Consider the following 48288-nt stretch of genomic DNA (forward strand, 5'->3'; position numbering starts at 1 on the left):
GCGCAGGTGCGGGTCGCGGTTGGCGAGATAATGCACTTCCAGCGACTCGACGAGGGCCGCCACGTTGTCGCGGCCGTACAGCAGCGCGGGCACGACGACGATGGCGCGCGCATCGGGCGGGATGCCCGCGCCGACATCCATGCGCGGCAGCGGCGCCGGCGCGACGAGCCGCGCGGCCATCAGGTCGACGAGGGCCAGCGCCAGCCGGCTCGCACCGAGCGCGCCCAGCAGGCCGATCGCGACGAGCAGCGCCGGGCCGGCGCCATCCTGCGCCGCGTGGACGGCGGCCGCCCCCGCGAACAGTGCGGTGCACGCGCCGACGGCGCCCAGATAGGCCGGCAGCGCGCGCACGCGGCCGGGGCGCAGGTTCAGCCGCTGCTTCAGTTGCGGCAACCCGTCGCCGGCCAGGTAAAAGCCGACGTGGCGCCGGCGCGCGTCATGCCCTTCGGCCGCCAGCGCCAGCGCTTCCGTCGCCACCTCGATCTCGCGGCGGCCGGCGGCGCGCGCGAGGCGCCCGACCACGTGGCGGTAATGGTCGCGCGTGGCGCCGTCCATGCGGCCGTAGACGCCGGCCGGGTCGCCGCGCAGCGCCTGCTCGACGGCGCTCATCGTCTCGGCGAATTCGCGCCAGTCCATGCTGCCCAGCAGGCGCAGGCTGGCGATGGAGTTCGCGACCGAGACGTCGTCCGCGGCCTGCTGCGTGACGTCGGCCTGCATCGCCTGGTCGAGCGTGCGGCCCTCGTCCGCGAGGCGTGTGGCGATCCATTGCAAGGCCTGGGTGAGCGGGCCGCCGCGGCCCTGCAGCCGGCGCGCGAGTTCGGCCACGAAGCCGGAACTCATCGGCTGCACGTCGCGCACCATGTCGGCCACGACGAGGATCAGGTCACCGGGCCGCTCCTCGGCCCGCGCCGTCATGCGGTCGGCCCAGCGGTTGGCCTGCACGCGCTGGCGCCGGGTGTCCGCCTGGCGCACGGCGAGGCGGCGCAGGTTCTCGATGAGCACGAGGCGCAGCATGGCCGGCAGCGCCGCAAGTTCCGCCAGCGCCAGCGGCGCGCCTTCCTGGTAGGCGGCGACGAAGCGCGCGAGGCTTTCCGCGTCCAGCCGGCCGTCGCCATGCGCGATCACGTCCAGCGCCAGCTGGTACACGCGCGGATTGCCCCGCGCATCGGCATCCTGCAGGCAGGGCAGCGCGCAGCAATCGTCGTCGGGGAGGTGGCGGCGCGCGAGGCGGACGTGGTCGTCGATCAGCCAGGCATGGTCGAGCAGCGCGTCGGCCGCCGGCGGCAGGCGCACGCCGGCGCGCGCGGCGCGCGCAAGGCCGGCGCAGGCATCGGCGATGACGGCGGCATTGTCGTCCAGGCGGTCCAGCAGGCGGTCGCTGCCCGGCGCGTCGGCCAGTTGATGGCGCGCGGCGAGGCGGCGGCCGTGGACGGCCATCTGGGCGGCGGAAAACAGTTCGGCGCGCAGCGGGGCGTCGTCATCGGCGACCCCGGCTGCGGGCGGCAGCACTTTTTCTTCTTTCAACAGGAACCTCGTGGTGGCGTGCGCAACCGACCGCCGGCTGACGCGGGACGCGACCATTCGGATGAAGCGTGAGACGAGGGCGCACGGCTGCCGCCATGCTAAGCAATCAGGTGCCGGGGAACTGTGCGTTAGCGAACGCTCATTGACGATCGGTATGTTTTACGCCAGCGCGAGCCCGCCCACGAGGGTCCACGCCTGCACATGCCCCGCGCGGCGCAGGCAAAGGGCGGCCTTCGCGCTACGGTTCCCACTGCGGCAGACGAACACGATCGGCCGGGCCGGATCGGACAGCCATGCCGGCAGGTGCTCGGCAAGGCGCGACAGCGGCACGTGGTGCGCCGCGCGGCCGTGCAAGGTGATTGCGCCGGCCGCCGCTTCGCCCGTTTCGCGCACGTCGACGAGCAGCGCGTCCGCGTGGCGGCGCAGGAACACATCCAGCGCGTCGGGATGTAGCTGGCCCGGCGCGCCGGCATCGCGCAGCGCATTCACCGTCGCCCAGGCCAGGCCGTCGACATCGGTGCCGTGGCAGATCACGGCGCCGTCATGCGCGATCTGCGCCAGGCGGGTCGCATCGATGGTGCCGAAGACCTGGCGCACGGCCGTGCGCGGCAAGCGGCCGTCTTGCGCCTCGCCCAGCAGCCAGCCGTCCGGCAGGCGGGCCAGCACGGCGCCGCCGATGGGCATGCAGGGCGCATGGCTGCCGTCGTCCAGCGCGACGGTGGCGCGCTCCGCCGCGTCGAAGTCGGCCAGGCGCAGGCCCGCGTCGCGCGCCAGCGCGGCGATGCGTTCGACCTGTCCGGGCGGCGGATCGAGCGCGACGCAGGTTTCACCATCGAACACGATCCAGCCATGCCGCCCGTCGCCGCTGACCTGCATCACGCCGGGATGCCCACCGCTCAGCGGCGACGTGCGCAACGCCTCGCCGCAGCGGCGGATGCGCGCGCAGGCGGCGTCGACGAAGGCGTTGTCCGCGAGCGGCCCGATCGACAGGCGCACGGCGCCGCCGCTGCGCCACAGGGGCAGTCCCATCGCATCGAGGACGTAGCTGGGCGCGGCCTTGGCGGCGGAACAGGCCGAGCCCGCGCTGACGCGCAGGCCGGCCGCGTCGAACAGGTCGAGCAGGTCCTTGCTGGAGACGCCGGGCACGGCGACATTCAGCGTGGTCGGCAGGGTGTGTTCGAACGGCGCGTTGAAGACGATGCCGGGAAACGCGTCGCGCAACGCGGCCGCGAGCCGGTCGCGCATGGCCGCCAGCTCGGCGTGTGTGTGGAACGTCGTGCCCTCTTCCAGTGCGGCCAGCACGGCGCCGAGCGCAGCGATGCCGGCCATGTTTTCCGTGCCGGAGCGCTGGCCGCCTTCCTGGCCGCCGCCGATCATCAGCGGCGTGTAGGGCGCGCCGTCGCGCACGTACAGGATGCCGATGCCTTTCGGCGCGTGCAGCTTGTGACCGGAGAACGGCGCGTAATCGATGCGCGTGTTCGCGAGATCCAGCGGCAGCTTGCCCAGCGCCTGCACGCAGTCGACCATCCAGCAGGCTTTCGATCCGCTCGCGCGCAGCACGCGCGCGATGCCGTCCAGGTCCGAGATGGCGCCCGTCTCGTTGTTGGCCGCCATCGTGCAGACCATGGCCGCGCGCGGCGCCAGGTCGCGCAGCACGTCCAGGCGGTGGCGTCCTGCTGCGTCGACGGGCAGCGGCTGCAAGGTGAGCCCCGTGCCGAGCAGGCGGTTCCAGTGCGCGAGGCTTTCCGACACGGCCTTGTGTTCGGTGGCGCCGTAGACCAGCAGGTCGCCGCAGTCTTCCCCGGCCGCGCGGCGCTCGCGCACGGCGACGAGCGCCGACAGCACGGCGGTCTGGATGCCTTCCGTGGCACCGCTCGTGAACAGCACGCGTCCCGGCCCGGCACCGAGCACGCGGCGGGCGCGCGCACGGGTCGTGTCGAGGATGCGTTTGGCGCGCAGGCCGGTGGCGTGGCTGCTGCTCGGATTGCCGAACGAGGCCTCCATCGCCTCGACCGCGGCGGCGATTGCGGAAGGCAGGACCGGCGAAGTGGCGTTTGCGTCGAGGTAGAGGTCGGGGGCCATAAAATAATTGCTAAAAGTCCAAAAATAAATGCGCCAGCAGCGCGATTGTTGAGTAATATGTTACGGTTAGGTGCCGAAAATGACGTACTAAAGAATCTTTGATTTTTCCTGCGCTGAAGAACGAACATTCTAGAGACCGTGCGATGGACAAGATGAATTCACTCGACAAATACGACTGCGCGATCCTGGCCGCCCTGCAGGCCGACGCCACGCTGTCGATTTCCGGCCTGAGCGAAAAGGTCGGGCTCTCCAGCACCCCCTGCTGGAAACGCGTCAAACGCCTGGAGGAAGAGGGATACATCGAGAGCCGGGTCAGCATCGTCAACCGGCACAAGGTCGGCCTGCCCGTGACGGTATTCGTCAGCGTGCGCACCAACGAGCACGACGAAAAATGGCTGGAGCGCTTCGCCTCCGCCGTCATCGCGCTGCCGGAAGTCCTGGAATTCCACCGCATGAGCGGCGACGTCGACTACCTGCTCAAGGTCGTCACGACCGACATCGACGGCTACGACCGTTTCTACAAAAAGCTGATCCGCACCGCGCAGCTGTCCGGCGTCTCCTCCGCGTTCTCGATGGAGCAGATCAAGTGCACCACCGCGCTGCCGCTGGAACTGATCACGCACGGGCTGCCCGCCTGAAGTTTGCTCATCGCGCCGATCATGCGATGATGGCGGCCGTTGAATAACAACGGAGACAACGGAATGGCATCAACCATCAAGACCCTGGCGCTGGCGGCGATCCTGCTCGCGACCGGGACCACCGCGCTCGCCCAGGACCAGGTCGTGCGCATCGGCGTGAGCGGCCCGCTGTCGGGTTCCAACGCCTTCGCCGGCAAGGACGACGAGAACGGCGTGCGCCTCGCGGTCGAGGAACTCAACGCGCAAAAGCTCAAGGTGGGCGGCAAGACGCTGAAATTCGAACTGCTGTCGGAAGACGACCAGGGCGACCCGAAAGCCGGCGTGAGCGTGGCGCAGAAGTTCGCCGACGCCGGCGTCAAGTTCGTGCTCGGCCCGTACAACTCGGGCGTGGCGATCCCCGCCTCGCGCGTCTACAACGATGCCGGCATCCTGATGTCGACCGTGGGCACGAGCCCCAAGATCACGCAGGCGCGCTACCCGAACGTGTTCCGCATCGTCGCCAGCGATGCCCAGGTGGGCGCATCGATGGCGTCGTACGCCGCCAGGGAACTCAAGATCAAGACGGTGGGCGTGATCGACGACCGCACCGCGTTCGGCCAGGGCATCGCCGACGAATTCGCGAAGCAGGCGCGCGCCTCGGGCGTGACCGTCGTCGGCCGCGAATTCACCAACGACAAGGCGAGCGATTTCTCCGCCATCCTGACCGCGTTCCGCGCGAAGAAAGTGGACGCCATCTTCTTCGGCGGCTATGCGCCGCAGGGCGCCCCGATGGCGCGCCAGATGAAGCAGCTGGGCATGGCGAACGTGCGCCTGCTGGGCGGCGACACGCTGTGCAGCCCCGAGATGGCCAAGCTGGGCGGCGATGCCGTCGGCGAGAACGTGATGTGCGCGCAGGCCGGCGCGACGCTCGACAAGCAGGCCAACGGCCCCGCGTTCAAGGCGCGATACAAACAGCGCTACCAGCGCGACCCGGACGTGTACGCGCCCGCGTTCTACGACCAGACGATGTTCATCGCCCGCGCCATGCAGGCCGCGAACACGACGGACGCCGCGGCCGTCGGCAAGCAGCTGCACACGATGAGCTACCAGGGCGTGGCCGGCACGTACGGCTACGATGCGAGCGGCAACCTGAAGAAGACGGCCGTCACGGTCTACACGTTCAAGGGCGGGCAACTGGCGCCGCTGGCCAATTATTAAAGATCGCCCGTAAAGACTGGGCCTCGGGCGGTGCCGGGAGTATCCTTGGCGCCGCTTCCTTTACATCGTTCAAACATCATGAAACAGACCCTTACCCTGGGCACCCTCGCCGCCGCCTGCCTCATCGCCTGCGCGCCGGCCCTCGCCGCCGACACCGCGGCCAAGCCCACGGCCGGCGCCACGAACGCCAGCGCCGCATCGAAACAGCTGAACAAACTGGCCGACGACTACTGGGACGCCGAAGCGCGCTTCGATCCCGTCGCCGCCGGCGAAAGCGGCGACAACCGCTTCCCCGACCAGATCGGCATGACAATCGCACCGAAGAACATCGCCCACCAGTACGCGTTGTACAAGGGCTACCTGAAACGCCTGCACGCGATCCCGCGCGACGGCTTGTCCCAGCGCGACCAGACGAGCTACGACATCCTCGACTACGAGCTCAAGACCGCGCTGCGCTTCGAGCCGTTCCCCGAGTACCTGCTGCCGCTGGACCAGATGGACGCGCTGCCGATCACGCTCGCGAACTACAGCAGCGGCCAGCAGGCGCAGTCGCTGGTCACCGTGAAGGATTACCAGGCCTACCTGAGCCGCCTGAACCAGCTCGGTCCGTGGATCGACCAGGCCATCGCCAACATGCGCGAAGGGATGAAGCGCGGGATCGTGCAGCCGAAGGCGATCATGGAATCCGCCCTGCCCCAGTTCAAGCAGCTGGTCGCCGCCAAGGCCGAGGACAGCATCTATTACTCGCCCGTGAAGAACTTCCCGGCCGCGTTTTCGGATGCCGACAGGAAGAAGCTGACGGCCGCGTATCGCAGCACCATAGCCGGCAAGCTGAATCCCGCATTGAAGCGCCTGGCCGACTTCATCGAGCACGACTACCTGCCGGCCTGCCGCACGAGCACGGGCTGGAGCGCGCTGCCGCAGGGGATGGACTGGTATCTCGCGCGCGTCGCGAGCCAGACGACGACCGACCTGCAGCCGGAACAGATCCACCAGATCGGCTTGCGGGAAGTCGCGCGCATCCAGGGCGAGTTCGCGCGCATCGGTCCGAAGATGGGCTACGACGGCCCGCCGGCCGGCCTGCCGGTGTGGGTGTCGGAGCAGGCGAAGTACAAGCCGTTCAAGACCGAGGGCGAGATCATCGACGTCTACCGCCACCTGAACACGGTGCTGCAGGCGAAGCTGCCGGCGCTGTTCTCGCTGCGGCCGAAGACGCCGCTCGACCTGCGCCTGGAACCGGAACTGTCGCGCGCGACCGCGTCCGACCACTACACGCCGCCGGCCGTGGACGGCTCGCGTCCGGGCGTGTTCTGGTCCGTCGTGAACGACCCGAAGCAGTACGGCAGCACGGGCATGGTCACGCTGTTCCTGCACGAGGGCCAGCCGGGTCACCACTTCCACATCGCGCTGATGCAGGAACTGGGCCTGCCGAACTTCCGCAAGTTCGGCGGCAACAACGCGTTCACGGAAGGCTGGGCGCTGTACGCCGAGACGCTGGGCAAGGAGATGGGCCTGTTCGACAAGCCCGAGGATTACTTCGGCCACCTGAACGACGAGATGCTGCGCGCCGTGCGCCTCGTCGTCGACACGGGCATGCACGCGAAGGGCTGGACGCGCGAGCAGTCGATCCAGTACATGCGCGAGACGCTGGGCTACACGGAAGCGGACGCGCGCAATGCGACGGAACGCTACATGGCGTGGCCGGCGCAGGCACTGGGCTACAAGATCGGCGCGCTGAAGATCCAGGAACTGCGCGCCCGCGCGGAAAAGGAACTCGGCCCGAAATTCAGCCTGCCGAAGTTCCACGAGATCGTGCTGGGCGAAGGCACGCTGCCGCTGGCGCTGCTGGAAAAGAAGGTCGATCGCTGGATCGCCGAGAGCAAGTAATCACCCGAACGTGACGGCGACGGCCAATCCGCCCAGCCGTTCCGAGCGCCGCACCGCGACCCGTGCGCCATGCACGGCCGCGATGCGGCGCACGATCGACCATCCGAGTCCGCTGCCGGCCGCGCCGTTGCCGGCTACGCGATAAAACCGTTCGCCGAGCCGCGCCAGGTCGGCGTCGGCCAGGCCCGCGCCGCCATCCTCGACGTCGAGCACGACCTCATCCCCTTCCCGATGCAGATACACGCCGATGGCGGCCCCCGGCGGCGCATAACGCACCGCGTTGTCGACCAGGTTGCGGACCAGGACCGCCAGCAGCAGCGCATTCCCGCGCACGACGTACGTCCCCTGCGCATCCAGCTCGAGCCGCTGCGCCTTCGCCAGCGCGGCCGGCGCCAGCTCGGCCATCACGCCGCGCGTGACGCCCCCCAGTTCGACGCCGGCCATCTCGGGCGCCTGCGCGGACTCGACGCGGGCCAGCGTCAGCAGCTGGTCGATCAGGCGCGCCGCGCGGTCGCAGCCGGCGAGCAGCCCGTCCAGCGCGTGCGCGCGGGTCGCATCGTCCGTCGCGGCCTGCGCCACCTGCGCCTGCATGCGGATGGCCGCGACCGGCGTGCGCAACTCGTGCGCCGCGTCCGCCGTGAAGCGCCGCTCGTTCGCCAGCAGGTCGGCGATGCGTCCGAGCAGACCGTTGAGCGACGCGGCGAGCGGCAGCATTTCCGCGCTCATGCCATCGAGCGCGACGGGGTCCAGCGCGTCCGGACGGCGCGCCGCCAGCGTGCGTCCCATCCGGCGCAGCGGCGCGAGGCCGCGCCGCACGGTCCACCACGTCGCGAGCCCCAGCACGGGCAGCGCGAGCGCGAGCGGCCACGACACGCCGCGCAGCACCGCGGCCAGGATCTCGCCGCGCGCATCGAGCCGCTCGCCGACATACACCTGGCGCCGGCGCGCGGGATCATAGGCGGCGAACACGCGCCAGCGCGCGCCCGGCGCATCGACGAACGCGAAGCCGTCGCGCCGCGCGGCGGGACCGAACGGCAGCGCGGGCGCGTTGGCGGAACGCAGGACGAGGCGGCCATCGCGCCACACCTGGAAGGCGACGCGCGGCGCATAGCGATGGAGGATCGGCGCGTCGGGCGCCGCGACGTCCTCGTCGGCATCCGCGTCCTGCACGAGCAGCAGCGATGCCGACTGCGCGAGGTGCGCGTCGAGCAGTTCGTCCAGTTCGTGGCGCGTGTCGGACAGGGTCAGCGCGAGCGTCGCGGCCCACAGCGCCGCGAGCACGCCGAACATCAGCCCGAGCAGGCGGACCTGCAGCGAGGGGCCGCGACTCATGGCGCAGCGGGATCGCGCAGCACGTAGCCGACGCCGCGGACCGTCTGGATCAACGCGCTCCCCAGCTTGCGCCGCAGGTTGTGGACGTGCACCTCGACGGCGTTGCTCTCCACTTCCTGGCCCCAGCTGTACAGGTGCTGTTCCAGCTGTTCGCGCGTCAGCACGCGGTTGGTATTCAGCATCAGCGCATGCAGCAGGTCGAATTCGCGCGTCGACAGCGTCACCGTCGTGCCGTCCTTGCGCACGGTGCGGGCGGCGGGATCGAGTTCGACGTCGCCCGCGCGCAGGCGGTCGCGCGGCTGGCCATGCGCGCGCCGCACGAGGGCGCGCAGGCGCGCGGCCAGTTCGTGCAGGTCGACGGGCTTGACCACGTAGTCGTCGGCGCCGGCGTCGAGGCCGCGGATGCGGTCCGGCACGGCGTCGCGCGCGGTCAGCACGAGCACGGGCGTGGCCAGCCCGGCGGCGCGCACGGCCGCCAGCACGTCCATGCCGTCCCGGCGTGGCAGGCCCAGGTCGAGCACGGCCGCCGCGTAGTCCTGCGCGCGCAGTTCGCGCTCGGCCGCATCGCCGCTCTGCACCCAGTCGACCTGGAAGCCGAGCTGGCGCAGCCCGGCGCGCAGGCCGTCGCCGAGCAGGGGATCGTCTTCCGCGAGAAGGATGTGCATGCGCTCATTCTCCCACGCGGCGGGTCAGTCGTCACCGTCTTCGCCATGGGCCTCGGCCACCGCGACGGCGCCCAGGCCAGCGGCCGGATGGCTCAGCTGCCAGCCCCAGAACCCGAGCACGGCCGCCAGCAGCACGATGCCGATACCGCGCCGGGGCGTGGCGATGCCGTCGGCGGGCGCACCGCGCTTGCGGCCGCTGAACATGGCCGCGACGAGGTTCTCGCGATGCAGCCAGCCCGACACGACGACCGCCGCCACGTGCAGCCCGACGAGGCCCAGCATCAGGTTCGCCAGCACTTCGTGCAGATCTTCGTACGCGTCGCCCAGCGTGTACGTCGCCAGGCCGGCGGCGGCGGCCGTCACGGCCAGCGCCAGCAGGGCCACGATCGCAAGGCCGCCGGCGGGATTGTGGCCGAGGTAGTGCTGCGGCTGGCCGCGTACGAGGCCGCCGAGATAGCGCATGGCGGCGCGCGGCCCGCGCACGAAATCGCCGAAGCGGGCGTGGCGCGTGCCGACGAGGCCCCACGCGACGCGCAGGACGGCCAGCGCCAGCACGGTGCAGCCGAGTGTCACGTGCACCAGCATCCAGCGCTCGTGGCCGGCCGTCAGCCAGGCGCCGGCAAAGCTGGCCGCCAGCAGCCAGTGGAATATGCGGACCGGCAGGTCCCACACAAGAACGTTTTTCATGCTTGCCTCCTGATCGATGGGCCGGACATCTCCCGACCCTCATCATCGGCAAGCCTGCTTAAGGTTTTCTTATCGCCTCATTTGGAGGGCACGATCCGCCACACGACGCCGCCGCCGTCGTCCACGACGAGCAGCGCGCCATCCGCCGCCACCGTCACGGCCGCCGGACGGCCCCACACGTCGCGGTCGGACAGCACCATGCCGGTCATGAAGTCCTGGTACTGGCCCGTCGGGGCGCCGTTCTTCATCATCACGCGCACGACCTTGTAGCCGGTGCGGATGCCGCGGTTCCACGAGCCGTGCAGCGCCAGGAAGATGTCGCCGTCGTACTCTTTCGGGAACGCGTGCTTCGCGCCCGCAGGGGCGTGGTACACGGTCATGCCCAGCGGCGCGGAGTGCGCCTGGATCAGCGTGTCGGGCACGGTGATCTTGTCCTTCAGGTCCGGACGGACGCCCTTCAGGCGCGGGTCTTCGTGCGTGCCCAGGTAGTACCACGGCCAGCCGTAGAAGCCGCCGCGCTTCACGCGCGTGACGTAGTCCGGCGGCAGGTTGTCGCCCAGTTCGTCGCGCTCGTTGACGCTGCAATACAGGTCGCCCGTGTCCGGATGCACGAACATGCCGACGCAGTTGCGCAGGCCGTTCGCGTAGTTGCGGCGGTTCTTGCCGTCCGGGTCGAACGCGAGCACGGTGGCGCGGTCGGTCTCCTGGTTCCACGCGCCGCCCAGGCCGTGCGCGGCTTCCCATTGCGCGAGCGGCTGCGGCGGCGTGGCGCCGATGCCTTCGCCGACGTTGGTGGCCGAGCCGACCGACACGAACAGGGTTTTACCGTCCTGCGAGAACGCGAGCGAGCGCGTGATGTGGTTGCCCAGGCCGTCGACGATCTTCTCGACGATGGTTTCGGGCTTGCCCTTCGCCTTCAGGTCGCCCGCGGCATACGGGAAGCGCACGACGGAATTCGCGTTGGCCACGTACAGGTATGTCGGATTCGCGGCCGGCCACAGCGCGAGGCCGTAAGGGCGCGACAGGTCCGTTGCGAACACGCTGTCCGTGCCCGCCTTGGCGCCGTCGGCCGACAGGCGCAGGATGCGGACTTCGCCCTTGCCCGAATCGGCCAGGATGATGTCGCCGTTCGGCGCGCGCAGCGCGTAGCGCGCCTTGCCCGTGTCGGCCAGCACGCTGACCTTGAAGCCTTGCGGCACGGCCGGCAGCGCGCCGTCCGGACGCTTCGCGAGCTTGGGCCCATTGCCCGCGCTCTCGCTGGCAAACGGTGCGACGAGCTGGTCGACCGTGATGTGATGCAGGTCGCCCGGCTTGTCGTCGGTCCAGGCACCGGCGCGCGCGCCCGCCGCGGCGGCGGTTTTCGGGGCGGCCGATTTGCCGCTTTGCGCCGCCAGGTAATCGATCACCGCGCCGCGCGCCTTCGCATCCGCGATCCCGATCGGCATCGCGGTCCCCGGCACACCCCTGGTCGGGTCGCGCAGGAAGACGTCGAGCTCCGCGCGCGTCCACGTCTTGCCGGCCGCGCCGGCCTTCGACAGCGCATCCGTGTAGTTGTAGCCCGGTGCCGAACCGGCCTTGCGGCCCACGACGTTGAACAGCGGCGGTCCCGCGCGCGAACCCATGGCGGCATCGGCCGTGTGGCAGCTGGCGCAGTTCTGTTCGAAATAGGTCTGGCCCGCGGATGGTGCGGCCGACACACCCGATGCGGCACCCAGCAGCGCCAGCGTGGCGGCGATCTTGTAGTTCATTTTTTCTCCCCCAGGTAAATCAGTCGATCATGAAGACCGGATAACGGCGCCACTCAGGCTCGCGCCAGCGCGCGCAGTTGGCGAAGATGAAGTCGAGCACCGCGCCCTGGTCCTTCAGCAGGTCCGGATTGGCGGCCTTCCACGCGCCGAACTTCGCGGCCAGTTCCGGCTCGGCCGCCAGCAGGCGCTCGGCCTCGTCCTCGAACACGTAGTCCGAATAGGCTTCCTTCTTTTCCAGCACGCTGTTGAAGAAGCCCCAGCGGAAGAAGCTGTCGTGGGCCTGCGGCTCCAGCGTCTCGACGGCGTAGCGGGCCTGGTCCTGGTCGAGTGGGACGAGGTAGTCGCCGGCGCGGATGACGACCGTCTCGCGCACGCGCTCCAGCTGCACGTCGTCGTGGAACATATGGCCTTCGTACGCGTGCGGCCGCGTCGTCAGGGCCGCGATGCGGTACACGGAGACTTCCTGCGTGCGCTCGGCGTCCACGCGCTCCAGCCTGACGCCGTTCCAGCGCAGGCGCTCGATCGCTTCGCGCCATTGTTGCGGCACGACGTACGCCGTCGGTGCCGGCACGACGACGTCGGCCGGGAAGCGGTTGTAGTGCGCGATGTCGCGCTCGAACGGCTCGTTGCGGTCGTAGTACAGGCGCTGGTAGTCGCCCAGCACGCTGGCCTTGTACTTCGCCGCATAACCCTTGAAGCGGAACGTGGACGGATTCGCCTCGTCCATCGCCCAGTGCACGGGCCATTCGCGGCGCGTGCGGCCGGCCGCGCGGGCCGCGCGGCGCATCTGCACGATCCTGTCGCCGTGGGCGACGGTGAAGTCCAGCGCCGTCTCGACGAGCGCGCGCATCGAGTGATAGCGGTCGGCGAACGGTTTCAGCATGTGCGTCTCGGGCATGAAGCCGATCGTGTCGTGCAGCGCCGCATAGCCCGTCGAGAAGCGCGCCGTCTCGAGGAAGTCGGCGATCCCGTCATCCGGGCTGTCCTTGAGAGGGTTCACGTACGGGCACGTGGGCCAGCCGCGCCTGTCCATCTCCGCGTACAGCGCGGGCAGCATCTCGTCGCGCAGGAAGACGCCGAGGTCGCCGCCCAGCTTGTCGGCCTGGGTCGGGATCAAGGTCATCGTGTAGCTGTAGTCGGCGCCGTTGGACGTGTGCGTATCGACCATCACGTCCGGATCCCATTCCGTGAACAGTTTATTGAACGTCTGTGCCGTCAGGGTGTCGCACTTGACGAAGTCGCGGTTCAGGTCGAGGTGGCGGCTGTTGCCGCGAAAGCCGAACGACTCCGGGCCGTCCTGGTTCACGCGCGACGTATCGGCGCGATTGAACGCGCCGTCCACGTTGTACAGCGGGACGAACAGGAACACGGTCCTGCCCAGCGCCGCGAGGCGGTCCGGCTGCTGGCACAGGTCGCGCACGAGCGCCATGCACGCATCGACGCCTTCCGGTTCGCCCGGATGGATGCCGTTGTTGTTGAAGAAGACGGGGCGGCCCGCGGCCTTGATCTGCGCGCGGTCGAACACGCCGTCGGCCGAGATCACGCCGGCGTGGATCGGTACGCCCGCGTCGGAGGTCCCGACCACGGAAAAGCGCAGCACCTGGGGGTATTGGTGCGCGAGGTTGTCGTACCAGGCGATGCAATCGGACCAGGTCGTGGTCTGATTCTGGTTGCCCTTCTCGAAAGGCGTCTGCAATGCGTTGAGCATGGTGGTGGTTTGCTAGCGAATGGTAGATCGAGGTCGCTACTCTACCCCAGAAGACTGCTTTCAGGCAGTCGCCACGTCGCTGAGCGGGAGGGTGATGGCGACGAGGGTGCCCTCGCCTGGGCGCGACTGCACGTGGATGCTGCCGCCGAGGGCGAACACGCGCTCGCGCATGCCGATGATGCCGATGCCTTCCGACGCGACGGCCGGATCGAAGCCTTCGCCGTCGTCCTGCACTTCGATGTGCAGCGCGCCGTCCTCGTCGGACAGGGCGAGACTCACGCGCGCGAAGCCGGCCTGCGAGTGCTTCATGATGTTCGACAGCGCTTCCTGCACGATGCGGTAGGCGGAGATGGCGAGTTCGTTGCCGATCTTCGAGAAATCGCCCTGGGATTCGAATTCGAAGTGCACGCCGGAGCTGCTGCGGTAGTGGCTGACCATCTCCTCGACGGCGCCGTGCAGGCCCAGCATGTCCAGCACTTCCGGACGCAGGCGGCGCACGAGCCGGCGGCCGTTCGCGTACAGGTCCAGCGCCAGCTTGGTGATGGCCTGCGCCTTGGCGCGGATCTGGTCGATCTCGTCGCCCGGCGTGACCTTGGCCGCGAGCTGCTGGATCGTCTGCGATTCCAGGCGCACGGCGATCAGGGACGCGTTCAACTCGTCGTGGATCTCGACGGCGATGCTCTTGCGTTCTTCCTCGATGATGCTGTTGACCTTCTGGATCAGCTTGCGCTTGTCGGCGTCGGCGCGCAGCGCCTCGTTGCGCGACGCGAGCAGGTCGCGCGTGCGCTCGGCCACCTTGTTTTCCAGGTCCTGCTTGGACTGGTCCAGCGCCACCGACATCTCGCCGATCGACGCCTGCAGTTCGCCCACCTCGCCGCCCGTCGTGACGGGCAGCTGCACGCGGTAGTTGCCGCCGCGGATGCGCCGCAGCACGGAGATCGCCTCGCGCAGCGGGACCGTGAGGCTGCGCGCGAGGATGTACGCGAGCGCGCCGCTCGCGGCCAGCGCCAGCGCGGCCATCGCCAGCTCGACGCGGAAGCGGTGCAGCTGCTTGGCCAGCATGTTCGTGGGCGACATCGTGACGCGCACGAGGCCCACGACTTCCGTCGTCAAAGTCGGCGGGCGGGTGTCGCTGGAGGCCGACACGTGCGGCGTGCCGTTGTCCGAGAACAGGTTGATCCAGACGACCTGCTTGCGGATCGGCGCCTCGAACGAGCGGCCCTCCGCCTCGATCGGGTGTTCGGACAGGGCGAACACCGTGTTCTGGCCGTTCATGTCGACGACGTCGATGCGGTACACGCTGCTGTCCGACTGCACGAGGCCGTTGATCGTCAGGCGCAGGTCGGACAGGTTGCCCGAGATGACGTTGTATTCGCTGGTCTCCGCGAGCGCGCGCGCGAGGATGCGGCCGCGTTCCGCCAGTTCCTCGTCGACCTGGGCGCGGTGCGCGTACCACGAATACCAGACGAAGGACGTGAACAGCAGGGTCACGGGCAGCATGGTGATGAAGGCCATGCGCAGGCCGATGCTCCAGCCGCGCCAGAACTGCAGCGCGCCGGGGCGCAGCTTCGCGGGTCGCAAGGTGGCGGAGCGCAGCTTGGCGGCGCGCAGCGAGGCGTCACGGAGGGCGGCGGGGCGTTTCATGGCTGGCGTGCCGGCGCGGGCCGGGCAAAGTTGCGCACGTTGTCGGGCACCTCGACGTCGAGCGAGCGCGCGACGCCCTCGTTGACGATGGTGTGGAAATAGCGCGGGAACTGGGGGGGCGGCAGTTCGCCGCCGGCCACGTAGCTGGCCACGATCTCGGCCACCTGGGCGTTGATGTCCTCGACCTCGGAATACGTCGTCGCCAGCGCGCCCGCCTTGACCATGTCGGCCGAAAAACCGATCACGCCCTGCTTCTTGCGGTAGGCCGAGAGCAGGATGTTGCGGAAGTTTTCCGTGTTGTAGACGGCGCTGTCGGGCAGCGCCAGCAGCACGTCGGTCTGCGCGATCTGGCCCAGCAGGCGGTTGATGCCCTCGTCCGAATCGCCCTCCAGCACGTTCACGTGTTCGCCCTCCAGCAGCGGCTTGAGGAAGGCGGTGTCCGGACCGAGGATGGCGGCCACGCGCACGGGACGCCGGTACAGCAGGGCCACGAGGCGCAGCTGGTCGACCGGCGCCGGTTCCGCGTACACGGCCGTGAACGTTGCTGCGCGCGCGGGCGGCAGCGTGCCGAGGATGGAGCGCACGACCTGGCTCGACGTGAACGTGGAGACGACGACGCAGTCGCAGCGGCGTTGCGCCACCTCGCGCAGCGCGGCCGGACCGACGGTCACGTACAGCATGCGCCGGTGCTGGGCCAGTTCGGTGCGGAACACGGCGAACACGGGCACGAGCCGGCGCGTGATGTCGTCCACGATGCGGCGCGTGATGGCGCTGTCGTCCGTCGTGACGACCTGGAAGCGGTAGCCCTGCACGGGTTCCGGCTTGATGTCGCGGGTGGAGAACGCGTGCGCGGACGTCGTCAACATCAGGGCGGCCAGCGCCACATTGGGTCCCTGCCTGCGCGGGGACGACGTGCCGACGCAGGCACCGTCGTTCCCGCGCAGGCGGGAACCCAAGTTTGCAAACCGGAGCACGGACGACAACACGGCAACGAAACGGGTCAGGGCTCGATCAAGCCATGCTTGACGGCGAGCTTGGTGATGTACGCCTGCCGGTGCACGCCGAGCTTCTCCTTCACGGACTGGCTGATGTTGCTGATGGTCTTGGTCGACAGGTTGAGGCGCTCGGCGATCTCCATATTGGTCAGGCCCTCGGCCATCAATTTGAAGATCTCCAGGCTGCGCTCGTCCAGCTGCGACTGCGGCGAGACGTCGCCGCGCACGGCCAGGCTGGCCAGGCGCTCCGCGATCTGCGGCAGGAAATACAGCTTGCCCGCGTGCGCGTGGCGTACGGCGTCGGCCAGGTCGGCCGGGTCGCAATCCTTGGTCACGAAGGCGTGCGCGCCCAGGCGGTAGGTTTCCTTGATCAGGCTGTCCTGGTCGAACTGGCTGAGGAACACGATCTTGGCCTTCGGGTCGGTCCGGAGGATGTTCTGCGCCGCGTCCATCCCCGTCAGCTCGGTACCGAAGCGGATGTCGAGCACCGCCACGTCCGGCTTGAATTCCGCATACATCGCGGCCGCCTCGCTCGGGCTCTTGGCCTGGCCCACCACTTCCATTCCCTGCGCCGACAACGACATCGCGAACCCGGTCATCACGATCGGGTGGTCGTCCGCCAGCATCACGCGGATCGGCTTTTGCTCTTTCTGCACGTTCGATTCTCCAGGCTACTTCTGCTTTCAGGCGAAAGCACAGAGACGATTATTCCACACAACAGCACCGGGCGCGAGGCGGCATGCATCCATATTCCGACTTGTCAAGACGGCCACGGCAATAAAGTGGAAGGCCACATTGCCATTAAATCGCTTTACCTATTGCTATGAGATAGCATATATTGATTCCGTTCGATGGATTTTACGCTTCACTCCGTTTTACCTCCGGCAATGCCGGTACAACAACAAGGAGGATGGCCATGCAATTCACGAGTCTCCCGGGCGCCAACCGCCCCGATGCGAAAGCCGCGAAATTCGTCCTCGTCGCCGCCCTGCACGTGGCACTCGGCGCCGTGTTCATCCACAGCATCAACACGAAGAAGATTTCCCTGTCCAGCCTGCCGGAGCAGGTGCTCGTCATGATCGAGCCCGAACGCCCGACGCCGCCGCCGCCCGAGCCGCCGAAGCCCACGCAGCAACTGGCGCCGCCGGACGTCGTGGTGCCGAAGGTCGAGGTGGACGTCGCTCCGCCGCCGGTGCCGAACTCCATCCAGGCGACCACGGTAGCCGAGCCGTCGCCGTTCCCTGCCATGCCGTCCGACCCCGTGCCGGACGCGCCGGCCACGCCCAGCGCCAACCCGGGCCAGCTGCGCACGGCGGTGTTCGCGGACGCCAATGGCTGCGCCCTGCCCGACTATCCGGCCGCGGCCGCGCGCCGGGGCGACACCGGGACCACGACCCTGGCGCTGCTCGTGGGCGCCGACGGCCGCGTGAGCTCCTCGCGCATCGAACAGTCGAGCGGGTCGCGCGACCTCGATCGCGCCGCCATCAATGCCCTGACGCAGTGCACATTCAAGCCCGCCACGAACAACGGCGTCGCGGAAGCCGGCTGGGCGAAGCTGGCCTTCGTCTGGAAGCTCGACTAGTTGCTGGCGAACAAAGGGAAACGCACGATGCGTCACGTACCTCGACCGGCCGTGTGGGCGGCCTGCGGCCTGGCCTTCCTCCTCGCCTGGCTCATGCTGCAGCCGCGCGCGGCGCCGGTGCCGACCGGCCCGTTCGTCCCCGGATTCAGCGCGGCGCGTGCACAGGCGCACGTGCAAGTGCTCGCGCAGGCGCCGCGTCCGGCCGGCAGCGTCACGAACGCCCGCGCGCGCGCGTACCTGCTGGCGCGCATCCGCGCGCTCGGCCTCGAACCCGAGGTCCAGGTCGACACCGTGTCCGCGACATCGTGGGACTGGATGTCGCATGGGCAGAGCACGATGGCGACCGCGCGCAACATCGTCGTGCGCAAGCGGGGCGGTGCGCGCCATGGCGCCGTGCTGGCCATGGCCCACTACGATTCCGCCGCGCCGACGCCCGGCGCGGCCGACGGCGGCGCGTCCGCCGCCGCGCTGCTGGAAACCATGCGCGTCCTCCAGGCCGGGCCGCCGCTCGACAACGACCTGCTGTTCGTCTTCACGGACGCCGACACGGTACAGGCGATGGGTGCGCGCGCCTTCATGCAATCGCACCCGTGGGCGAAGCAGGTGCGCGTCGCCCTGCGCTTCGACAATGCCGGCAACCGCGGCCCGCTCGAATTGATCGACGCGGCGCACGCGGACGGCTTTGCGCTGGACGCCTGGGCGCGCGCGGCGCCGCAACCGCAAGGCTCGTCCTTCATGGCCGAGTTGTACGACCGCCTGCCGCAAAGCGCGGGCGCCGCGCCGCTGGCGACGGGCGCCTTTCCCGTGCTGCACTTCGCCACGACGCAGGGACCGCTGGGCCGGGAAGGCATGCACGACGTGCCGCAGCGCCTGTCCAGCGCGAGCCTGCAGCACGAGGGCGAGACGATGCTCGCGCTGCTGCGCCGCCTCGGCAACGCCAACCTGGCGCTGGTCTCTCCCCCGCACGGCCAGGTGTATTTCGCGCTGCCGCTCGCCGGCATGGTCCACTACGATGCCCGCCTGACCTGGCCGCTGGCGCTGCTCTGCTGCGCGCTGGGCGCCTGGGCCTGCCGCGCGGCCCTGCGCAACCGCATCTCCGCCACCGACATCGTCGACGCCATGTTCAGCGTCCTGTTCATCACGATCTGCGCCACATTCGCCGCGTACCTGTGCCGCGAGGCGCTGCCGGTGCTGCAGGCCCGCTATCCGGCCGCCGTCCTCGCCGACGACAGCGGCGTGCGCTGGCAGCTGGCGGCCTTCATGCTGGTGCCGGCCGCCGTCTTCATTGCGCTGCAGCGGCGCCTGCAGCAGCGGCTCGGCGTCGCGGCGACGGCGCTGGGCGTACTGCTCGCCGCCGACGTCGCACTCGTCGCGACCTGCGTACGCGCACCCGGCGCCAGCTACGTGCTGGCGTGGCCGCTGCTGGCCGGGCAAGCCGCATGGCTCGTACTCATGGGCGCACGCGCGTGGACGCCGGCCCGGCGCGCGGCCATCGCGGCCGCCGGCGCGCTGCCGGCCCTCGTCCTGCTGCTGCCGGCGGTGTGCGCGAGCTTCGCGTTCTTCACGCCGGCCTGGCTCGTGCTGCCCTCGAGCCTCGTGTGCCTGCTGGCGGGGCTGTGCGGCATGGCCCTCGATGCGCTCGCGCGGCGCTGGCTCGTGCGGCCGCTGCTGGCCGGCGCCGGCGTCGCGTTCGGCATGGCGTATGCGGCCGTGCCGCAGGTACCCGATCTGCCGGCGCCGAACCGGCTCGTGTACTACAAGGACACCCCGAGCTGGCAGGCGTTCTGGCTGCATCCGGCCGGGCCGCTCGATGCGTGGACGCGCCAGGTCTTCCCCAACACACTGCATCCGTATCCGCTGCCCTACCTGTTCGGGCCCGACGCGGATCCCGTGTGGTACGCGGCGGCGCAGAAGGACGACGGCATCGCCTGGCCCGGCCTCGTCATCGACAAGGACGAGCGCAGCCCCCGGCGGCGCCACGTGGAATTCACGCTGCGCTCGAAGAACCGCGCGCCCGACATCGTCGTGCGCGTGCAGGGCGCGTGCCCGTGGCGCACGAGCGTCAACGGCCGCGTGCTGACGGAGAAATCGTGCTTCAGCTGGCGTCTCGCCTTGCACGGCATGGGAGACGAGACGCTGCGCTTCGCGTTCGACTTCCAGGGCGATCCGCCGTTCCTCGTGTACATCCAGGAACGCATCCCCGGCCTGCCCGCGCGCGACCTGCCGCCCCGCCCCCCCGGCCTGCCGCCGCTGCTGCCGCTGTCGGGGACCACGGTGGCGGCCGACGTGCTGCGGTTCCCCTGAAGGGTGCCTGCTCTACGATGCGGATCCCGACAGCGGCTCCGCGGGCATGGCGCAGCAGGCGCAGGTTGGCCGATGCGCCGGCCATGCCTGCGTGGGAGAAGGATGACCAGTTCGGGAAAGTCAGGGAGACGGCGGGCCGCTGGCGCAGGGTTCCCCTCGCACGCCTTGGGGCATGCGTATCGCTGTTATTGTCGGACTGAGGGACCGCGCCGTCTCCCCTTCCCCGGTGAATGGTCGTTGAATTAGCGGGCAGGGACCGCGGCGCTTGCCGGGTCCCTGCTTCGAGCTTGACGCCATGATAGGAACATCGCCCGCGCCGTCCCAGCCCCACCCGTGGGGTCACATCCGCGAGACGGTGGGACGCAGCTGTTCCAGCAGGCCGGCCTCGGACGAGCAGCCGAATTTTTCGTAGACGGCCTTCACGCAATCGCGCAGCACGGCGTCGCTGACTTCCATGTTGGCGCGCGCCGATTCGCGGCCGCCGCCGACGCCCATCCAGAACGCCACCTCGGCCTGTTGCGGCGACAGCTCCACGGAGCCGATGGCGCGCCAGATGCGCAGCGGCAGCGGCACGACGAATTTCATGAAGATGCCGACCGTGCGGATGTAAGCCGGGTCCTCGGCATGCAGCGCGGCCGCGCCGCCGGCGCTCATCCACTGCGCGCGCGCCTCCAGCACGCCGCCGGCCATGGCGAGCGTCCCGAGCGGCAGCAGCCACGGATAGCGGTCGCCGTGCGCGACGGATTCCACGAGGCGCAGGCAGAAAGGGGGCAAGGTGCGGCGGTTGAAGGCCTGGCGCTCCTGCGCCGCCAGCTGGTCGAGCAGCGCGCCGGCCGAATCGCTCAGGTACAGGATCTGGCCGTCGACGGTGGCCAGCAGCATGGCCTCGTCCTCGACGACGCCGGCGCCGCCGGCCGCCAGTTCGGGCGCGTTGCGCAGCACGTGCTCGAAATACGTTGCCACGCGCTGCAGGTCTTCCTCGTCGTGGCGGTCGAACGCGGGGCCGTCGTGGCGCCACAAGGTGATCTCGCCCAGCCGGCGGCCGGCATTCATCAAGGGCACCTGCAGCGTGTGCAATGCGGGCGTGCCGTTCGCCGTGAAGCCGGCGTGGTCGCGGTACGCATAGCCGCTCGGCGGCGGCAGCACCGACACGTACGCGGGGTCGTTCCCGGCCAGCGGCGACGCCCCGGCCGGATCGACGCGCAGCGCCAGCTCGGCGCAGGAATTCGGCACGAGCTCGCGCACCAGGGTGAAGGCATCCTGGACCATCGTCATCAGGTCCAGTCCCGCGTAGCACAGGATGCGCAGGCGGGCCCATTGACGGCTGTTCTTTTTGCGGGACACGGTCGGCTGGCTGAAGTTGGGAGGCTAATACTGATCGTTATGACAATGGATGTCAACCTTCCATGGCCGGCTTCCTCTCCGCTGCCGCGGCCAGGATCTGCGCCAGCTTGCCGATTTCGACCGGCTTGACGAGGTGGTGGTCGAAGCCCGCCTGGCGTGACAGCTCGCGGTCGCGCTGCTGGCCGTATCCCGTCAGCGCGACGTAGACGGCGTGCGCGTGGCGCGTGTCGCGACGCAGGCGGCGCGCCAGTTCGTAGCCCGTCATGTCGGGCAGGCCGATGTCGAGGATGAAGACTTCGGTGGCGGAATCGGCATGCGCCAGCGTGCCGGCCGCGTCCTCGTGCACGTGCACCGTGTGGCCGTGCGCGCGCAGCAGCACCGCGAGCGACTGGCCGGCGTCGCCGTTGTCGTCGACGATGGTCACCGTGAGCGGCCGCGCCTCCCCGCTGCCCTCGCCCGACCGCACGACCTGCCCCACCTCGGCCTGCGCGAGCGGCAGGGTGACGGTCATGGTCGTGCCCTGCTGCAGCCCGGCGCTGTGCGCGGCCACCTGGCCGTTGTGCATGCGGACGATGCTCTTCACGAGCGCGAGGCCGATCCCGAGGCCGCCCTGCGAACGGTCCGGCGCGCGGTCGGCCTGCGTGAACAGGTCGAACACGTGCGGCAGCAGCTGCGCGTCGATGCCGGTGCCGTTGTCGCGCACCGCGGCCCGCGCCGCGCCGTCTTCGAGAGTCACGACGAGGGCGATGCGGCCGCCCGGCGGCGTGTACTTGGCCGAGTTGTTGAGCAGGTTGACGAGCACCTGGATCAGGCGCGTGCGGTCGCCTTCGACCGGTACCGGCGCATCCGGCAGCTCCACCGTGAGGCCATGCTGGCGCTCCTCGATGTGCGGGCGCGCCTGCTCCACGGCCGCCATCGCGACCTTGTTCAGATCGAGGATCTCGTTCTCCAGTTTCACCAGGCCGCGGGTGACGCGCGAGACGTCCAGCAGGTCGTCGACGAGCTCCGTCATGTGCCGCACCTGGCGCGAGATGATGTTGCTGGCTTTCAGGCGCAGCCCTTCGTTCACTTCGGGCAGGCGCAGGAGCTGGGCCGCGCTCGTGATCGGCGCCAGCGGATTGCGCAGTTCGTGCGCCAGCATGGCGAGGAACTCGTCCTTCATCTTGTTGTGGCGCTCGGCCTCGGCGCGCGCCGCGCGTTCGCTGGACAGCAGCTGCTCGCGCTCCTCGGCCGCGCGCTGGGCCATGTCGTACAGGCGCGCGTTGTCGATCGCGATCGCGGCCTGCACGGCGAAGGCGCCGATCAATTCTTCGCTGCGTTCGCTGAACATGGCGCGCTGCGAATGGCCGAAGAACAGGCCGCCGATCACCTCGCCCGAGCGCGACACGACGGACGCGGCGAGATAGCTCACGACAGGCAGGTGCCCCGCCGGCATGCCGTGGTGCGGCGCCGACTGGCCATAGCGCGGATCCTGGCGAATGTCGTCGCTGCGGATCGGCGCGCTGCCGTGGAACGTCGGCCCGAACACGGCGGTGGCGCGCGGCATGCCCAGGCGTTCGAACGCAACGCGCGGTGCGCCGGACAGCGCGTACAGCGAATAGACGTCGCCCTTGTCGTCCCTCGCGTTGTAGAAGAACGCGCCGAATTCCGCGCCGACGAGCTGCGTGGCGGCATCCGTGATGGCCTGCATCAGCGGCTCGAGGGCGATGGTCGACGCCAGCGTCTCGGTGGCGCTCTTCATCAGTTCCAGCACGCGCGTCTCTTCGCGCAGCGCCTCCTCGGCGCGGATGCGGCGCAGCGCTTCCCACATGCGGCGCGCGGCGTCTTCCAGCAGGCGGACCTCGTCCCCGATGCGGCCCGCGTCGAGCGGCGCATGCAGCGCCAGCACGGCCGCCAGGCGGTCGCCGTCCATCAGCGGCACCGCGATGCCCGCCTTGTCTCCGGCCGCGCCAGCCGTCGACCACGCGGTCTCGCCCTTGCACAGGCGTTCCGGCACGCCAAGCGCCAGCGCCTCCAGCGCCACGGTGCGGCCGGACTGCGGCGTGCGCGTACCGCCGTCCCACTGTTCCAGGATCACGGCCGCATCCGCACCCGGCCTGGTCTCCGCGTAGGTCACGGTGGCATCGTCGACGTACGCGCCGACCTGGCGCAGCGCGGCCCGCAGCAGCGGACCGGACGACGTCTCGCGGCGCAGGATGTCGGCCAACTCGAGCTGGAAGGCGCGGCGGCGTTCGGCCAGCACCGTCTCCGTCGTCTCGACGAAGGTCACCAGCACGCCCTTGGGGCCCCCGTCGTCGCCGCAGACGGGGCTGTACGAATAGGCGAAGTGGCAGGTCTCGAAATAGCCGTAGCGGTTGATCGTCAGGGCAAGGTCGCTCGAACCGACCGGCTCGCCCTGCAGCACGCCCGCCCACATCGGGCCGATGACCGGCCAGATCTCCGGCCACGTCGCACGGACGTCGCCGCCCAGCGCCCCGTCCTTCTTGGCGCCGAGGATCGGCACGTAGGCATCGTTGAAGAATTGCGTGTACGCGTCGCCCCAGGCGAGGTACATCGGCAGCTGGCAATCGAGCAGCGTGCGGACGGCGAGTTTCAGGCTGAAGGGCCAGTGCGCGACGGGACCGACGGGCGTCGTCTCCCACGCGTGGCGCCGCATCTGCAATTCCATGTCGCCCGGCTTGCGGGCGGATGTGTCATCCAGGGATGCAGGATCGAACGGCCAGGGCATATCGTGGATAGTCAGAGGCAAGCCGGAGCGGCTCAGCTAGCCATCATAGCAGGCGGCGTGAGCCCGACGTGTGCATATATTGAAATGTTGTAACAAAAAGATGGGAAAATGTTACGCGCCCCGTTCGATCCGTGCGAGCAGGCGCCGGCCCGCGTCGACGATCCCGGGGCCTGGATCCATCTGCGCCCGCACGATCATGCCTTCCACGCACAGCAGCGCCTCTTCCGCCACCTGGTCCGGCGCCGCCAGTCCCAGCCGTGCAGCCACGCCGCCGAGATAGCGCTCCAGTTCGCGTTTGTGGCGCACGGCCTGCCCGCGGTGGCGGGGATCGTCCGTCGCGCCCGTCTCCGCGACGGCATTGATGAAGGCGCAGCCGCGGAAGTCGCCCTGCGCGAACCACTCGCCCAGCGCGTCGGCCACGGCAGCCAGCCCTTCCCCGCGCGCGAGCCTGGCGTCGACGGCGGCCGTGAACCACGACGTCCAGTGCTCGTGGCGCCAGTCGAGGAACGCGGCGATCAAATCGTCTTTCGACGGGAAATGGCGGTACAGCGACATCTTCGCCACGCCGGATTCCGCGACGATCCGGTCGATGCCGGTGGCGCGGAAACCGTCGCGGTAGAACAGGCGTTTTGCCGTATCGAGGATGCGGTCGCGGGCGGAAGGCTGGGCCATGGTCGTCAGGTCGGGTCGGAGTGCGGGACTCCATTATATGATACAGACCTGTCTACATCAACTAGCTGGATGGATGGGCCGCTTCGGGCGCGTTTCGCTTACGATACAGACCTGTCTACCTCACCACTACAAGGAGCCTGCATGTCCACGATCGAACCCCGTCCACCACTCCCACCGTTCACGCGTGAAACCGCCATCGAGAAAGTCCGCCTGGCGGAAGACGGTTGGAACAGCCGCAACCCGGAAAAAATCGCACTGGCCTACACGCCAGACAGCTATTGGCGCAACCGCGCGGAATTCGTCACCGGCCGCGAGCAGATCGTCCCGTTCCTGGACCGCAAATGGAAGAAGGAACTGGACTATCGCCTGATCAAGGAATTGTGGGCCTTCGAAGGGAACCGCATCGCCGTGCGCTACGCCTACGAATGGCACGACGATTCCGGCAACTGGTTCCGCACGTTCGGCAACGAGAACTGGGAATTCGACGAGAACGGCCTCATGCAGCGGCGCTATGCCTGCCTGAACGACATGCCGATCCAGGCGTCCGAGCGCAAGTTTCACTGGCCGCTGGGTCGGCGGCCGGATGATCACCCCGGCTTGTCTGAGCTGGGGCTGTAAGTCTTACTGGATGACGCCGCAGGCGATGCGGTCGCCCCCGCCGCCCAGCGGCTTCGGCTGGTCCGAGAAATTGTCGCCGCCGGCGTGGATCATCAGCGCCTTGCCCTTCACTTCGGACAGCTTGGTCAGGCGCGGCGCCGTCACGGCCGTGCTGGCCCCGCCATTGTTCCCGACGACGAGTGGCGGCAGGTCGCCCAGGTGGCCGTCGCCGGACGGGCCGGCATGGTGCTTGGCGCCGGTCGGATCGAAGTGACCGCCGGCCGCGCCGGCCGGCACCTTCTTGCCATCCTTTTCGGTCGTGCCGCAGCTGGCCATCTCATGCACGTGGTAGCCGTGGGATCCCGGCGGCAGATTGGTCAGGTTCGGCGTGAACACGAGACCGCTCTTCGATTCGGTGATCGTCACGGCGCCGATCGGTTTGCCGGTGCCGTCCGGGCCCACGAGCGTCATCGACGCTTGCAGCTGGTCGGCGGCGTGGGCGCCGGCGGCTGCGGACAGTGCGCATGCGAGCGCGATGAGCGATTTGATGGTCATACCGTCTCCTTTCAGGTTGGGAATGTGTCGCGGGAATAGTGTATTCGATAACCAGCTGAGTTGACGCAACGGATACCGTGAGCGCGGCAGGAACAATGGCGAGTCGACCGAGGAGCCGTCATGTCCGATAACCTGCTCTCAGAAATCCGCCAGACCATCATCGACATCCACCCGGAACTGGCCCACGATGCCAGCCTGCCGGACCGCCTCGAGCGCGCCCATGCGCATGCGGTGGTCCTGGGATTCACGGATGCCGACGTCATCGCCCGCTTCCTCCGCTACGAAGCGACGGCCCCGAATTTTTATCGCCAACCCGCGATCGACGCCTGGCTGCGGCGGCCCGGCCAGCCGGTCGAGCAGCGGTTCGCGGATGTGCTCGTGCGGGTGAAGTCCGGGTTCAGGCGGGAGTGATGGCCAGACAACAAAACAGGTTGGCTTTTGTTACTCTGCCGCTAGACTATTTCACATTTGAGCCGGACGGAAATCGATGAGCAAACCCTTGATTCGCATGGGCGACCGCACCAGTCACGGCGGTACCGTCATCAGCGGCGACATGACGCGGGAGGTCTATGGCAAAGCCGTGGCGCGCGTTGGCGACCTGACGGTCTGCCCGAAATGCAAAGGTGTATTTGCGATCACCACTGGCGCCGACGACCTGACCGGGTTCGGCCAAGCCGTTGCGCGACATGGCGACAAGACTGCCTGCGGTGCGACGCTGATCGCCGGTCAGTCGTCTGCCTGGTGGGACAACCATTCCAGCCCTGACGGCGCAGCTTCCGCTGCCAGCGCAAACACCGACATGTCCAGTAATCTGGTTGCACAGGAGGCGCCAACCATCTGCCTGGAGTGCCTCGCCAAAGCCGCTGCCGCAGGATTGGCCATGGTAGTGAGAGGCTAGTGAGGTTATCGTCGAGCACTTCCGGGCCCTTCAACAGGCTGACACTGCCTTATGGCTCTATGCGTTGGTTGACGGCTTCCAGTATGAACAGCATACCGGTCAGCGTCTGGTTTATCAGCGCGGCATCAATCGCCCTATTTTTCTCGGTACGGAAGATGAGCCTCTCGCTCACGCCGGCCCGTGGCTCATCGACGTCGTCAGGGCGCCTGACCAGTTGCAGTCGCTGCACGACCTTGAGCAAGCGCTGCCATCGGTGTCGTGGCTGATCTCGGCGATCGATCTGGAAGGCCTGAGCCAACTGCTGCAACTCAAACTCGACGCGCAACTGCCGGATGGCCGCAAGGTACTGCTGCGGTTCTACGATCCGCGCGTCCTGGGCAACCTGATGCAGACGATGAACAACGCGCAGCGCGCCGAGTTCGTCCACCTCATCGACGAATGGCACTTCATCCACGATGGCCGCAGAGTATGCATGGGAGGGCCTCGTGCTTGAACTGAGCGAAGAACAGCTCTCGCATCTGGACCTGCTGGAGAAGCGGCAATACATCAAGCAAGTCAGCAAGAACATCGTCAGGGAACATCCCGAACTCGCAAGCGACAGGGGTTTGCCGGACCGCCTCGAACGCGCGTATGCGCACGCCGTCGCGCTGGGTTTCACGGATGGCGGCGCCAATACCCAGTTTCTTTATTACGAAGCCTTTGCCCCGAATTTTTATCGTGAACCGGCCATCGATGCCTGGCTCAGGAAACCGGGCCAGCCGGTCGAACAACGATTCGCCGACATGATCGCGTGGGTGAAGTCCAGACTGAGGGAGAATTAATGGCAGCGCTCGCAGTTCCCATCCTCGAAGCCGCCGGCGGCGCCCTGTTGCGGGCGCTCGGTGTTGCCGCTGTTGCCGGTGCCGGCGCGGTGGCTGTCAACGAAGCGACCAGGAACAAGGTCGAATCTGCGGACAAGGCTAAATCTGCGCCGATTGCGGAGGCCGGTACGCAGACCAAGACAAAAGACACTTGTGACAAATGTCCGCCGGACGGCGGGATGCTTGTTGAGCGTAACTGGAATATGTCTGAGGTATCGCGAAGCTACCAGGCTCGGATTACGGGCTTTATTCCTTATACAGAGTGGAGATTTCAGGAGAACGACTTCGATGGTTTTAAATCGAAGGAATGCTTACTGCTCGAAGCGAAAGCAACCTACGACCAGTTCTTCGAGTCGTCAACCGAGCCAAAATTCTTCTTCAAGATTACAGGACTGCCGAAGATAATTGCTCAGGGGATACGCCAGAGCATGGTTACCCTGAAATCACCGCCATCACGATTACACTGGCATTTTATGCAGCCGCTAAGTCACGCCTACTTTACCGCTCAATTTCGCAAGCGGTCCTTGATCATTACTACCTTTTTGACCCAATGAGCCAAATTCTTGAAATAGACGCTAATTTTCGCACTGGTGCTCAACTCCCATCGATAGACGAGCATTATATCGATATATGGAAAATAGCCAAGGCTCTGGAAACGCTAGGGCATCCTCTCGACCAATGGTTTCCTCCCGCAGATACTGAAGCCAATTCATTGCTGAATAAGGCATTCACTGAAGTGGGGCCGAGCGCAGCGGCACTTGCGATGGCCAAAGCTGACAGCGACAACCTTGCCACCGACCTGAGGACCTTGGGCGTGTGGAACGGTTCAGAAGAAGAAGGCGCTATCGCCTACACAGCCACATATAACATTGGCCCCTTTCCATCAACTTTGAATTTCAGCAGCAAAGATGCTGTAGTACTTCGCGATCGGTCCAATGTCATCAAATTGGTCTTGGCCGTTATCAATATGTGGAAACCCATGGTTGTCCAGGTAGCTCCAGGCGGATATCTGGAAAAAAGCGTTTTCCCTGACAGACCAGGCGCAGGCTGGATGCTCTATCTGCCATTCGCCATCAATGCTCAACAAATTCCGGAAGCGGCTGACGTTATCAAAATCATGGATGACAAAGGTAAAACCCAGCGGGGCAGCCTCATCGTGACGGTAGCGGAAACCTTCGACGTGCAAAATCCCGAGCACATCAAAAAGGCGAACGCGATCGAGACCCGACTGGTCGATCAAGACCTGCTCCCGACCAATAGCGAATTCGTCGCAAAGTTCTAAGTCACTGAGCCCAGGACGTCGGCAGTCGACCTCACGTCAGCATACTCGCCATGCAGGTTCGCCAGCGCCATCAGATGAACCTCCTCGGCGCTGCGCAAGGTCCCGCCGAAATCCGTCTTGTCGAAGGTAAAACAGGCATCCGCCACGACGACTGTCGAGAAACCGAGATTGCCGGCCGTGCGCGCCGTCGCCTCGACCGAATTGTTCGTGCTCACGCCGGCGATGACGACGTCGCGGATGCCGCGCGCATGCAGCCACCGTTCGAGCCCCGTGTTGACGAAGGCATCCGGCACGTTCTTTTCGACGACGTGCTCGTGCGCCAGCGGAGCGAACGCTTCCTGGAACTCGGCGCCGCTCTGGCCGGGCGCGAACACCGACGTCGGCGAGCGGCTGATGTGGCGGACGAGGACGACGGGCTCCTCGCGCTCCCGCCACGCGGCCAGCAGGCGGGCGATGTTGGCTTCCGCCTGCGGGTTGTTCCGGGGCGGCAGGGTCGGGCTCTGCATGCCTTTTTGCATGTCGATGATGAGCAGGGCAATCATGAGGTCGGCTCTCCAAAACGTTCGATGACGAAATCAATAAAACTGCGCAGCTTGGGCGAGCGATACCGGTCCGGCAGGTAGACGATGTGCATCGGCCGCTCCGGCAATCCGTACTCGGGAAACAGCTGGACGAGCCGCCCTGCCCGCACGTCGGGCTCGAGCAGGATTGTTGGCTGCAGCACGATCCCGAGCCCGTGCAGCGCCGCGGTGCGCAAGGCCTGCCCGTTGTTGATTTTTACGCGGCCGGTGACGGGCACCTGGCAGACGTCGTGGTCGTGCTGGAAGCGCCACTGGTTGATGCTGGCCGCGCCGAACGCGAGGCAGTCGTGACTGGCCAGGTCGGCCGGGGTCGCGGGGACGCCGCGCCGCGCGAGATAGTCGGGCGACGCGCACAGCATCAGCCGGTACGGCGCCAGCGGCCGGGCGACGACGTTCGCATCCGGCGGCAACTGGCCGACACGGATGATGGCCTCGTAACCGTCTGCCATCAGGTCCACGAAGCGATCGGAAATATCCAGTTCGACATCCACTTGCGGATAGCGCGCCAGGTAATCGGACAGCACCGGCGCCAGCGCCTCCGTGCCGAACGTGACGGGCGCGCTGACGCGCAACGTGCCCGCGGGCGCGAGCCGCATCGTGTGCGCCTGGGCGTCCGTCTCGGCCACGAGCCGCAGGATCTCCTTGCAGCGCGCGTAATACTCCTCGCCGAACGCCGTCACGTGCTGGCGCCGCGTCGTGCGGTGCATCAGCTGCATGCCGAGCCGCTGCTCGAGCGCGCGGACATGGTTGCCGGCCATGGTCGCCGACATGCCGCACGCGTCCGCGGCCGCGCTGAGGCTGCCCTTCTCGACGGTGAGCACGTAGACCTTCATGCTGTCCAGCAGATCCATTCGCAAGTCCTGGTTGGAAATGTTGCAAGAAAAGCCGAGTTTATCGTCTTTCCGTTGGCAATCACACTGGGCGTCTCATTTCATAGGAGCCAACCCATGTATGCCATCCAGCTTGTCGAACCCTCGTTGACCGCGTTCCGCCGCACGTCGCTGCCCGATCCGCAGCCGGCTGCCGGCGACGTCGTCATCCGCCTGCGCGCGGCGGCGCTGAACTACATCGACGTCGCCGTCGCAACGGGGGACTTCCCCGGCGCAACGCTGCCGATAGTGCCCGTGGCCGATGGCGCCGGGGACATCGTCGCGCTGGGCGCGGGCGTGACGAATGTCGCGCTCGGCGACCGGGTCATTCCCCACTTCATGCCGGACTGGCTCGACGGCCCGATGCGCCCGGAACGGATCGCGGCCATGCGCGGCATCACGCTGCCCGGGTCGCTGTCGGAATACGTGGCGGTGCCGGCCCGCAGCGTCGTGCGCCTGCCGGATCATCTCGACTTCGTCCAGGGTGCGGCCTTGCCGATCGCGGCGACGACGGCGTGGAATGCGGTGCGCTCGGCGTCCGTGCGGCCCGGTTCCACGGTCGTCATCCTGGGCACGGGCGGCGTGAGCCTGTTCGCGCTGCAGTTTGCCAAGGCGAGCGGGGCGACCGTCATCCTCGTGTCGTCCTCCGATGCCAAGCTGGAGCGCGGCCGCGCGCTCGGCGCCGATCACCTCGTGAACTATCGCGCGACGCCAGCCTGGGACCGGGTCGTGCTCGAAACGACGAACGGCCGCGGTGCCGACCTCGTCGTCGAGACGGTCGGCGACGCGACGTTCGAGCGCTCGCTGAACGCGGCCGCGATGGGCGGCACCGTGTTCACGGTCGGCTTCCTGTCGGGCGCGACGACGTCGGTCAACCTGTTCTCCATCATCGGCAAGGCCTTGCGCGTGGTGGGCAACAGCACGGGATCGGTGGCGGACCTGGCGGAAGCGGTGCGGGCCGTCGAGGCCAACCGCATCGTGCCGGTGGTTGAGCGGACCATCGGCATCGACGAGGTGGCCGGCGCTTACGAAATGCTGGCAAGCGGCGCCCACATCGGCAAAATCGGAATAGCGCATCTCTGACAATGCTCATGGGCCGGGCTCGTCCGCTCGATACACTGCACTGAGATTTCTTGCTTATTTTATAACTTTTAAGCAATGAAGGTTGCAGATGATCAGCATTGCCCGCCACTTCATGTGCTTGGCCCTGGCCGCCGGTACTGCCGTCGCACAGCCCGCGCGCGACCCCGCCCCGGACGGCTGGGGCATCGTGACAAGCCAGCCCATCACGGTGGCGGGTCATGAGTTCTGCCGTTCCTTCATCACGGCCTGGCTCGACAAGCCCGGCAGCGACCGCTACACGATCGCCATCCGCGAGCGCCCGTCGGCGCGCTGGGGCACGCTGGTCTGGGTCGAGTACGGTCCGCGCCGGGTACTCCAGGTGCAGCTGCCGCCCGCGCGCACGGCGCTGAGGGCGCTGGGCGAAAACGCCGCCGAGAGCGCCTACCAGGCCGTCCTGGACATCGAGCGCCAACGCACGCTCGTCCTCGATGCCGACCTCGCGCCCGACGAATTCTGACCCCGCATGAAGGAGTGAGCCATGTCCCACCGACTGTCCCTGCCTGTCGCCTGCAGCCTCGCGCTCTGGGGCGCCGCCGCGTGCGCTTCCGAACTGGTCTACGTGCCGGTCAACCCGAATTTCGGCGGCGCGCCCTCCAACGGTCCGGGCCTGCTCGGTGCGGCGTCGGCGACCAACAAGCATGGCCTGTCGGGCCTCGGCGGGTCGTCGCCGCTGAACCAGTCGCCCCTCCAACAGTTCAACCAGACGCTCGAACGCATGATGCTGAGCCAGCTCGCGTCGGCCGCGACGTCGAAGCTGATGGGTTCGGACGGCAAACTGTTGCCGGGGACCTTTTCGACCGAGAACTTCGTCATCACGGTGACCGACCTGGGCGGCGGCGTGCTGCGCGTGACCACGACGGACAAGACGACCGGCGCCGTGACCTCGTTCGAGGTGGGACAATGAACGCGCGGCTGGCCGTGTTGGCACTGCTGTGCGCGCTGGCCGGATGCGCCCATGTGCCCTCGGCGGTGCGTGACAATGCCCGGCTGACGCCCGACACCGCCATCCGGCGCGACCTGCTCACCCTGCCGCCACCGAAGGGCAGGATCGCCGTGGCCGTGTACGGCATCCGCGACCAGACCGGCCAGTACAAGCCGGCGCCGGACAGCTCGTTCTCCACCGCGGTGACGCAGGGTGCGTCGTCGATGCTGATCCGGGCGCTGCAGGACTCGGGCTGGTTCATCCCGGTCGAACGCGAGAACCTGCAGAATCTGCTCACCGAACGCAAGATCGTGCGCGCGCTGGAGATGCCGCAGCCGGCGGGGACGCCGCCCGTGCAGATGCCGCCCCTGCTCGCGGCCTCGGTCCTGATCGAAGGCGGCGTCGTCGCCTACGAGAGCAATGTGCGCACCGGCGGCGTGGGCGCGCGCTTCCTCGGCATCGGGATGAGCACCCAGTACCGGGTCGACCAGGTGACCGTCAACCTGCGCACGGTCGACATCCGCGGCGGCCAGATCCTGCAGAGCGTGTCGACCACCAAGACCATTTATTCGTACGAGCTGCATCCGAGCGTCTTCAAGTTCGTCAACGTGAAGGACCTGGCGGAATTCGAGGCGGGCACGACCCGCAACGAGCCGACGCAGTTGTGCGTGGGCGAGGCGATCGAGGCCGCCGTGGTGCACCTGATCGCGCAGGGCATCCGGGCCGGGAACTGGGCGCCGCAGGACGAGGACGGGGTATCCAATCCGGTGCTGCGGCGCTACCTGGCCGCCGCGGGGAGCGCGCCATGAACGCGCTGCGGCACGGCGCCTGCGGCCTGCTTCTGGCTAGCGGCATCCTCGTGGGCGCCTGCGCGGGCGACCTGGGACCGTCCGAACTCGATGTGCCGACCGCCGTCATTGCCGCGACACCGATGCCCGCCGCGCCAGGCCGGGCATCGGTGTCGCAGGCGGGCAGCGACAACAACGCCAGCCTGCTCCAGACGGGCCTGGACAACGAGGCCGTCGTGCAGCAGAGCGGCCAGCGGAACACGGCCAGCATCCTGCAGGCAGGCGCAGGCAACCGCGCCGGCATCGACCAGCAGGGCGCGTTGAACACGGCCCGCATCGAGCAGTACGGCCAGCACGGCTATGCGCGCATCACCCAGTATGGCAACGGCAAGTCGGCCACCATCGTTCAGCATTAGGGGCCGCTGAATCGCTTTCGATAACGCCCCTGTCCACTTCGAGGAGTACTCCATGAAACTCGCACTCTCGACCATCGCGCTCGGCGTCGGCCTGGCCTGTGCCAGCCTGGCCGCGTCGGGCCAGACCATCACGGTCACACAGCAGGGCAGCGGCAACACAGCTGCCGCGGAGCAGGTGAATACGACGCCCGAGGCAGTCATCTATTCATCCACCACCGCATCGATCACGCAGATCGGGAATGACAACCATGTCGGCGGTCCCGGCGGCACGAGCGCCGGCATCTTCCAGATCCTCTCTCCGAACGGCGGCGCGCGTGCGCTGGTCACCCAGACCGGGACAGGCAACAATGCCGGCATCACGCAGGACGGCAGGCCCGGGCCGAACCCGCCGCCGGTCACGGCCGTGATTACCCAGCAAGGCAACGGGAACGATGCGGCGATCACGCAGACGCACGCGGTGTCCAACGATGTGTCCATCGACCAGAACGGCAGCGCCAACCTGGCACGCCTGCTGCAGGTCGACACCGGCGACGCGTCGTTCCACATCACGCAGAACGGTACCGGCAACACGACCACGGCGGAACACTTGAGGAGCTCGCATGGCGGCCCGCAGGTGAACCAGACCGGCGAAGGCAATACGGTCGCGATCTACGCGGACAATCTTCTTGGCCCCGGCGCCAGGATCACCCAGGACGGCAGTGTGAACAGCGCGAATGTACTGCTGATCGACACCGATATCATGCTTACCCTCTCACAACAGGGCGTCGGCAACGTTGTCAACGCAAGCGAGTCGGGCGCCGGTTTCGCGGACATCAGCCAGAGCGGCAACGGCAACATTGCCAACCTGACCCAGGCCAACGGCTTCCTGAAGGCCTCGATTGTCCAGATCGGCAATATCAACGGCGCGACGGTGAACCAGTCCGGCCCATCCGAGTATGTCGCCAACGTGAACCAGAGCGGTTCGGGCAACTGGTCGAACGTCTACCAGCACTGATACGCGAGGAGCACGCTCATGAAATCCAGACTTTCGGCAATCGCCATTGGCGCCATCCTGGCCTGCGCCAGCCACGTCGCGTCGAGCCAGACCATCGCGGTCGCGCAGCAGGGCAACGGCAACACCGCGGCCTCGGAGCAGGTTGGCCTGACACCGTACGACACGACGCAGCCGGACAGCGCATCGATCACGCAGACCGGCAACGACAACCATGTGGGCGGCCCCGGCGCCACGAGCGGGGGCATCTTCCAGCGCGACATCCGCTACGGTGTGACCGCCGTGGTCAGCCAGAACGGCACCGGGAACAATGCAGGCATCACGCAAGATGGCGCGAGGGGAACGCACGGACTGGTTGAAGCGCGGATCACCCAACTCGGGAACGGGAACGATGCCGCCATCGCGCAAGCCATCGTCACGTCGAGTCCTGTCATCGTCGACCAGAGCGGCAGCGGCAACGTTGCGCGCGTCGAGCAGATCGAGAGTGCCGATACGAGCATCCGGACCTCACAATCCGGCACGGGCAACCGGTTGACGGTCAGCCAGCGGGGCGCCGTCTATCACGGTCCGGCGATCACGCAAGCGGGCGATGGGAATACCGTGTCGGTGGTCGCCAACAACATGCTGGCGGGCGGCCCGGACATCGTACAGAACGGCACGCTGAACAGCGCGAGCACGGTCCAGAACGATGGCGACGATTCCTCGATCACGATCCGGCAGGAGGGATCGGGCAACATCGCCGACGCCAGCCAGACCGGCAGCGACCATGTCGCCGACATCAACCAGGTCGGCAACGCCAACCTGGCCAGGGTGATCCAGACCGGCGCCGGTAACACAGCCACGATTGCCCAGATCGGCAACAGCAACACCGCGACGGTCAGCCAGGCTGGCGCAGGCTATGTGGCCAACGTCAACCAGACGGGCTCGGGCAACTGGACGAATATCTACCAGCACTGAGGCCGGCAGGCGCCAGGCAAAAAAAACGGCACCCCTCGAGGTGCCGTTTTTATCAGCTGATTAAGCTAATGCTGAAGCGATCACTCGCCGTCGCCATGATGCTGCTCGACCGAAGCCGCAGCATTCTGCTGGTCTTCCATCGCCTGCAGCTCGGCAGCCATGTTGGCCTTTTCCTGCTGCAGCAGCGCTGCGCGCTCTTCGGCTTCCCACGCTTCTTTCTCCTTGCGGGCGCGGTGGAATGCCAGACCGGTACCGCCCGGGATCAGGCGGCCGACGATGACGTTTTCCTTCAGGCCGCGCAGACCGTCGCGCTTGCCCATAATCGCCGCTTCGGTCAGCACGCGGGTGGTTTCCTGGAACGATGCGGCCGAGATGAACGAGTCGGTCGACAGCGATGCCTTGGTAATACCCAGCAGCACGTTTTCGTAGGTCGCCGGCAGCTTGCCTGCGGCCGTCACGCGGTCGTTCTCTTCCAGCAGTTCCGAACGCTCCACCTGCTCGCCGACGATGTAGTCGGTGTCGCCGGCTTCGACGATCTGAACACGACGCAGCATCTGGCGAACGATCACCTCGATGTGCTTGTCGTTGATCTTCACGCCCTGCAGACGGTACACGTCCTGCACTTCGTCGACGATGTAGCGGGCCAGCGCTTCGATACCCAGCAGGCGCAGGATGTCTTGCGGATCGGCCGGGCCGTCCACGATCATCTCGCCCTTGTTCACCACCTGGCCGTCGTGCACCAGCACTTGCTTGTCCTTGGTGATCAGGAACTCGTGCTTGTTGCCGTCCATGTCGGTGATTTCCAGGCGCTGTTTGCCCTTGGTCTCTTTACCGAATGCGACCGTACCGGTGACTTCCGCCAGCATACCGGCATCTTTCGGCGAACGGGCTTCGAACAGCTCGGCAACGCGCGGCAGACCACCGGTAATGTCACGGGTCTTCTGCGATTCGGTCGGGATACGTGCAAGCACTTCACCCACCGACACTTGCTGGCCATCCTTCACCATGATCAGCGCGCCGACCTGGAAGCCGATCGTCACGGCGTGCTCGGTGCCGGCGATCTTGACTTCCTGGCCTTCGGCGTTGAGCAGCTTGACCTGCGGACGATTGACCTTGCCCGAACCGCGGCGTTTCGGGTCGATCGCGACCAGGGTCGACAGGCCGGTCACGTCGTCCACCTGGCGAGCGACGGTGACGCCCTCTTCCACGTTCTCGAACTTGATCGTACCGGCGTACTCGGTGATGATCGGACGGGTCAGCGGGTCCCACGTTGCCAGCGGCAGGCCGGCTTTCACCACCATGCCGTCCTGGACAGCCAGGGTCGCGCCGTACGGCACCTTGTGACGCTCGCGCTCGCGGCCGTGGTCGTCCGTGATCAGCACTTCGCCCGAACGCGAAATGACGATCTGGGCGCCCTTGCCGTTGGTCACGTAACGCATGGTCGCCGTGAAGCGGACCGTACCGTTCGACTTGGCTTCCACCGACGATGCCACCGCCGCACGCGATGCCGCACCACCGATGTGGAACGTACGCATGGTCAGCTGGGTACCCGGCTCACCGATCGACTGTGCTGCCACCACACCGACGGCTTCGCCGGAGTTGACCAGCATGCCGCGGCCCAGGTCACGGCCATAGCACTTCGCGCACAGGCCGTAACGGGTGTCGCAGTTCAGCGGCGTGCGGACCTTGACTTCGTCGATGCCCAGACGCTCGATCTCTTCGACCATGTCTTCGTCCAGCAGCGTGCCGGCTTCGTACAGGGTCGCCTGCGTTTCCGGATTGACGACGTCGGTACCGGTCACGCGGCCGAGGATACGGTCGCGCAGGGCTTCGATCACTTCACCGCCTTCGACCATCGCCTTCATGTGCGTGCCGTTGGAGGTGCCGCAATCGTCTTCCGTCACGACCAGATCCTGCGTCACGTCGACCAGACGACGGGTCAGGTAACCCGAGTTTGCCGTCTTCAGCGCGGTGTCGGCCAGACCTTTACGGGCGCCGTGCGTCGAGATGAAGTACTGCAGAACGTTCAGGCCTTCGCGGAAGTTCGCGGTAATCGGCGTTTCGATAATCGAGCCGTCCGGCTTCGCCATCAGGCCGCGCATACCGGCCAGCTGACGGATCTGGGCTGCGGAACCACGGGCGCCCGAGTCGGCCATCATGTAGATGGCGTTGAACGACTCTTGCGTGCCCTGGGTGCCGTCGCGCTTCGTGACCGGCTCGACTTTCAGCTGGTCCATCATCGCCTTGCCCACTTCGTCCGAGGTCTTGCCCCAGATGTCGACGACCTTGTTGTAACGCTCGCCGGCGGTGACCAGACCCGAGGCGTACTGCTGCTCGATCTGCTTCACTTCCGCTTCGGCGGTCGAGATCATGGTCTTCTTGACGTCCGGGATCAGCATGTCGTCCACGGCGATCGAGATACCGGCGCGCGTTGCGAGACGGAAGCCCGACTGCATCAGCTTGTCGGCGAACACGACGGTCGCACGCAGGCCGCACTTGCGGAACGACGTGTTGATCAGCTTCGAGATTTCCTTCTTCTTCAGCGCGCGGTTCAGCACCGAGAACGGCAGGCCTTTCGGCAGGATCTCGGACAGGATCGCACGGCCGACCGTGGTCTCGTAGCGGGTCAGCGTCTGGTCGAAACCGCCTTCGGCGTTGCGCGGGAATTCCACGATACGCACGGTGATGCGGGTCGCCAGTTCGACTTCCTTGTTGTCGTACGCGCGGATGACTTCCGACACGTCCGGGAACAGCATGCCTTCGCCCTTGGCGTTGATCGCCTCGCGGGTCGCGTAGTACAGACCCAGCACGATATCCTGCGACGGCACGATCGACGGTTCGCCGTTCGACGGGAACAGGATGTTGTTCGACGCCAGCATCAGCGTACGCGCTTCCATCTGTGCTTCGATCGACAGCGGGACGTGGACTGCCATCTGGTCACCGTCGAAGTCGGCGTTGAACGCCGCGCAGACCAGCGGGTGCAGCTGGATCGCTTTACCTTCGATCAGGACCGGCTCGAACGCCTGGATACCGAGACGGTGCAGCGTCGGCGCACGGTTCAGCATCACCGGGTGTTCCTTGATGACTTCTTCCAGGATGTCCCAGACGACCGGTTCCTGCTGCTCGACGAGCTTCTTCGCAGCCTTGATGGTCGTTGCCAGACCCATCAGTTCCAGCTTGTTGAAGATGAACGGCTTGAACAGTTCGAGGGCCATCAGCTTCGGCAGACCACACTGGTGCAGTTTCAGCTGCGGACCCACCACGATGACCGAACGGCCCGAGTAGTCGACGCGCTTGCCCAGCAGGTTCTGACGGAAGCGGCCGCCCTTACCCTTGATCATTTCAGCCAGCGACTTCAGCGGACGCTTGTTGGCGCCGGTCATCGCCTTGCCGCGACGGCCGTTGTCCAGCAGCGAGTCCACGGCTTCCTGCAGCATGCGCTTCTCGTTACGCGTAATGATTTCCGGCGCGCGCAGTTCCATCAGGCGCTTCAGGCGGTTATTACGGTTGATGACGCGGCGATACAGGTCGTTCAGGTCGGACGTGGCGAAACGGCCGCCATCCAGCGGGACGAGCGGACGCAGCTCCGGCGGCAGGACCGGGAGCACTTCCATGATCATCCATTCCGGCTTGATGCCCGAACGCTGGAACGCCTCGAGCACTTTCAGGCGCTTGGCGTATTTCTTGATCTTGGCTTCCGACTTCGACTCTTTGAGTTCGACGCGCAGGGCTTCGGCTTCGCGGTCGATGTCGATCGAGCGCAGCAGTTCACGGATGCCTTCGGCGCCCATGAATGCGGTGAAGTCGTCGCCGTACTCTTCGTACTTGGCGGCGTAGTCGTCTTCCGACATGATCTGGCACTTCTTCAGCGGGGTCATGCCCGGATCGGTCACGACGTATGCTTCGAAGTACAGGACGCGTTCGATATCGCGCAGCGTCATGTCCAGGACCATGCCCAGACGCGACGGCAGCGACTTCAGGAACCAGATGTGCGCGACCGGCGAGGCCAGCTCGATGTGGCCCATGCGCTCACGACGGACTTTCGCCAGGGTGACTTCGACGCCGCACTTCTCGCAGATCACGCCGCGGTGCTTCAGGCGCTTGTACTTGCCGCACAGGCATTCGTAGTCCTTGATCGGACCAAAGATTTTCGCGCAAAACAGGCCATCACGTTCCGGCTTGAACGTACGGTAGTTGATGGTCTCCGGCTTCTTGACTTCGCCGAACGACCACGAACGGATTTTCTCGGGCGACGCCAGGCCAATCTTGATGGCGTCGAAGCTCTCGTTTTGCTGAACTTGCTTGAATAGATCGAGCAGTGCTTTCATTTATCACTCCGGGTGATTGAATTCTGTACCTACTACTACCGCCAGCTTCTCACTGATTTTCGCCAGTGCTTGCTGGAACCACATTCCTTAAAACCGTCATCCCCGCGCAGGCGGGGATCCAAGTTTTTCGGCGATTCACCGAACTCAGGTTCCCGCCTGCGCGGGAACGACGATGTTGGGGTCGCGGGCCAGCCCGAAGGCTGGCGGCCGTGCTGCTGTCTTAGCTGCGCTCGAGATCGATGTCGATACCCAGCGAGCGGATTTCCTTCACCAGCACGTTGAACGATTCCGGCATACCGGCGTCGATCACGTGGTCGCCCTTGACCAGGTTCTCGTACACCTTGGTACGGCCGTTCACGTCGTCCGACTTGACGGTCAGCATTTCCTGCAGCACATACGATGCGCCGTACGCTTCCAGTGCCCACACCTCCATCTCACCGAAGCGCTGGCCACCGAACTGGGCTTTACCGCCCAGCGGCTGCTGCGTCACCAGCGAGTAAGGACCGGTCGAGCGGGCGTGCATCTTGTCGTCGACCAGGTGGTGCAGCTTCAGCATGTGCATGAAGCCCACGGTCACCTTGCGCTCGAATGCTTCGCCGGTGCGGCCGTCGTACATCGTGACTTGGTTCTTCGACGGGGTCATGCCCAGGTGGGCCGCGATCTCGTCCGGGAAGGCCAGATCCAGCATGCGGCGGATCTCTTCTTCGTGGGCACCGTCGAACACCGGGGTCGCGAACGGCACGCCGTTCTTGAGGTTGTTCGCCAGCTCGACGATTTCCTGGTCGCTGAAGTTGTCCAGGTCTTCCTTCTTGCCCGTTTCGTTGTAGATCTTGCCCAGGAACGCGCGCAGTTGCTCGGTCTCGGCCTTGGCCTTGATCATTTCGCCCAGGCGCAGACCCAGGCCTTTCGCGGCCCAACCCAGGTGGGTTTCCAGGATCTGACCGACGTTCATACGCGACGGCACGCCCAGCGGGTTCAGCACGACGTCGGCCGGCGTACCGTCGGCCATGAACGGCATGTCTTCCACCGGCACGATACGCGAGACGACACCCTTGTTACCGTGGCGGCCTGCCATCTTGTCGCCCGACTGCAGGCGGCGCTTGACGGCCAGGTAGACCTTGACCATCTTCTGCACGCCCGGCTGCAGCTCGTCGCCCTGCGTGAGCTTCTTGCGCTTCTCTTCGAACGCCAGGTCGAACTGGTGACGCTTCTCGTTGATCGACTCCTTCATCGCCTCCAGTGCGTTGGCCGTTTCGTCGTCGGCCGGACGGATGTCGAACCAGTGGAACTTGTCCAGGTCGTCCAGGTAGGCCTTGTCGATCACGGCACCCTTGGCCAGCTTCTTCGGACCGCCGTTGACGGTCTTGCCGACGAGCAGACGCTCCAGACGCTGGAACGCGTCGCCTTCCACGATACGCAGCTGGTCGTTCAGGTCCAGGCGGAAGCGCTTCAGCTCGTCGTCGATGATCTGCTGGGCGCGCTTGTCGCGCACGATGCCTTCACGGGTGAACACCTGCACGTCGATCACGGTACCGACCATGCCCGACGGCACGCGCAGCGACGTGTCCTTCACGTCCGACGCTTTTTCACCGAAGATCGCGCGCAGCAGCTTCTCTTCCGGCGTCAGCTGGGTTTCGCCCTTCGGCGTCACCTTACCGACCAGCACGTCACCGGCCTGCACTTCGGCGCCGATGTAGACGATGCCCGACTCGTCCAGGCGAGCCAGCTGGTTTTCCGCCAGGTTCGAGATGTCGCGGGTGATTTCTTCAGGACCCAGCTTCGTGTCGCGTGCGACGACCGACAGTTCCTCGATGTGGATCGAGGTGTAGCGGTCATCCTTGACGACGTTTTCCGAGATCAGGATCGAGTCCTCGAAGTTCAGGCCGTTCCACGGCATGAACGCCACCAGCATGTTCTGGCCGAGTGCCAGTTCGCCCAGGTCGGTCGACGCGCCGTCGGCGATGACGTCGCCGCGAGCCACGCGATCGCCCACTTTCACGATCGGACGCTGGTTGATGTTGGTGTTCTGGTTCGAACGGGTGTACTTGATCAGGTTGTAGATGTCGACACCGACTTCACCAGCCTGCGCTTCTTCGTCGTTCACTCGGATCACCACGCGGCCGGCGTCGACGTAATCGACGATACCGCCACGGGTCGCCTGCACGGTCGTGCCCGAGTCCACCGCCACGGTGCGCTCGATGCCGGTACCGACGAAGGCTTTTTCCGGACGCAGGCAAGGCACGGCCTGGCGCTGCATGTTGGCGCCCATCAGTGCACGGTTCGCGTCATCGTGCTCGAGGAACGGAATCAGCGATGCCGCCACCGACACGATCTGGCCCGGGGCCACGTCCATGTACTGGATGCGTTCCGGCGACACGAGGATGGTCTCGCCCGCTTCACGTGCCGAGACCAGCTCGTCGACCAACTGGCCTTCTGCGTTGATCTGCGCGTTCGCCTGGGCGATGATGTAGCGGCCTTCTTCGATCGCCGACAGGTATTCGATCTTGTCGGTGACTTTCGAACCGTCGACCTTGCGGTACGGGGTTTCCAGGAAGCCGTATTCGTTCAGGCGGGCAAACAGTGCCAGCGAGTTGATCAGGCCGATGTTCGGGCCTTCAGGCGTTTCGATCGGGCAGACGCGGCCGTAGTGGGTCGGGTGCACGTCGCGGACTTCGAAGCCGGCGCGCTCGCGGGTCAGGCCGCCCGGGCCCAGTGCGGAGACACGGCGTTTGTGCGTGATTTCCGACAGCGGGTTGGTCTGGTCCATGAACTGCGACAGCTGCGACGAACCGAAGAATTCGCGGATCGCGGCCGAGATCGGCTTGCTGTTGATCAGGTCGTGCGGCATCAGGTTGTCCGCTTCGGCCTGGCCGAGGCGTTCCTTGACGGCGCGTTCGACACGCACGAGGCCGGCGCGGAACTGGTTTTCGGCCAGTTCGCCCACGCAACGCACGCGGCGGTTACCCAGGTGGTCGATGTCGTCGACTTCGCCGCGGCCATTGCGCAGCTCGACCAGGATCTTGATCACGGCCAGGATGTCTTCGTTCGACAGGGTCATGTCGCCGACCAGTTCGTCACGGCCGATGCGGCGGTTGAACTTCATGCGGCCCACGGCCGACAGGTCGTAGCGTTCCGGGCTGTAGAACAGGCCGTGGAACAGCGCCTCCACCGATTCTTCGGTCGGCGGTTCGCCAGGACGCATCATGCGATAGATCGCCACGCGGGCAGCGGTCTGGTCGGCGGTGTCGTCGGTGCGCAGCGTCTGCGAGATGTAGGCGCCCTGGTCCAGGTCGTTGGTGTACAGCGTCTGGATCGCGTCGATGTTGGCGTCGCGCAGCTTGCCCAGCAGCTCGTCGGTCAGCTCGTCGTTGGCGTTGGCGATGATCTCGCCGGTGTCGCCGTCGACGACGTTCTTCGCCAGCACGCGGCCGACCAGGTAGTCTTCCGGCACCGAGATGTGCGTGATGCCGGCGTTTTCGACGTCGCGCACGTTCTTGGCGTTGATGCGCTTGTCCTTCGTTACCAGCGTCTTGCCGGTTTTCGGATCGACGATGTCGAAGCGCGCGACTTCACCGCGCAGGCGCTCGGCCACGAATTCCAGTTCCGCGCCTTCCGAACGCAGGTTGAAGTTGTCGAACACGAAGAAGTTCGCGAGGATCTGCTCCGGCGTCATGCCGATGGCTTTCAGCAGGATCGTCACCGGCATCTTGCGGCGGCGGTCGACGCGGAAGAACAGGATGTCCTTCGGGTCGAACTCGAAGTCCAGCCACGAGCCGCGGTAAGGAATGATACGTGCCGAGAACAGCAGCTTGCCCGACGAGTGCGTCTTGCCGCGGTCGTGCTCGAAGAACACGCCCGGCGAACGGTGCAACTGCGAGACGATCACGCGCTCGGTGCCGTTGATCACGAACGAACCGTTGGCGGTCATGAGCGGCAGTTCGCCCATGTACACTTCCTGTTCCTTCATTTCCTTCACGACCGGCTTGGTCGGCGATTCCTTGTCCAGGATCACCAGGCGCACCTTGGCGCGCAGCGGCGACGCGAAGGTCAGGCCGCGTTGTTGGCATTCCTTGACGTCGAAAGCGGGGTCACCCAGCACGTAGGAGAGGAACTCGAGGCGCGCAAAACCGTTGTGCGACACGATCGGGAAGATGGAGGTGAAAGCCGATTGCAGACCTTCGTTCTTGCGTACGGAGGGCCCTGCATCCGCTTGCAGGAAATTCTCGTAAGACTCCAGCTGCGTAGCGAGGAGGTAGGGAACGTTGTGAACGTTGGCGCGCTTCGCGAACGACTTGCGAATGCGTTTCTTCTCAGTAAATGAGTAGTGCATGGACACTCCGTGAGTGACAGAAAGGATGAGAATTCAGGAATTGCCAGTGGTTAAGCCACCACATGCAAGGCCTCAAATCTCGCCGCATTCCGCCGGGTGATTGGGAACCGGTGCTGCTGTGTTACGATAATGCTGTGCTGCGGTGCTTCTGAAACAGGGGTATTCCGTATTTTGTCGTAGGGACGACAAAAGAGCCAAAGCCGCATACCCCACCTTCCGGCGGGGATCTGCGCGCTTTGACTCCGGCGCGGGGCGCTGATTCAGCGCCCTTTGCATATGTATTACTTGAGCTCGGCCTTGGCGCCAGCTTCTTCCAGCTTCTTCTTGGCGGCTTCAGCGTCAGCTTTCGGCAGGGCTTCCTTGACGGTCTTCGGTGCGCCATCAACGACGTCCTTGGCTTCTTTCAGGCCCAGGCCGGTGATTTCGCGGACGGCCTTGATGACGCCGACCTTGTTCGCGCCGACTTCGGTCAGGACGACGTTGAATTCGGTCTGCTCTTCAGCAGCCGGTGCAGCGGCGCCGCCGCCAGCTGCCGGTGCGGCCATTGCAGCTGCCGACACGCCGAACTTCTCTTCGAATGCCTTGACCAGGTCGTTCAGTTCCATGACCGACATTGCGCCAACTGCGTCCAGGAACTCTTCTTTGCTAATTGCCATTTGAAACTCCAAATATTTGATTGTGATTAGTACTTGACCAAAAAGGCTTGCTTATTCTGCTGCTGCGGCTTCTGCCGGAGCTGCGGAACCTTCGCCTTTTTGTGCTGCGATTGCAGCCAGAACTCGTGCAAAGCCGGACACCGGAGCCTGCATGACGCCCAGCAGCTGGGCGATGAGGACTTCACGGCTCGGGATGCTTGCCAGCGCGTTGACGCCAGCGACATCCAGGTTCTTGCCAGCGTAGTTACCGCCCTTGACCACCAGTTTGTCGTTGGTCTTCGAGAAGTCGCTGAGCACCTTGGCGGCTGCCACGGCGTCGTCCGAGATCGAGTAGATCAGCGGACCAACCATGGTGTCAGCGAGGGGTGCGAACTGGGTGCCTTCCACAGCGCGACGAGCCAGCGTGTTCTTCAGAACACGCAGGTACACGCCCTGCGAACGAGCATTTGCACGGAGTTTCGTCAGAGCACTAACCTGGATGCCACGGTACTCGGCGACGACGATGGTTTGCGCGGTTGCTACTTTCGCGCTAACTTCTTCGACGACGACCTTTTTGTCATTCAGATTAAGACCCACGGTCAATCTCCTTAAATGATGTGAGGGACGTCCCCCGCATCGGTTCGAACACGGCGTCCGAAGTTAAGAAGTACGACAAAAGCATCGACTACAAAACTTGTTCGGGTTCGCCATCTGCGTTGGGTTTGCTTTTTAACCTCTTGCCTGCCTGCTGCATTCGGCCCAACGGTCTTTGATTGCCTGGCGGGGTTCAGTCCGCCAGCCCAAAGATCTGCCCCGCGATGTTCTGCGGGGACTTAATTCTTTACTTAAGCAGCCAGGGTAGCGTGATCGACACGCACGCCAGCGCCCATGGTCGACGAGATCGCGACCTTGCGCAGGTAGATACCCTTCGACGAAGCCGGCTTGGCCTTGTTCAGGGCGTCGATCAGCGCGACCAGGTTGGTCTTCAGCTGTTCGTCGCTGAACGACTTGCGGCCGATCGTGGCGTGGATGATACCTGCCTTGTCGGTACGGTACTGGACCTGACCGGCCTTGGCGTTGCGCACGGCGCCAGCCACGTCCGGGGTCACGGTGCCGACTTTCGGGTTCGGCATCAGGCCGCGCGGGCCCAGGATCTGGCCCAGGGTACCGACGATACGCATGGTGTCCGGCGAAGCGATGACGACGTCGAACGGCATGTCGCCGGCCTTGACGCGCTCTGCCAGGTCTTCCATACCGACGATGTCGGCGCCGGCGGCTTTAGCCTGCTCGGCCTTGTCGCCTTGTGCGAAGACGGCGACACGCACGGTCTTGCCGGTACCAGCCGGCAGGACGACGGAACCGCGGACGACCTGGTCCGACTTCTTCGGATCCACGCCCAGTTGCACGGCGACGTCGATCGACTCGTTGAACTTGGCGGTTGCGAATTCTTTGACGATTGCAACGGCGTTGTCGAAAGCGTAGGCCTTGTTACGGTCGACCTTGGCTTTGATTTCTTTGACGCGCTTGGACAGCTTGGCCATATTAGATACCCTCCACCGTGATGCCCATCGAACGTGCCGAGCCGGCCACGACGCGCACAGCAGCGTCCAGGTCAGCGGCGGTCAGGTCCGGCTGCTTGATTTTTGCGATTTCTTCAGCCTGGGCACGGGTCAGCGTGCCGACCTTGTCGGTATGCGGCTTCGGCGAACCTTTGGTGACGCCCGACAGCTTCTTGATCAGGTACGTTGCCGGCGGGGTCTTCATCTCGAAGGTGAACGACTTGTCCGCGAAGGCGGTGATCACGACCGGAATCGGCATGCCCGGTTCCATGCCTTGAGTCTTGGCATTGAAGGCCTTGCAGAATTCCATGATGTTCAGACCGCGCTGGCCGAGGGCCGGGCCGATCGGGGGGGACGGGTTTGCTTTACCAGCCGGCACTTGCAGCTTGATAAAACCGACGATTTTCTTTGCCATTTTTTTGGCTCCTATGTCGATTATGAGTGGTAGCGCTCCACCACTTATCCGGCGGAGCTCCTCTTATCGGATTCCGCCTTGCTGCTGCGACGCTCCGATTCGGCGTTTTAGACTTTCTCTACCTGCCCGAACTCCAGTTCCACCGGAGTCGCGCGGCCGAAGATGGTGACAGACACACGCACCTTCGATTTTTCGTAGTTGACTTCCTCGACAGAGCCGTTGAAGTCGGTGAACGGGCCTTCCTTGATACGCACCTGCTCGCCCACTTCGTACAGCACTTTGGGCCGCGGCTTCTCGACACCTTCCTGGACCTGCTGCATGATCTTGTCGATCTCGCGCGTCGGAATCGGCGTCGGCTTGTTGCTCTTGCCGCCGATGAAGCCGGTGACTTTCGGCGTGTTCTTCACGAGGTGCCAGGTCTCGTCGGTCATCTCCATCTCGACCAGCACATAACCCGGGAAGAAGCGACGCTCGGTCACTGATTTGCTGCCATTCTTGACTTCGACCACTTCTTCGGTCGGAACCAGGATACGGCCGAATTGTTCCTGCATGCCGCCGCGCTCGATGCGGTCGGTCAGGCCGCGCATCACGCTCTTCTCCATGCCGGAGTAGACATGCACGACGTACCAGCGCTTGTTGCTGACCGGAGTACTCAGCGGCGCATCAGCGTCTTGTGCCGGAACGCCGGCCGCCGGGACTTCACCCGGCACGTTGTCAGCGTTTTCGCTCATTATTATTTCCACCCCAGGATCACGTCGTACATCAGAAATTCAAGAATCTTATCCGTGCCCCACAGGAAAATTGCCATCACCAGCACGAACCCGAACACCACGGCGGTGATCTGGGTCGCTTCCTTGCGGGTAGGCCATACAACCTTCTTCGTTTCACGTACGGATTCCTTCGCGAAGCTCAGGAAATCGCGACCGGTCGCGGAAGTCCACAACAGCAGGACGGCAATAGCCAAACCAGCCACGAGTGCGCCTGCGCACATCAGGGCTGGTTTGTTCTGGCCTTTCAGAATGAAAAAGCCGACCACGCCTGCAATCGTAGCAACCACTGCCAGCGCGACCTTGAACTTGTCGTTCGAGGTGCCGACGGTTTGCACGGATTGATTAGACATACTTAATTTACTTTCGGGTGCCTGGCACCGAATTCGGTGGCAGGGGCGGAGGGCATCGAACCCCCAACCTTCGGTTTTGGAGACCGACGCTCTGCCAATTGAGCTACGCCCCTACAAAAACTTCTAGTTGAATCGAGCATTATACGCTACTTGGGTATTTCGCGCAACACTCTATTGTTGGGCGGAACAGAATCGTTCCGCCCGGAGGTACAGCAGTATTACTTTTAGGCGATGATCTTGGCAACCACGCCGGCGCCGACGGTACGGCCGCCTTCGCGGATTGCGAAGCGCAGACCTTCTTCCATCGCGATCGGAGCGATCAGCTT

43 protein-coding genes, 1 tRNA gene and 1 pseudogene (1 of these 45 cut by a window edge) are annotated in these 48288 nt (G+C 66.0%); 19 read left to right on the plus strand and 26 right to left on the minus strand.

Annotated features, from left to right (window positions below; translation table 11 throughout):
* Both ASD28_RS13735 and ASD28_RS13740 read right to left on the minus strand, forming a co-directional pair.
* Positions 1–1524 carry the 5' portion of a GH36-type glycosyl hydrolase domain-containing protein gene (locus tag ASD28_RS13735; RefSeq protein WP_229412393.1) on the minus strand. The gene continues 6660 nt to the left of window position 1, outside the view, so 1524 of the gene's 8184 nt are visible here — the first part of the coding sequence; it begins with the start codon at positions 1522–1524; the stop codon falls past the left edge of the window.
* Between the two features lie 159 nt (positions 1525–1683).
* Positions 1684–3606 carry an aminotransferase class V-fold PLP-dependent enzyme gene (locus ASD28_RS13740; protein ID WP_056128622.1) on the minus strand — a complete coding sequence of 641 codons (1923 nt, stop codon included), beginning with the start codon at positions 3604–3606 and terminating at the stop codon, positions 1684–1686.
* Between the two features lie 152 nt (positions 3607–3758).
* Between ASD28_RS13740 and ASD28_RS13745 the strand changes: the two genes are divergently transcribed.
* The 3 genes from ASD28_RS13745 (at position 3759) to ASD28_RS13755 (ending at position 7328) form a co-directional block, all read left to right on the plus strand.
* Positions 3759–4244 carry an Lrp/AsnC family transcriptional regulator gene (locus ASD28_RS13745; protein ID WP_056128727.1) on the plus strand — a complete coding sequence of 162 codons (486 nt, stop codon included), beginning with the start codon at positions 3759–3761 and terminating at the stop codon, positions 4242–4244.
* A gap of 63 nt (positions 4245–4307) precedes the next feature.
* Positions 4308–5441 carry a branched-chain amino acid ABC transporter substrate-binding protein gene (locus ASD28_RS13750; RefSeq protein WP_056128625.1) on the plus strand — a complete coding sequence of 378 codons (1134 nt, stop codon included), beginning with the start codon at positions 4308–4310 and terminating at the stop codon, positions 5439–5441.
* Positions 5442–5519: 78 nt separating this feature from the next.
* Positions 5520–7328, plus strand: coding sequence for a DUF885 family protein (locus tag ASD28_RS13755; RefSeq protein ID WP_056128628.1), 1809 nt, complete (start codon positions 5520–5522; stop codon positions 7326–7328).
* On the opposite strand, the gene ASD28_RS13760 is transcribed toward ASD28_RS13755, so the two are convergent.
* The 8 genes from ASD28_RS13760 to ASD28_RS13795 form a co-directional block, all read right to left on the minus strand.
* Complete coding sequence (locus ASD28_RS13760; protein ID WP_056128631.1) at positions 7329–8660, minus strand: ATP-binding protein; 1332 nt, start codon at positions 8658–8660, stop codon at positions 7329–7331.
* Complete coding sequence (locus ASD28_RS13765; protein ID WP_056128634.1) at positions 8657–9325, minus strand: response regulator transcription factor; 669 nt, start codon at positions 9323–9325, stop codon at positions 8657–8659. The genes ASD28_RS13760 and ASD28_RS13765 overlap by 4 nt, the downstream gene beginning before the upstream one ends.
* A 24-nt stretch (positions 9326–9349) precedes the next feature.
* Positions 9350–10012 (minus strand): cytochrome b/b6 domain-containing protein, encoded by a 663-nt coding sequence (locus ASD28_RS13770; protein WP_056128636.1) that lies wholly within the window; start codon positions 10010–10012, stop codon positions 9350–9352.
* Positions 10013–10089: 77 nt separating this feature from the next.
* Positions 10090–11760: a PQQ-dependent sugar dehydrogenase gene (locus ASD28_RS13775; protein WP_056128638.1), complete on the minus strand. Its 1671-nt coding sequence runs from the start codon at positions 11758–11760 to the stop codon at positions 10090–10092.
* 19 nt (positions 11761–11779) lie between these two features.
* Entirely contained in the window at positions 11780–13468 is a 1689-nt protein-coding gene (locus ASD28_RS13780; RefSeq protein ID WP_056128641.1) for a M14 family zinc carboxypeptidase, read from the minus strand.
* A gap of 60 nt (positions 13469–13528) precedes the next feature.
* Complete coding sequence (locus tag ASD28_RS13785) at positions 13529–15112, minus strand: ATP-binding protein (protein WP_082577329.1); 1584 nt, start codon at positions 15110–15112, stop codon at positions 13529–13531.
* Positions 15109–16068, minus strand: coding sequence for a hypothetical protein (locus ASD28_RS13790; protein WP_156650897.1), 960 nt, complete (start codon positions 16066–16068; stop codon positions 15109–15111). Before ASD28_RS13790 ends, ASD28_RS13785 begins: the two co-directional genes overlap by 4 nt.
* A 44-nt stretch (positions 16069–16112) precedes the next feature.
* On the minus strand, positions 16113–16763 hold the full coding sequence (locus ASD28_RS13795; protein ID WP_229412145.1) for a response regulator transcription factor: 651 nt from the start codon (positions 16761–16763) through the stop codon (positions 16113–16115).
* 260 nt (positions 16764–17023) lie between these two features.
* Here ASD28_RS13795 and ASD28_RS13800 point away from each other — a divergent pair, with 260 nt between their 5' ends.
* Both ASD28_RS13800 and ASD28_RS13805 read left to right on the plus strand, forming a co-directional pair.
* A complete protein-coding gene (locus ASD28_RS13800) occupies positions 17024–17689 on the plus strand; it encodes an energy transducer TonB (RefSeq protein WP_056128644.1) in 666 nt (221 codons plus the stop codon).
* A 27-nt stretch (positions 17690–17716) separates the two neighbouring features.
* Positions 17717–19993: a M28 family peptidase gene (locus ASD28_RS13805; protein WP_156650898.1), complete on the plus strand. Its 2277-nt coding sequence runs from the start codon at positions 17717–17719 to the stop codon at positions 19991–19993.
* Positions 19994–20332: 339 nt separating this feature from the next.
* Here ASD28_RS13805 and ASD28_RS13810 read toward each other — a convergent pair whose 3' ends face one another.
* The 3 genes from ASD28_RS13810 to ASD28_RS13820 all read right to left on the minus strand — a co-directional run bounded on the left by ASD28_RS13810 (position 20333) and on the right by ASD28_RS13820 (position 24737).
* The gene (locus ASD28_RS13810; protein WP_056128650.1) at positions 20333–21337 is read right to left on the minus strand and encodes a hypothetical protein; all 1005 of its coding nucleotides are present in this window, start codon (positions 21335–21337) and stop codon (positions 20333–20335) included.
* A gap of 52 nt (positions 21338–21389) precedes the next feature.
* Positions 21390–24005 carry an ATP-binding protein gene (locus ASD28_RS13815; RefSeq protein ID WP_162252936.1) on the minus strand — a complete coding sequence of 872 codons (2616 nt, stop codon included), beginning with the start codon at positions 24003–24005 and terminating at the stop codon, positions 21390–21392.
* A 171-nt stretch (positions 24006–24176) separates the two neighbouring features.
* Positions 24177–24737 (minus strand): TetR/AcrR family transcriptional regulator, encoded by a 561-nt coding sequence (locus ASD28_RS13820; RefSeq protein ID WP_056128656.1) that lies wholly within the window; start codon positions 24735–24737, stop codon positions 24177–24179.
* 141 nt (positions 24738–24878) lie between these two features.
* Here ASD28_RS13820 and ASD28_RS13825 point away from each other — a divergent pair, with 141 nt between their 5' ends.
* Positions 24879–25355: a nuclear transport factor 2 family protein gene (locus tag ASD28_RS13825; RefSeq protein ID WP_056128659.1), complete on the plus strand. Its 477-nt coding sequence runs from the start codon at positions 24879–24881 to the stop codon at positions 25353–25355.
* 3 nt (positions 25356–25358) lie between these two features.
* On the opposite strand, the gene sodC is transcribed toward ASD28_RS13825, so the two are convergent.
* Entirely contained in the window at positions 25359–25889 is a 531-nt protein-coding gene (sodC, locus tag ASD28_RS13830) for a superoxide dismutase family protein (RefSeq protein ID WP_056128662.1), read from the minus strand.
* A gap of 120 nt (positions 25890–26009) precedes the next feature.
* Here sodC and ASD28_RS13835 point away from each other — a divergent pair, with 120 nt between their 5' ends.
* From ASD28_RS13835 to ASD28_RS13860, 6 genes are all read left to right on the plus strand, one after another.
* Positions 26010–26300: a hypothetical protein gene (locus ASD28_RS13835; protein WP_056128665.1), complete on the plus strand. Its 291-nt coding sequence runs from the start codon at positions 26010–26012 to the stop codon at positions 26298–26300.
* 76 nt (positions 26301–26376) lie between these two features.
* The gene (locus ASD28_RS13840; RefSeq protein ID WP_056128667.1) at positions 26377–26787 is read left to right on the plus strand and encodes a PAAR domain-containing protein; all 411 of its coding nucleotides are present in this window, start codon (positions 26377–26379) and stop codon (positions 26785–26787) included.
* A gap of 64 nt (positions 26788–26851) precedes the next feature.
* A complete protein-coding gene (locus ASD28_RS13845) occupies positions 26852–27280 on the plus strand; it encodes a DUF4123 domain-containing protein (RefSeq protein WP_202114298.1) in 429 nt (142 codons plus the stop codon).
* On the plus strand, positions 27273–27608 hold the full coding sequence (locus ASD28_RS13850) for a hypothetical protein (RefSeq protein WP_056128671.1): 336 nt from the start codon (positions 27273–27275) through the stop codon (positions 27606–27608). The genes ASD28_RS13845 and ASD28_RS13850 overlap by 8 nt, the downstream gene beginning before the upstream one ends.
* Entirely contained in the window at positions 27608–28201 is a 594-nt protein-coding gene (locus tag ASD28_RS13855) for a restriction endonuclease fold toxin 5 domain-containing protein (protein WP_056128673.1), read from the plus strand. The genes ASD28_RS13850 and ASD28_RS13855 overlap by 1 nt, the downstream gene beginning before the upstream one ends.
* The gene (locus tag ASD28_RS13860) at positions 28198–28929 is read left to right on the plus strand and encodes an Imm52 family immunity protein (RefSeq protein WP_082577327.1); all 732 of its coding nucleotides are present in this window, start codon (positions 28198–28200) and stop codon (positions 28927–28929) included. Before ASD28_RS13855 ends, ASD28_RS13860 begins: the two co-directional genes overlap by 4 nt.
* On the opposite strand, the gene ASD28_RS13865 is transcribed toward ASD28_RS13860, so the two are convergent.
* Both ASD28_RS13865 and ASD28_RS13870 read right to left on the minus strand, forming a co-directional pair.
* Positions 28926–29471, minus strand: coding sequence for a cysteine hydrolase family protein (locus ASD28_RS13865; protein WP_056128678.1), 546 nt, complete (start codon positions 29469–29471; stop codon positions 28926–28928). The two genes, ASD28_RS13860 and ASD28_RS13865, sit on opposite strands and share 4 nt — an antisense overlap.
* Positions 29468–30361 (minus strand): LysR family transcriptional regulator, encoded by an 894-nt coding sequence (locus ASD28_RS13870; RefSeq protein WP_056128681.1) that lies wholly within the window; start codon positions 30359–30361, stop codon positions 29468–29470. The genes ASD28_RS13865 and ASD28_RS13870 overlap by 4 nt, the downstream gene beginning before the upstream one ends.
* Before the next feature lie 96 nt (positions 30362–30457).
* Here ASD28_RS13870 and ASD28_RS13875 point away from each other — a divergent pair, with 96 nt between their 5' ends.
* The 7 genes from ASD28_RS13875 (at position 30458) to ASD28_RS13905 (ending at position 35575) form a co-directional block, all read left to right on the plus strand.
* Positions 30458–31462 carry an NAD(P)-dependent alcohol dehydrogenase gene (locus tag ASD28_RS13875; protein WP_056128684.1) on the plus strand — a complete coding sequence of 335 codons (1005 nt, stop codon included), beginning with the start codon at positions 30458–30460 and terminating at the stop codon, positions 31460–31462.
* 88 nt (positions 31463–31550) lie between these two features.
* The gene (locus ASD28_RS13880; protein ID WP_056128687.1) at positions 31551–31958 is read left to right on the plus strand and encodes a CsgE family curli-type amyloid fiber assembly protein; all 408 of its coding nucleotides are present in this window, start codon (positions 31551–31553) and stop codon (positions 31956–31958) included.
* Between the two features lie 21 nt (positions 31959–31979).
* Entirely contained in the window at positions 31980–32405 is a 426-nt protein-coding gene (locus ASD28_RS13885) for a curli assembly protein CsgF (protein ID WP_056128689.1), read from the plus strand.
* Positions 32402–33232 (plus strand): CsgG/HfaB family protein, encoded by an 831-nt coding sequence (locus ASD28_RS13890; protein ID WP_056128691.1) that lies wholly within the window; start codon positions 32402–32404, stop codon positions 33230–33232. Before ASD28_RS13885 ends, ASD28_RS13890 begins: the two co-directional genes overlap by 4 nt.
* The gene (locus ASD28_RS13895; RefSeq protein WP_056128693.1) at positions 33229–33627 is read left to right on the plus strand and encodes a hypothetical protein; all 399 of its coding nucleotides are present in this window, start codon (positions 33229–33231) and stop codon (positions 33625–33627) included. The genes ASD28_RS13890 and ASD28_RS13895 overlap by 4 nt, the downstream gene beginning before the upstream one ends.
* 52 nt (positions 33628–33679) lie before the next feature.
* On the plus strand, positions 33680–34621 hold the full coding sequence (locus tag ASD28_RS13900; RefSeq protein ID WP_056128696.1) for a hypothetical protein: 942 nt from the start codon (positions 33680–33682) through the stop codon (positions 34619–34621).
* Positions 34622–34639: 18 nt separating this feature from the next.
* Positions 34640–35575, plus strand: a complete 936-nt coding sequence (locus tag ASD28_RS13905; RefSeq protein WP_056128701.1) for a hypothetical protein — start codon at positions 34640–34642, stop codon at positions 35573–35575.
* A gap of 80 nt (positions 35576–35655) precedes the next feature.
* Here ASD28_RS13905 and rpoC read toward each other — a convergent pair whose 3' ends face one another.
* From rpoC to ASD28_RS31130, 10 genes and pseudogenes are all read right to left on the minus strand, one after another.
* Positions 35656–39903 carry a DNA-directed RNA polymerase subunit beta' gene (rpoC, locus tag ASD28_RS13910; protein ID WP_056128704.1) on the minus strand — a complete coding sequence of 1416 codons (4248 nt, stop codon included), beginning with the start codon at positions 39901–39903 and terminating at the stop codon, positions 35656–35658.
* 220 nt (positions 39904–40123) lie between these two features.
* Complete coding sequence (gene rpoB / locus ASD28_RS13915) at positions 40124–44233, minus strand: DNA-directed RNA polymerase subunit beta (protein WP_056128706.1); 4110 nt, start codon at positions 44231–44233, stop codon at positions 40124–40126.
* A 281-nt stretch (positions 44234–44514) separates the two neighbouring features.
* Positions 44515–44889 (minus strand): 50S ribosomal protein L7/L12, encoded by a 375-nt coding sequence (rplL, locus tag ASD28_RS13920; protein WP_056128709.1) that lies wholly within the window; start codon positions 44887–44889, stop codon positions 44515–44517.
* A gap of 51 nt (positions 44890–44940) precedes the next feature.
* Positions 44941–45465 (minus strand): 50S ribosomal protein L10, encoded by a 525-nt coding sequence (gene rplJ, locus ASD28_RS13925; RefSeq protein ID WP_056128711.1) that lies wholly within the window; start codon positions 45463–45465, stop codon positions 44941–44943.
* A gap of 248 nt (positions 45466–45713) precedes the next feature.
* On the minus strand, positions 45714–46409 hold the full coding sequence (rplA, locus tag ASD28_RS13930; protein WP_056128713.1) for a 50S ribosomal protein L1: 696 nt from the start codon (positions 46407–46409) through the stop codon (positions 45714–45716).
* Between the two features lies 1 nt (position 46410).
* Positions 46411–46842, minus strand: coding sequence for a 50S ribosomal protein L11 (gene rplK / locus ASD28_RS13935; RefSeq protein ID WP_056128716.1), 432 nt, complete (start codon positions 46840–46842; stop codon positions 46411–46413).
* A gap of 107 nt (positions 46843–46949) precedes the next feature.
* Complete coding sequence (gene nusG, locus ASD28_RS13940; protein WP_229412144.1) at positions 46950–47573, minus strand: transcription termination/antitermination protein NusG; 624 nt, start codon at positions 47571–47573, stop codon at positions 46950–46952.
* A gap of 2 nt (positions 47574–47575) precedes the next feature.
* The gene (secE, locus tag ASD28_RS13945; protein ID WP_056128720.1) at positions 47576–47962 is read right to left on the minus strand and encodes a preprotein translocase subunit SecE; all 387 of its coding nucleotides are present in this window, start codon (positions 47960–47962) and stop codon (positions 47576–47578) included.
* 37 nt (positions 47963–47999) lie between these two features.
* Positions 48000–48075 (minus strand) — tRNA-Trp (locus tag ASD28_RS13950).
* Between the two features lie 111 nt (positions 48076–48186).
* Positions 48187–48288, minus strand: a pseudogene (locus tag ASD28_RS31130) (elongation factor Tu); the annotation flags it as partial.

Origin of the sequence: Massilia sp. Root133 (genome assembly GCF_001426525.1) — a bacterium.
GTDB classification, from domain to species: domain Bacteria; phylum Pseudomonadota; class Gammaproteobacteria; order Burkholderiales; family Burkholderiaceae_D; genus Telluria; species Telluria orientalis.

What these genes read in the sequence shown, in the direction of transcription:
- ASD28_RS13740 (WP_056128622.1), bottom strand. Translation starts at nt 3,606, where the DNA reads ATGGCCCCCGACCTCTACCTCGACGCAAACGCCACTTCGCCGGTCCTG.
- ASD28_RS13745 (WP_056128727.1), top strand. Translation starts at nt 3,759, where the DNA reads ATGAATTCACTCGACAAATACGACTGCGCGATCCTGGCCGCCCTGCAG.
- ASD28_RS13750 (WP_056128625.1), top strand. Translation starts at nt 4,308, where the DNA reads ATGGCATCAACCATCAAGACCCTGGCGCTGGCGGCGATCCTGCTCGCG.
- ASD28_RS13755 (WP_056128628.1), top strand. Translation starts at nt 5,520, where the DNA reads ATGAAACAGACCCTTACCCTGGGCACCCTCGCCGCCGCCTGCCTCATC.
- ASD28_RS13760 (WP_056128631.1), bottom strand. Translation starts at nt 8,660, where the DNA reads ATGAGTCGCGGCCCCTCGCTGCAGGTCCGCCTGCTCGGGCTGATGTTC.
- ASD28_RS13765 (WP_056128634.1), bottom strand. Translation starts at nt 9,325, where the DNA reads ATGCACATCCTTCTCGCGGAAGACGATCCCCTGCTCGGCGACGGCCTG.
- ASD28_RS13770 (WP_056128636.1), bottom strand. Translation starts at nt 10,012, where the DNA reads ATGAAAAACGTTCTTGTGTGGGACCTGCCGGTCCGCATATTCCACTGG.
- ASD28_RS13775 (WP_056128638.1), bottom strand. Translation starts at nt 11,760, where the DNA reads ATGAACTACAAGATCGCCGCCACGCTGGCGCTGCTGGGTGCCGCATCG.
- ASD28_RS13780 (WP_056128641.1), bottom strand. Translation starts at nt 13,468, where the DNA reads ATGCTCAACGCATTGCAGACGCCTTTCGAGAAGGGCAACCAGAATCAG.
- ASD28_RS13785 (WP_082577329.1), bottom strand. Translation starts at nt 15,112, where the DNA reads ATGAAACGCCCCGCCGCCCTCCGTGACGCCTCGCTGCGCGCCGCCAAG.
- ASD28_RS13800 (WP_056128644.1), top strand. Translation starts at nt 17,024, where the DNA reads ATGCAATTCACGAGTCTCCCGGGCGCCAACCGCCCCGATGCGAAAGCC.
- ASD28_RS13805 (WP_156650898.1), top strand. Translation starts at nt 17,717, where the DNA reads ATGCGTCACGTACCTCGACCGGCCGTGTGGGCGGCCTGCGGCCTGGCC.
- ASD28_RS13815 (WP_162252936.1), bottom strand. Translation starts at nt 24,005, where the DNA reads ATGGAATTGCAGATGCGGCGCCACGCGTGGGAGACGACGCCCGTCGGT.
- ASD28_RS13820 (WP_056128656.1), bottom strand. Translation starts at nt 24,737, where the DNA reads ATGGCCCAGCCTTCCGCCCGCGACCGCATCCTCGATACGGCAAAACGC.
- ASD28_RS13825 (WP_056128659.1), top strand. Translation starts at nt 24,879, where the DNA reads ATGTCCACGATCGAACCCCGTCCACCACTCCCACCGTTCACGCGTGAA.
- sodC (WP_056128662.1), bottom strand. Translation starts at nt 25,889, where the DNA reads ATGACCATCAAATCGCTCATCGCGCTCGCATGCGCACTGTCCGCAGCC.
- ASD28_RS13835 (WP_056128665.1), top strand. Translation starts at nt 26,010, where the DNA reads ATGTCCGATAACCTGCTCTCAGAAATCCGCCAGACCATCATCGACATC.
- ASD28_RS13840 (WP_056128667.1), top strand. Translation starts at nt 26,377, where the DNA reads ATGAGCAAACCCTTGATTCGCATGGGCGACCGCACCAGTCACGGCGGT.
- ASD28_RS13855 (WP_056128673.1), top strand. Translation starts at nt 27,608, where the DNA reads ATGGCAGCGCTCGCAGTTCCCATCCTCGAAGCCGCCGGCGGCGCCCTG.
- ASD28_RS13860 (WP_082577327.1), top strand. Translation starts at nt 28,198, where the DNA reads ATGAGCCAAATTCTTGAAATAGACGCTAATTTTCGCACTGGTGCTCAA.
- ASD28_RS13865 (WP_056128678.1), bottom strand. Translation starts at nt 29,471, where the DNA reads ATGATTGCCCTGCTCATCATCGACATGCAAAAAGGCATGCAGAGCCCG.
- ASD28_RS13870 (WP_056128681.1), bottom strand. Translation starts at nt 30,361, where the DNA reads ATGGATCTGCTGGACAGCATGAAGGTCTACGTGCTCACCGTCGAGAAG.
- ASD28_RS13875 (WP_056128684.1), top strand. Translation starts at nt 30,458, where the DNA reads ATGTATGCCATCCAGCTTGTCGAACCCTCGTTGACCGCGTTCCGCCGC.
- ASD28_RS13880 (WP_056128687.1), top strand. Translation starts at nt 31,551, where the DNA reads ATGATCAGCATTGCCCGCCACTTCATGTGCTTGGCCCTGGCCGCCGGT.
- ASD28_RS13885 (WP_056128689.1), top strand. Translation starts at nt 31,980, where the DNA reads ATGTCCCACCGACTGTCCCTGCCTGTCGCCTGCAGCCTCGCGCTCTGG.
- ASD28_RS13890 (WP_056128691.1), top strand. Translation starts at nt 32,402, where the DNA reads ATGAACGCGCGGCTGGCCGTGTTGGCACTGCTGTGCGCGCTGGCCGGA.
- ASD28_RS13895 (WP_056128693.1), top strand. Translation starts at nt 33,229, where the DNA reads ATGAACGCGCTGCGGCACGGCGCCTGCGGCCTGCTTCTGGCTAGCGGC.
- ASD28_RS13900 (WP_056128696.1), top strand. Translation starts at nt 33,680, where the DNA reads ATGAAACTCGCACTCTCGACCATCGCGCTCGGCGTCGGCCTGGCCTGT.
- ASD28_RS13905 (WP_056128701.1), top strand. Translation starts at nt 34,640, where the DNA reads ATGAAATCCAGACTTTCGGCAATCGCCATTGGCGCCATCCTGGCCTGC.
- rpoC (WP_056128704.1), bottom strand. Translation starts at nt 39,903, where the DNA reads ATGAAAGCACTGCTCGATCTATTCAAGCAAGTTCAGCAAAACGAGAGC.
- rpoB (WP_056128706.1), bottom strand. Translation starts at nt 44,233, where the DNA reads ATGCACTACTCATTTACTGAGAAGAAACGCATTCGCAAGTCGTTCGCG.
- rplL (WP_056128709.1), bottom strand. Translation starts at nt 44,889, where the DNA reads ATGGCAATTAGCAAAGAAGAGTTCCTGGACGCAGTTGGCGCAATGTCG.
- rplA (WP_056128713.1), bottom strand. Translation starts at nt 46,409, where the DNA reads ATGGCCAAGCTGTCCAAGCGCGTCAAAGAAATCAAAGCCAAGGTCGAC.
- rplK (WP_056128716.1), bottom strand. Translation starts at nt 46,842, where the DNA reads ATGGCAAAGAAAATCGTCGGTTTTATCAAGCTGCAAGTGCCGGCTGGT.
- nusG (WP_229412144.1), bottom strand. Translation starts at nt 47,573, where the DNA reads ATGAGCGAAAACGCTGACAACGTGCCGGGTGAAGTCCCGGCGGCCGGC.
- secE (WP_056128720.1), bottom strand. Translation starts at nt 47,962, where the DNA reads ATGTCTAATCAATCCGTGCAAACCGTCGGCACCTCGAACGACAAGTTC.